This window comes from Bacillus sp. RHFS10, from assembly GCF_016757475.1.
GTDB classification, from domain to species: Bacteria; Bacillota; Bacilli; order Bacillales; family Bacillaceae; genus Bacillus; species Bacillus subtilis_G.
In genome coordinates this window covers 1,033,925-1,089,684 of record NZ_JAESPO010000002.1, presented here as the reverse complement: position 1 = coordinate 1,089,684, position 55,760 = coordinate 1,033,925, and the positions used below count along the sequence as shown (strand labels likewise).

General features: G+C 43.8%; 65 protein-coding genes, 1 tRNA gene and 2 pseudogenes (1 of these 68 cut by a window edge). 18 read left to right on the top strand and 50 right to left on the bottom strand.

Annotation, left to right across the window (positions count from 1 at the left end; translation table 11 throughout):
• Both JMN17_RS12255 and JMN17_RS12250 read right to left on the bottom strand, forming a co-directional pair.
• On the bottom strand, positions 1–48 hold the 5' end (the start) of the coding sequence (locus tag JMN17_RS12255) for a sigma-70 family RNA polymerase sigma factor (RefSeq protein WP_041850216.1). Its footprint begins 414 nt before the window's first position; the window shows 48 of its 462 coding nt (coding positions 1–48); its start codon is at positions 46–48; its stop codon lies off the left edge, out of view.
• A 13-nt stretch (positions 49–61) separates the two neighbouring features.
• A complete protein-coding gene (locus JMN17_RS12250) occupies positions 62–193 on the bottom strand; it encodes a hypothetical protein (protein WP_202328180.1) in 132 nt (43 codons plus the stop codon).
• A gap of 203 nt (positions 194–396) precedes the next feature.
• Between JMN17_RS12250 and JMN17_RS12245 the strand changes: the two genes are divergently transcribed.
• Positions 397–762 (top strand): hypothetical protein, encoded by a 366-nt coding sequence (locus tag JMN17_RS12245; RefSeq protein WP_202328179.1) that lies wholly within the window; start codon positions 397–399, stop codon positions 760–762.
• A 283-nt stretch (positions 763–1,045) separates the two neighbouring features.
• On the opposite strand, the gene JMN17_RS12240 is transcribed toward JMN17_RS12245, so the two are convergent.
• Genes JMN17_RS12240 through JMN17_RS12220 form a run of 5 tightly spaced genes read right to left on the bottom strand, consistent with a single transcriptional unit; the run spans position 1,046 to position 2,807 of the window.
• Positions 1,046–1,222 (bottom strand): hypothetical protein, encoded by a 177-nt coding sequence (locus JMN17_RS12240; RefSeq protein ID WP_202328178.1) that lies wholly within the window; start codon positions 1,220–1,222, stop codon positions 1,046–1,048.
• 13 nt (positions 1,223–1,235) lie between these two features.
• The gene (locus JMN17_RS12235; RefSeq protein ID WP_202328177.1) at positions 1,236–1,547 is read right to left on the bottom strand and encodes a hypothetical protein; all 312 of its coding nucleotides are present in this window, start codon (positions 1,545–1,547) and stop codon (positions 1,236–1,238) included.
• The gene (locus JMN17_RS12230; RefSeq protein WP_202328176.1) at positions 1,544–1,771 is read right to left on the bottom strand and encodes a hypothetical protein; all 228 of its coding nucleotides are present in this window, start codon (positions 1,769–1,771) and stop codon (positions 1,544–1,546) included. The genes JMN17_RS12235 and JMN17_RS12230 overlap by 4 nt, the downstream gene beginning before the upstream one ends.
• Complete coding sequence (locus JMN17_RS12225) at positions 1,768–2,151, bottom strand: YopX family protein (protein ID WP_202328175.1); 384 nt, start codon at positions 2,149–2,151, stop codon at positions 1,768–1,770. Before JMN17_RS12225 ends, JMN17_RS12230 begins: the two co-directional genes overlap by 4 nt.
• Entirely contained in the window at positions 2,151–2,807 is a 657-nt protein-coding gene (locus JMN17_RS12220; RefSeq protein WP_202328174.1) for a dUTP diphosphatase, read from the bottom strand. The genes JMN17_RS12225 and JMN17_RS12220 overlap by 1 nt, the downstream gene beginning before the upstream one ends.
• Before the next feature lie 401 nt (positions 2,808–3,208).
• Here JMN17_RS12220 and JMN17_RS12215 point away from each other — a divergent pair, with 401 nt between their 5' ends.
• Entirely contained in the window at positions 3,209–3,478 is a 270-nt protein-coding gene (locus tag JMN17_RS12215) for a hypothetical protein (protein WP_063335578.1), read from the top strand.
• A 103-nt stretch (positions 3,479–3,581) separates the two neighbouring features.
• On the opposite strand, the gene JMN17_RS12210 is transcribed toward JMN17_RS12215, so the two are convergent.
• The 12 genes and pseudogenes from JMN17_RS12210 to JMN17_RS12155 form a co-directional block, all read right to left on the bottom strand.
• The gene (locus tag JMN17_RS12210) at positions 3,582–3,992 is read right to left on the bottom strand and encodes a hypothetical protein (RefSeq protein ID WP_202328173.1); all 411 of its coding nucleotides are present in this window, start codon (positions 3,990–3,992) and stop codon (positions 3,582–3,584) included.
• Between the two features lie 3 nt (positions 3,993–3,995).
• Positions 3,996–4,253 (bottom strand): hypothetical protein, encoded by a 258-nt coding sequence (locus JMN17_RS12205; RefSeq protein ID WP_202328172.1) that lies wholly within the window; start codon positions 4,251–4,253, stop codon positions 3,996–3,998.
• A complete protein-coding gene (locus tag JMN17_RS12200) occupies positions 4,250–4,477 on the bottom strand; it encodes a hypothetical protein (protein WP_202328171.1) in 228 nt (75 codons plus the stop codon). The genes JMN17_RS12205 and JMN17_RS12200 overlap by 4 nt, the downstream gene beginning before the upstream one ends.
• Entirely contained in the window at positions 4,474–4,758 is a 285-nt protein-coding gene (locus JMN17_RS12195; RefSeq protein ID WP_202328170.1) for a hypothetical protein, read from the bottom strand. The genes JMN17_RS12200 and JMN17_RS12195 overlap by 4 nt, the downstream gene beginning before the upstream one ends.
• Positions 4,759–4,793: 35 nt before the next feature.
• Positions 4,794–4,997 (bottom strand): XtrA/YqaO family protein, encoded by a 204-nt coding sequence (locus JMN17_RS12190; protein WP_130573137.1) that lies wholly within the window; start codon positions 4,995–4,997, stop codon positions 4,794–4,796.
• Positions 4,998–5,372: 375 nt separating this feature from the next.
• Positions 5,373–5,831, bottom strand: a complete 459-nt coding sequence (locus tag JMN17_RS12185; protein ID WP_202328169.1) for a DUF1064 domain-containing protein — start codon at positions 5,829–5,831, stop codon at positions 5,373–5,375.
• Positions 5,818–6,267: a YopX family protein gene (locus JMN17_RS12180; protein ID WP_202328168.1), complete on the bottom strand. Its 450-nt coding sequence runs from the start codon at positions 6,265–6,267 to the stop codon at positions 5,818–5,820. Before JMN17_RS12180 ends, JMN17_RS12185 begins: the two co-directional genes overlap by 14 nt.
• A 93-nt stretch (positions 6,268–6,360) precedes the next feature.
• Positions 6,361–6,474: a hypothetical protein gene (locus JMN17_RS12175; protein ID WP_445291679.1), complete on the bottom strand. Its 114-nt coding sequence runs from the start codon at positions 6,472–6,474 to the stop codon at positions 6,361–6,363.
• 26 nt (positions 6,475–6,500) lie between these two features.
• On the bottom strand, positions 6,501–7,448 hold the full coding sequence (locus tag JMN17_RS12170) for an ATP-binding protein (RefSeq protein WP_202328166.1): 948 nt from the start codon (positions 7,446–7,448) through the stop codon (positions 6,501–6,503).
• A pseudogene (locus JMN17_RS12165) lies at positions 7,333–8,042 on the bottom strand (DnaD domain protein). Before JMN17_RS12165 ends, JMN17_RS12170 begins: the two are co-directional and overlap by 116 nt.
• Before the next feature lie 197 nt (positions 8,043–8,239).
• A complete protein-coding gene (locus JMN17_RS12160; RefSeq protein WP_313886379.1) occupies positions 8,240–9,037 on the bottom strand; it encodes a PD-(D/E)XK nuclease-like domain-containing protein in 798 nt (265 codons plus the stop codon).
• Positions 8,997–9,518: pseudogene (locus JMN17_RS12155) on the bottom strand (hypothetical protein); the annotation flags it as partial. The gene JMN17_RS12160 and the pseudogene JMN17_RS12155, both read right to left, overlap by 41 nt.
• 1 nt (position 9,519) lies before the next feature.
• Here JMN17_RS12155 and JMN17_RS12150 point away from each other — a divergent pair.
• The 4 genes from JMN17_RS12150 to JMN17_RS12135 all read left to right on the top strand — a co-directional run bounded on the left by JMN17_RS12150 (position 9,520) and on the right by JMN17_RS12135 (position 12,174).
• Positions 9,520–9,993 carry a hypothetical protein gene (locus tag JMN17_RS12150; RefSeq protein WP_207194137.1) on the top strand — a complete coding sequence of 158 codons (474 nt, stop codon included), beginning with the start codon at positions 9,520–9,522 and terminating at the stop codon, positions 9,991–9,993.
• Positions 9,994–10,005: 12 nt separating this feature from the next.
• Positions 10,006–10,353 carry a DUF4064 domain-containing protein gene (locus JMN17_RS12145; RefSeq protein ID WP_163226422.1) on the top strand — a complete coding sequence of 116 codons (348 nt, stop codon included), beginning with the start codon at positions 10,006–10,008 and terminating at the stop codon, positions 10,351–10,353.
• A gap of 70 nt (positions 10,354–10,423) precedes the next feature.
• The gene (locus tag JMN17_RS12140) at positions 10,424–10,930 is read left to right on the top strand and encodes an ImmA/IrrE family metallo-endopeptidase (protein WP_202328164.1); all 507 of its coding nucleotides are present in this window, start codon (positions 10,424–10,426) and stop codon (positions 10,928–10,930) included.
• A 17-nt stretch (positions 10,931–10,947) separates the two neighbouring features.
• The gene (locus JMN17_RS12135; RefSeq protein WP_202328163.1) at positions 10,948–12,174 is read left to right on the top strand and encodes a tyrosine-type recombinase/integrase; all 1,227 of its coding nucleotides are present in this window, start codon (positions 10,948–10,950) and stop codon (positions 12,172–12,174) included.
• A gap of 112 nt (positions 12,175–12,286) precedes the next feature.
• Here the strand turns inward: JMN17_RS12135 and JMN17_RS12130 are convergent.
• The 3 genes from JMN17_RS12130 to JMN17_RS12120 form a co-directional block, all read right to left on the bottom strand.
• A tRNA-Ala gene (locus JMN17_RS12130) sits at positions 12,287–12,359 on the bottom strand.
• A 106-nt stretch (positions 12,360–12,465) separates the two neighbouring features.
• On the bottom strand, positions 12,466–13,296 hold the full coding sequence (locus JMN17_RS12125) for an undecaprenyl-diphosphate phosphatase (RefSeq protein WP_087993358.1): 831 nt from the start codon (positions 13,294–13,296) through the stop codon (positions 12,466–12,468).
• Positions 13,297–13,387: 91 nt separating this feature from the next.
• Positions 13,388–14,554 (bottom strand): AI-2E family transporter, encoded by a 1,167-nt coding sequence (locus tag JMN17_RS12120; protein ID WP_202328162.1) that lies wholly within the window; start codon positions 14,552–14,554, stop codon positions 13,388–13,390.
• Positions 14,555–14,714: 160 nt separating this feature from the next.
• Here JMN17_RS12120 and JMN17_RS12115 point away from each other — a divergent pair, with 160 nt between their 5' ends.
• Positions 14,715–15,701 (top strand): Gfo/Idh/MocA family protein, encoded by a 987-nt coding sequence (locus JMN17_RS12115; RefSeq protein WP_087993360.1) that lies wholly within the window; start codon positions 14,715–14,717, stop codon positions 15,699–15,701.
• Positions 15,702–15,741: 40 nt separating this feature from the next.
• On the opposite strand, the gene rhaA is transcribed toward JMN17_RS12115, so the two are convergent.
• The 9 genes from rhaA to mcpB form a co-directional block, all read right to left on the bottom strand.
• On the bottom strand, positions 15,742–17,016 hold the full coding sequence (gene rhaA / locus JMN17_RS12110) for an L-rhamnose isomerase (protein WP_087993361.1): 1,275 nt from the start codon (positions 17,014–17,016) through the stop codon (positions 15,742–15,744).
• Between the two features lie 25 nt (positions 17,017–17,041).
• Positions 17,042–17,356 carry an L-rhamnose mutarotase gene (gene rhaM, locus JMN17_RS12105; protein WP_087993362.1) on the bottom strand — a complete coding sequence of 105 codons (315 nt, stop codon included), beginning with the start codon at positions 17,354–17,356 and terminating at the stop codon, positions 17,042–17,044.
• 14 nt (positions 17,357–17,370) lie between these two features.
• Positions 17,371–18,831: a rhamnulokinase gene (gene rhaB / locus JMN17_RS12100; RefSeq protein ID WP_202328161.1), complete on the bottom strand. Its 1,461-nt coding sequence runs from the start codon at positions 18,829–18,831 to the stop codon at positions 17,371–17,373.
• Positions 18,832–18,835: 4 nt separating this feature from the next.
• Positions 18,836–19,612 carry a rhamnose catabolism operon transcriptional regulator RhaR gene (gene rhaR, locus JMN17_RS12095; protein WP_202328160.1) on the bottom strand — a complete coding sequence of 259 codons (777 nt, stop codon included), beginning with the start codon at positions 19,610–19,612 and terminating at the stop codon, positions 18,836–18,838.
• Between the two features lie 59 nt (positions 19,613–19,671).
• On the bottom strand, positions 19,672–21,741 hold the full coding sequence (locus JMN17_RS12090; protein ID WP_202328159.1) for a bifunctional aldolase/short-chain dehydrogenase: 2,070 nt from the start codon (positions 21,739–21,741) through the stop codon (positions 19,672–19,674).
• A 141-nt stretch (positions 21,742–21,882) separates the two neighbouring features.
• Positions 21,883–23,868 carry a methyl-accepting chemotaxis protein TlpB gene (tlpB, locus tag JMN17_RS12085; protein WP_202328158.1) on the bottom strand — a complete coding sequence of 662 codons (1,986 nt, stop codon included), beginning with the start codon at positions 23,866–23,868 and terminating at the stop codon, positions 21,883–21,885.
• Between the two features lie 112 nt (positions 23,869–23,980).
• Positions 23,981–25,966, bottom strand: a complete 1,986-nt coding sequence (mcpA, locus tag JMN17_RS12080; protein ID WP_202328157.1) for a methyl-accepting chemotaxis protein — start codon at positions 25,964–25,966, stop codon at positions 23,981–23,983.
• A gap of 115 nt (positions 25,967–26,081) precedes the next feature.
• Positions 26,082–28,079, bottom strand: a complete 1,998-nt coding sequence (tlpB, locus tag JMN17_RS12075) for a methyl-accepting chemotaxis protein TlpB (RefSeq protein WP_087993368.1) — start codon at positions 28,077–28,079, stop codon at positions 26,082–26,084.
• A 177-nt stretch (positions 28,080–28,256) separates the two neighbouring features.
• Positions 28,257–30,245, bottom strand: a complete 1,989-nt coding sequence (gene mcpB, locus JMN17_RS12070) for a methyl-accepting chemotaxis protein McpB (RefSeq protein WP_202328156.1) — start codon at positions 30,243–30,245, stop codon at positions 28,257–28,259.
• 156 nt (positions 30,246–30,401) lie between these two features.
• Here mcpB and JMN17_RS12065 point away from each other — a divergent pair, with 156 nt between their 5' ends.
• A complete protein-coding gene (locus JMN17_RS12065; protein WP_202328155.1) occupies positions 30,402–31,139 on the top strand; it encodes a protein-glutamine gamma-glutamyltransferase in 738 nt (245 codons plus the stop codon).
• A 13-nt stretch (positions 31,140–31,152) separates the two neighbouring features.
• Here JMN17_RS12065 and JMN17_RS12060 read toward each other — a convergent pair whose 3' ends face one another.
• The 7 genes from JMN17_RS12060 to JMN17_RS12030 all read right to left on the bottom strand — a co-directional run bounded on the left by JMN17_RS12060 (position 31,153) and on the right by JMN17_RS12030 (position 37,104).
• A complete protein-coding gene (locus tag JMN17_RS12060) occupies positions 31,153–31,407 on the bottom strand; it encodes a hypothetical protein (protein WP_087993408.1) in 255 nt (84 codons plus the stop codon).
• A 24-nt stretch (positions 31,408–31,431) separates the two neighbouring features.
• Positions 31,432–32,463, bottom strand: a complete 1,032-nt coding sequence (locus tag JMN17_RS12055; protein ID WP_202328154.1) for a nitronate monooxygenase — start codon at positions 32,461–32,463, stop codon at positions 31,432–31,434.
• 13 nt (positions 32,464–32,476) lie between these two features.
• A complete protein-coding gene (locus JMN17_RS12050; RefSeq protein WP_087993372.1) occupies positions 32,477–32,875 on the bottom strand; it encodes a secondary thiamine-phosphate synthase enzyme YjbQ in 399 nt (132 codons plus the stop codon).
• A 116-nt stretch (positions 32,876–32,991) separates the two neighbouring features.
• Positions 32,992–34,656, bottom strand: a complete 1,665-nt coding sequence (locus tag JMN17_RS12045; protein WP_202328153.1) for a glycoside hydrolase family 13 protein — start codon at positions 34,654–34,656, stop codon at positions 32,992–32,994.
• 126 nt (positions 34,657–34,782) lie between these two features.
• A complete protein-coding gene (locus tag JMN17_RS12040) occupies positions 34,783–36,075 on the bottom strand; it encodes a hemolysin family protein (RefSeq protein ID WP_202328152.1) in 1,293 nt (430 codons plus the stop codon).
• Positions 36,076–36,118: 43 nt separating this feature from the next.
• Positions 36,119–36,796, bottom strand: a complete 678-nt coding sequence (locus JMN17_RS12035) for a zinc metallopeptidase (protein ID WP_087993375.1) — start codon at positions 36,794–36,796, stop codon at positions 36,119–36,121.
• A gap of 44 nt (positions 36,797–36,840) precedes the next feature.
• Positions 36,841–37,104, bottom strand: a complete 264-nt coding sequence (locus JMN17_RS12030; protein ID WP_087993376.1) for a hypothetical protein — start codon at positions 37,102–37,104, stop codon at positions 36,841–36,843.
• Positions 37,105–37,150: 46 nt separating this feature from the next.
• On the opposite strand from JMN17_RS12030, the gene mstX reads away from it, so the two are divergent.
• Together mstX and JMN17_RS12020 are read left to right on the top strand one after the other, a co-directional pair.
• Positions 37,151–37,483, top strand: coding sequence for a biofilm formation protein MstX (gene mstX, locus JMN17_RS12025; protein ID WP_087993377.1), 333 nt, complete (start codon positions 37,151–37,153; stop codon positions 37,481–37,483).
• Positions 37,480–38,463, top strand: a complete 984-nt coding sequence (locus JMN17_RS12020; RefSeq protein WP_087993378.1) for a potassium channel family protein — start codon at positions 37,480–37,482, stop codon at positions 38,461–38,463. The genes mstX and JMN17_RS12020 overlap by 4 nt, the downstream gene beginning before the upstream one ends.
• Here JMN17_RS12020 and JMN17_RS12015 read toward each other — a convergent pair.
• The 5 genes from JMN17_RS12015 to JMN17_RS11995 form a co-directional block, all read right to left on the bottom strand.
• A complete protein-coding gene (locus JMN17_RS12015) occupies positions 38,460–38,864 on the bottom strand; it encodes a YugN-like family protein (protein ID WP_202328151.1) in 405 nt (134 codons plus the stop codon). The two genes, JMN17_RS12020 and JMN17_RS12015, sit on opposite strands and share 4 nt — an antisense overlap.
• Before the next feature lie 60 nt (positions 38,865–38,924).
• Positions 38,925–39,299: a hypothetical protein gene (locus JMN17_RS12010; RefSeq protein WP_202328238.1), complete on the bottom strand. Its 375-nt coding sequence runs from the start codon at positions 39,297–39,299 to the stop codon at positions 38,925–38,927.
• A 58-nt stretch (positions 39,300–39,357) separates the two neighbouring features.
• Positions 39,358–40,710, bottom strand: coding sequence for a glucose-6-phosphate isomerase (locus JMN17_RS12005; RefSeq protein WP_148963938.1), 1,353 nt, complete (start codon positions 40,708–40,710; stop codon positions 39,358–39,360).
• A gap of 111 nt (positions 40,711–40,821) precedes the next feature.
• Entirely contained in the window at positions 40,822–41,994 is a 1,173-nt protein-coding gene (locus JMN17_RS12000) for an iron-containing alcohol dehydrogenase (RefSeq protein ID WP_202328150.1), read from the bottom strand.
• A gap of 103 nt (positions 41,995–42,097) precedes the next feature.
• Positions 42,098–43,261, bottom strand: a complete 1,164-nt coding sequence (locus JMN17_RS11995) for an iron-containing alcohol dehydrogenase (protein WP_202328149.1) — start codon at positions 43,259–43,261, stop codon at positions 42,098–42,100.
• 229 nt (positions 43,262–43,490) lie between these two features.
• On the opposite strand from JMN17_RS11995, the gene JMN17_RS11990 reads away from it, so the two are divergent.
• Positions 43,491–43,727, top strand: a complete 237-nt coding sequence (locus JMN17_RS11990) for a DUF378 domain-containing protein (protein ID WP_010329881.1) — start codon at positions 43,491–43,493, stop codon at positions 43,725–43,727.
• 242 nt (positions 43,728–43,969) lie between these two features.
• Here the strand turns inward: JMN17_RS11990 and yugI are convergent, their stop codons facing one another.
• From yugI to JMN17_RS11975, 3 genes are all read right to left on the bottom strand, one after another.
• A complete protein-coding gene (gene yugI, locus JMN17_RS11985; RefSeq protein WP_087993383.1) occupies positions 43,970–44,362 on the bottom strand; it encodes a S1 domain-containing post-transcriptional regulator GSP13 in 393 nt (130 codons plus the stop codon).
• A gap of 199 nt (positions 44,363–44,561) precedes the next feature.
• Positions 44,562–45,722 carry an aminotransferase gene (locus JMN17_RS11980; RefSeq protein WP_087993384.1) on the bottom strand — a complete coding sequence of 387 codons (1,161 nt, stop codon included), beginning with the start codon at positions 45,720–45,722 and terminating at the stop codon, positions 44,562–44,564.
• Positions 45,723–46,223: an Lrp/AsnC family transcriptional regulator gene (locus JMN17_RS11975; protein ID WP_202328148.1), complete on the bottom strand. Its 501-nt coding sequence runs from the start codon at positions 46,221–46,223 to the stop codon at positions 45,723–45,725.
• A 149-nt stretch (positions 46,224–46,372) separates the two neighbouring features.
• On the opposite strand from JMN17_RS11975, the gene JMN17_RS11970 reads away from it, so the two are divergent.
• On the top strand, positions 46,373–47,194 hold the full coding sequence (locus JMN17_RS11970; RefSeq protein WP_087993386.1) for an alpha/beta fold hydrolase: 822 nt from the start codon (positions 46,373–46,375) through the stop codon (positions 47,192–47,194).
• A gap of 27 nt (positions 47,195–47,221) precedes the next feature.
• Here JMN17_RS11970 and JMN17_RS11965 read toward each other — a convergent pair whose 3' ends face one another.
• Positions 47,222–47,482: a YugE family protein gene (locus tag JMN17_RS11965; RefSeq protein ID WP_087993387.1), complete on the bottom strand. Its 261-nt coding sequence runs from the start codon at positions 47,480–47,482 to the stop codon at positions 47,222–47,224.
• An 86-nt stretch (positions 47,483–47,568) separates the two neighbouring features.
• Between JMN17_RS11965 and patB the strand changes: the two genes are divergently transcribed.
• The 3 genes from patB to kapB all read left to right on the top strand — a co-directional run bounded on the left by patB (position 47,569) and on the right by kapB (position 50,578).
• Positions 47,569–48,732 carry a cystathionine beta-lyase PatB gene (gene patB, locus JMN17_RS11960; protein ID WP_202328147.1) on the top strand — a complete coding sequence of 388 codons (1,164 nt, stop codon included), beginning with the start codon at positions 47,569–47,571 and terminating at the stop codon, positions 48,730–48,732.
• A 127-nt stretch (positions 48,733–48,859) separates the two neighbouring features.
• Positions 48,860–50,146: a sensor histidine kinase gene (locus JMN17_RS11955; protein WP_087993389.1), complete on the top strand. Its 1,287-nt coding sequence runs from the start codon at positions 48,860–48,862 to the stop codon at positions 50,144–50,146.
• A gap of 45 nt (positions 50,147–50,191) precedes the next feature.
• Positions 50,192–50,578, top strand: a complete 387-nt coding sequence (gene kapB / locus JMN17_RS11950; protein WP_087993390.1) for a kinase-associated lipoprotein KapB — start codon at positions 50,192–50,194, stop codon at positions 50,576–50,578.
• Between the two features lie 26 nt (positions 50,579–50,604).
• Here kapB and kapD read toward each other — a convergent pair whose 3' ends face one another.
• On the bottom strand, positions 50,605–51,222 hold the full coding sequence (gene kapD, locus JMN17_RS11945) for a 3'-5' exonuclease KapD (protein WP_087993391.1): 618 nt from the start codon (positions 51,220–51,222) through the stop codon (positions 50,605–50,607).
• 75 nt (positions 51,223–51,297) lie between these two features.
• On the bottom strand, positions 51,298–51,501 hold the full coding sequence (locus tag JMN17_RS21745; RefSeq protein WP_087993410.1) for a hypothetical protein: 204 nt from the start codon (positions 51,499–51,501) through the stop codon (positions 51,298–51,300).
• On the opposite strand from JMN17_RS21745, the gene JMN17_RS11940 reads away from it, so the two are divergent.
• The 3 genes from JMN17_RS11940 to JMN17_RS11930 all read left to right on the top strand — a co-directional run bounded on the left by JMN17_RS11940 (position 51,404) and on the right by JMN17_RS11930 (position 55,013).
• Positions 51,404–52,612, top strand: a complete 1,209-nt coding sequence (locus JMN17_RS11940; protein WP_313886381.1) for a multidrug efflux MFS transporter — start codon at positions 51,404–51,406, stop codon at positions 52,610–52,612. The genes JMN17_RS21745 and JMN17_RS11940 overlap by 98 nt on opposite strands.
• A 92-nt stretch (positions 52,613–52,704) precedes the next feature.
• Positions 52,705–54,579 (top strand): transglycosylase domain-containing protein, encoded by a 1,875-nt coding sequence (locus JMN17_RS11935; RefSeq protein WP_087993393.1) that lies wholly within the window; start codon positions 52,705–52,707, stop codon positions 54,577–54,579.
• A gap of 20 nt (positions 54,580–54,599) precedes the next feature.
• Positions 54,600–55,013, top strand: coding sequence for a thiol-disulfide oxidoreductase DCC family protein (locus JMN17_RS11930; protein WP_087993394.1), 414 nt, complete (start codon positions 54,600–54,602; stop codon positions 55,011–55,013).
• A 17-nt stretch (positions 55,014–55,030) separates the two neighbouring features.
• Here the strand turns inward: JMN17_RS11930 and JMN17_RS11925 are convergent, their stop codons facing one another.
• Entirely contained in the window at positions 55,031–55,588 is a 558-nt protein-coding gene (locus tag JMN17_RS11925; protein ID WP_087993395.1) for a YufK family protein, read from the bottom strand.
• Positions 55,589–55,760 lie beyond the last annotated feature (172 nt).

The following is a 55,760-nucleotide window of genomic DNA, read 5'->3' as shown; positions in this document are numbered from 1 at the left end:
ATCACGAATCCATTCCTCAATCTCCCATGCAATCATTTGATCTGTCATATTAATTCCTCCTTTACTTTCTGCGTTTATAAGCGCCGCTTTTGCCACGTCTGAGTGTTTGCACGTTCGTGTTCATCATTGATTGCCAGAAACGATCTGATCGCTCCTGTTGCTTCTGTGATGGTTTCTTTTTGGACTGTTTCATGTCTCATCACTCCTTTCACCGTTTGTAATCGCGATAGGCATCCAGATAGTTGCGAAATAAAAAACGGACACCAAACAAACAGCGATAATGCTGTAAGTTCAGTGTCCGCAGGCTTTCCGTCTTGGACTTCTTTTTTAATTTTGAATAATTTAACTCATTAATACAGAAAATACATATGATTTTTTTAAAAAGGAGCATCAATTATGGCACTTACAAATGACTTCATTATTTATTTGTATATCAAAGGTAACGCTTTTGTTGATAGATATCATATAACTGTTAATGGTGAGGAAAAAACTAGAATGTTCCCTGCTAAGATTTCTCAGACCTGCCACGAAGACGACACCTTTGATAAATGTTATTGCAGACGAGATTATGTTGAAATTTTCAAAGTACCTCCGCATCATGTAGCGTTTAACTATGCTGTTACTGCAACTGATCCCCTTGGTGGGTTACACAAAACTAATGCAATACCTATAGATCCGTCTCATTATTCAAAAAGGGCTTTTATTAAAGTTAACATCGTTCCAATTGATGATGGTAACTTTACATTAAAAGAATCAGACTAAGACTACCTCCGAGTAGGAAAACGAGTTTTCAAGCCGCCTCACATTGCATGAAAGTGAAAACCGGACACTGAATTTACATCATTAGGATATTTGTTCAGTGTCCGCAGGCTTTCCGTCTTGGACTTATTTAGTTAAAGCAGCACGTATGTAGCAATGGTGCCGATAATAGATGTGATACATATTGCTGTTAAGTGATTCCTCAGCTGTGAATCCTTATCCTCGCCTATAACTCCTATAAGAGAGATTATCATTACCAGCAAGAGAGCAATTTTAAATGCTATTATCACTTGTCTTCCCTCTTCTCTATATACTTATCAATATCTTTAAAGTAAGCCGCAGCCGTGAATGAAATGATTGCCCCGATCAAAGCAAGGTTCGCTTTCATGTCTGGCCGGTAATCGTGTTGGAAATAGATCCAGAATCCGCATCCCATCAGCAGAAACAGTACCCTGAGAATCATAGGTAACTCTCCATCACTCAGCCTCGCTTTTGAGTGCGTCAATTTCAGCCTCTGCATCCTCAGCAGAGTATTTCAATACCTCGTCTATGTCATATCCGAAACGAATGAGTTGCAAATGATCTGATGTAAGATGGTCGGGCAGTTGTCTACTCGTTGCCTTTGGTTCGTATGTGACATCTTGATTGATAACAAGTCCATTCCGCTTCCCAAGTGACCATAGAGCTAGATGCCTATCAAATTCCTCAGATGCCTCGACTGCCGATGTTCCTACAGTTTGAAATCCTACTTTCACAGTCATTTTTTCTTCAAAATTGTAAGCTTTCATGCTTTCTCCTCCGTTTCTTTTTCCCCTTGATCCCACTCATCCTTAAATTCATCCAAATAATCGGTTACGCCCTTAATAGTCTCAGCGCCCTCCTTAAAAAAATCCTTCTCGCACTCTTCGCATAAAGGCGGATGAATAGGCAACCCTTTACAACCGCACTCGTAACCGTCACAGCATGCATCTGTCGTCTTTCCGCATTGGATACACGGTACTGTTTCATTCATTCCGCGCCCTCCAATAACTCAGGATTTTGATAAACATCGCCTCTGATGTCGCATTCATCCCAAGCTATACAATCATCAAAATAAGTGTGATTTTCGGGGTATTTCAATCCGAACCGACCATCTATATAAACAACGATCATCGGTTCATTATCTATCATGTCGATGTCGTATTCATAAATCATTTTTTCGTTCTTATCCTTCAACCCTGTTCCCCACATTAATACCGATCCTTCCTCATGACTTCCTGTAATGCAATTCTGGAAACCGTATCTATCATTACGCCACAAAACCCACTGAGTACCGATAATTCCCAGACTTAGCCCTTCATCATCCCAATAATGCATGTTCTCGCCGTCCCAAACTCTGTATGCTGTGTTCATCAATACCCCTCCTGCTGCCGTTGATGATTGACGGCGTTTTTGTCCATGTAAGCAGCTTCGATCTGTTCCCATTTAAAGCCGAGCTTGTTGCCTAATTCAAAGAACGTTGTAAACAAGCTGATATATGTCCGCTTTTCCACATTGCTAAAATGGAATCCATAAGCAATGGATAACAAGCAGGAGAATGTTTTTGCTGTGTCAAATCCTTTGTCTGATATTAAATGCTGTACGACTACATCATCTATGGTGTCAGTGTCATTCCAGCCAAGCCGGTTTCCAATGCTCAAGATAAAATGCAGGCAGTCCACGTATTCCTCAAGCAATGGATTCGATTCACCTATCTTTCCACTACCGTTACAGTCCTGGCATTTTGAATACGGTTCAGCTCCCCGACCTTCCAGCAAGCTATCTAAATTCATTTGATAATTTTCATCGCCAGTGCCTTCGCATGTTGGGCAAAAATGCTCTATTTTCGTACGTGGCTCCCTGTTATTACTCCAATGCTTAAAGCCGCGCCATTCATTGGCACACTCGGCCAGCTCCACTTGTAAAGCGAGAATAAGGTTTGGCAGCAAGTCCTGCCCCTCAAGCCCCTTCTCTTTGATGATCCGATCATCAAGCGCCTTTTGCATTTCGAACATTTTTTGTAGATTCATTGTCCGCTCTCCTTTGCTCTAATCTTGTACCGTGTTTTACAACCCTTGCTAACTTGTTTCAATTCAGCAGTGAAACAGTCGAGACAAATATTTTCTTGTTTTCGGTGGTCGCCAGTGTTTTGTTTTAGCTGTTTAATATCTGATCGAAAAGCTAACCTTAAAGGCTTTTCAAAGATAGGCGAAGTATTTTCATGAGTATCCAATCCACATGTTTCACAGCATAATTTATTCACGCTATTTCCTCCTCAACGCCCATGCTGCAGCCGCATTTCGGGCAGCATGCATCTGGGCGGATTTATATATTTAAACTAAGTTCACAAATTATTAACAAAAATTCCCTTGGATATTTTTTCATTTCATGTAATAATACAGTTGTATTAAAAACAAAGGAGTGTTTAAAAATGAAATTGAAAAAAGTTTTAACTGGTTCTGCATTGTCCCTTGCTTTACTCGTTTCCGCTGCTCCTGCTTTTGCTGCAACCCCTACTGTAGATAGCACTAATCAGAAGGCAGTAACTCCTCAAGCTGAGATAAAAACTATCTATCTCACAGCTAACACTCGCGGAGAACTTGCCGATGTAACAGTATTTGCTGGGGTTAAATACTATTTAAAAGATGCCTGGCAGAACAATGACGGCACATGGACTGGCTTATATCAAGGTTGGTATTAAAAGTGTCTGAGAGATAAGAGGTTTTCCTCTTATCTCTTTTTTGTGGACAACTCCTGTTCCCTTTCTGATTTGCAGTAATCACATTCAGGGCAGCTGTATTCGATCATTTACTATTCGCCCATTCATCAAAGCTGTAGGCGTAATCAACACTCTCTATAAACCCTATTTCTTTTGCCTTCTGACGGATTTTCATACATCCTTCATAGCTGTAAGCCCAAATTTCTTTATAATCTCTTAATTCACCGTATTTCCCTGTGATGATAAAATGTCTAAAGCTATTGATTAGCTCCCACATATTACCGCCATGTGAAAACCCATTTGCTCTATAGCCTAATTGGTACGGATAAACATCTTCCCCTGTGTAATCGTCAACGAAGAACAGCTTTGTTCTAAATCTGAAATACGCTACCCGATCCTTTGACTTACAATAGAAAATACGTCTGTCTATGCTTGCGATAAGCTTTATCAGATCATTAATATCGTTCATGCGTTTTATTTGCTCAGTTGTCGCCATACCTTAACCCCCTATCCCCGGAAAAACTGCAATTCCAAAGAATAAAACCAAAACCATCGCCCCAATCAGCCAGCCATTTGTCTTGTCTCTTTTTGCAATAATTGCGTCATTGCCTATCATTTTCAGATCATCAGCCTGAGCAACGATCATAGGCACTTCCTCGACATTAACCTTTAAGTGTTCGGCCGCCTCGTAAATGGTCATCGCTTCGTCTTTCGTAGATTTGACTGCCCTCTGCAGCTCAACTTGTAAAGGGATCATTCTTCTTCCCCCTCGCAAAAGCATTCGCTTTCTTCATGTCCGCACTCTTCACAAATTCTTTCAACTTGCCACCCCTCAAAATGATAGTGAGGCAATGAAAAGTATTCCTTATAGCAACTCGTGCATGTTACAATTCCGTCACTGTCTGAATCCCAATTAGAGTAGGAATCTTCTTCTGTATAATCGCAGTACGGGCAAGTTTGTTTATCTGATAACTCATTCATTTCGCATCACCCTCCAATTCGTTTTGGGCAACTGTTATCGCAAAATTGAGATTGGTAATGATCTTCTCTAAAGCCTTTTTGTATCGTTTCCTATCTCCGCTAAGATGCTGAATCTCTTCTTGTGCCTGCCGGAACTGATGAACCGTTACTTCCTGCTGGCGCTTGTTTTCCTCAATGATTTCCTGCTGCTTAACAGACAGTTCAGCTTGCTCAATAAGCCAAGCAATTTCATTCTGCGGAATGTATGTCAGTTTTTTTAGACGTTCAATTCTCTCTTTCATGTCCGTTCCTCCCCCGCAGGGGAAAGCCCCTGCTATTAGAATTTGTGGCCGATCCTATAATCTAAACGAGACAGACCGCCCTTAATTGTTTGAATGATTGTTTCTCCGTGTTCTGGGGCTTCAAGGACATGTGCAGTGCCCTCATTCCCATCTAAAATAAGAATCTGTATTTTGCCCGGCTTAATTGCCTGTTCAATTGTTATATCTTTGCTTAAATTAATTTCCTGTGGTTTGTTCACCTAGCGCGCCCCCTGTGCATGTGCTATGATAGAAGTACCAGTTCATATCAGAGCATCGGGGCCAAGCGCTTCGGTGCTTTTTTGTGTTTATTAGTGATCCGGTTTCCATCCGGCCATCGTAAATGCTGGTGATGGTTTCAGATCCTCCCGGTAGACGATCGGATGTTTCTTCACGTATTCTGCCAGCTGTTCCGGTGTCATCTTCCACTCTTCAACCGGTCCTGGCTTGTAAGGATTGGATGCTTTGCTGTTCCATGGTATCTACCTCCTGAATTGATTTTGGGAATTTCCGTGCCGCCGAGCTTCTTACAATCAGAACCCATTCGGCTGGCGCATGCCTTAAACTGAGAGCAACGTGTCATACAGGCCATGAGCTTATCTTCTTCCTGCACCCACAACGGCCGATCGTCTGCGATTACCACGTTTAACAGTGGACTTTCCCGCCTTTCTTTTGAGTTTTTTCAGCTTGTCCAGCTCGATGAAGCCGAGTGACTTATCCAGAGCCAGCACCTTGAGTGGCGTATCGTAAAGCCGCTCATACAACTTGCGTTTGATGGCAAATTCCTTTGTTTCCACGCCCTTGATGTCAATGATCTCGATGCTGCCGTCAAGGTTATGAACCTCAAAGTCTGCAATATATTCAATCTTCCGAAAAGTTTTGCCGTTCTTTTTGAATGCCTCTTGCAGCAGGAACCGTGGCTGTAGCTTAAAATCTTTGATCTGCCTACTCACCTTGAGCCATTTAAGCTGCTCATAGTATTTGGCTTCGGCTCGGCTGTCGAACGTGATGCCGTCCACCTGTGTTTTTCTGGCGCCGTATTTATTTGCTGGCATGTGAAGCCTCCAAAAGTTCAGGATCTTCATAGATATTGCCGTACACTACTGAATATTTTGCAGTTGTCTTCAGACCTTGTGTTTTATATCCGTTAATTAAACCTTTACCGTTATTATTGATAACTTCGTATCCCCAGCCCTCATCAATCCAAATGACCTTAACATATGAAGTGTGAAATCGACCTGTAGGTGTTTTTCCGAAATTAGTATATAATTCACACGTTTCTTCCAAGATATCTCCCTCATAAATCTCCCGACCGTTCTTGTCCTTTAATCCGGTGTATTGCATTTTGTGGCAAGTCAGAAAATAATTAAATTGATCACAACCCTCTGCATTTTCTGGAATTGAATAAGGTATGCCCTCTGGTGTAATCCCTACTTCATAGATCATCTCTTGAGAGTTTTCATCCCAAGCACGAAACTTGATTTCCCTCATTATCCTTACCTCCCGTCATTTTCTTCCCATCGCTGAATCTGCTTTTCTTTTGCTGGTGCCGTCAGTATGATGGCCGGCAGCAGTATAACCGCTTTAAGCACTGCGCATCAGCTCCATTTGTCTGATCTTTTCCTCAAGCATCCGAATAGCCGGTGTGAGGTCCTTGCCGCCCTTTTGTTCAGCAGGCCCGAACAAATATATGCCCATGGATCCTATAACGTTCGTTTTCTCGTTCAATCCCAATCACCCAATCTATGATTTAATTCCATCCGGTTGCCCTGAATGATCACCGTGTAATACTTGCACATCTGGTAAATCCGTGACCCGAGCGCCTCGTCAACGTCCAGCAGATCGTCCGTTGTGAGCTCAGAAGAGACAAGCAGAGGCTTATGGTTCAGGTAGCGATAATTCACAACTGACTGGATCTGTTCGACTTGCCATTCGGTTGCCCTAGGCTTCCCATCAACTGGCTTGAATAAGTCATCAATGAACAGCACATCTGCTTTTCTCATGGCGTTCAGCTTTGTTTCAAGCTGGTCAAAGTCATTTTTCAGATCACTCATTCCCTCAACGTAAGGAAAGTACAGGCAGTAAGTGGATTTCTTCTTAATGAGATTGTTCATGATGGCCGTTAACAGATGCGTTTTGCCGCTGCCCGGCTGTCCCAGCAGAGCAATGCTATTGGCACGCTCTCCCTTGATCTTTTCAAAGTCTTTGAAGTATTCGACCGCACATTCATAGGCATCTTTGATCATTTGGGGCTTACCGTTTAATTTGAAGTTGCCGAACAGCAGCTTTTCGAATTTTTCTGTAATGCCGCTGGCTGCCATGAGCTTCGCTATTTTCTTTTGTTTCACACACTCACATTGTTTGGAATACGTCGTTTTCCATTCCCGAGCCTTATCCGGCGTGCAAACCTTTCCTGCAAGGTAATCATCTTCAAGAACCATTTCATCAAGTGATAGGCTGTCCAATGGCTTGTGTTCTTTTCTCAACCGCAGCTCAGTGTCTTTGTGGATGCGGTAGATCACAACGCCGCGATCCTTGCACTCAGAGCATTCATATTCAACCTTTTCTTCTGATGCGGCCTGTTCTGTTTCCCAGGAACGCGATCTTGCTTGTAGACCCTTCATCATTGCTTGGAACGCTGTGTCTATACTGACTGCTTTGTTTATTGCCATACTGTTGTTTCTCCTTTCTCTTTGGCTTAATGGGTTGGAGAGGATCGCCTCAATGTAGTTCAAGCCAACGTTGCTGCCTTTATTTCTGAAGGCTAGTTTCATAGCCTCCATGACCTTCTCTTCGCCGTAATCATCCACCATGTAGCCGATTCTTTGCGCCTCAATGGAGCCGATAGAACGAGCGACCTTATTTTCAAATAGCTCAAAAGCATTTTTCATTTTTGGATCAACCTCCTGTGTTTCTTGTGCTGGCGTTTCGTCCTGTGCCGGCTCCGATTTCTTCCCGTAATTCTTGGTGTTTTGAAGCTTTACATAATCAACAATGGTGACAATAATCCCTTTGTTCTGCTTCAAGCGCCTCGTTTTAATAAAGCCTGATTCTTCTAACTTACTGAGCGAATAACGCACCTTCTTTACGTCAATGGAAGCTTCTCTCGCCAATTCAGCAACGTTGATCATCGCTTCTCCAATCTTTAGAGATCCAAATGGTGCGAAAGCAGCCTCTTCGAGTAAGCACATATAAATCATCTTTTCGCGCCTGTTTGTAAATTGGCGAGAAGGGACAATAACATAACCCCAACCTTCCATATCCATGCCGCTCACCTACTTCCTTTCACACAGGGCTGTCAGTGCCTTAAAATCTATTTCTACCAATCTGAGAGACGGCTCGTTTGTCTTGAGAAAGTCAGTGACATACCTGGTGTACAAGTCTTTTCGCATATCTCGTCGGACAGTCTTCACAAGCCAGACATAACAGTGGGGGATAGGAACCTTGATCACTTCCCTTTCCATCAGCTAACCAACTCCGAAAAATGTATGATGCTGTTCAGTTGATTAGTGGCACGGCAATACTTGCATTTTTCACACCGTAAGGGCTTCTCTCCGCCGTATTTAACCTGAATAATGCGCTCCATTCTCTTTTCAATTTCTTCGAGCTCTACTTCCATTCGGCCCTCGTCTATATTGATAACCGCTTTGTCCGGTGGGTCTTCTTTAGACACTCCAACGATCAGGGGTTCAAGCCATTCGTTACGCCCTGTCATCCGTTTTTCAATTTCTGCGTAAAGCGCCATCTGAGCGATGTATCCGTATGCCTCAACAAATGAGCAATATCCTATTTCCGGGTCCCAGACTTTCTCCCGCAATGACCTTGCTGTTTTTAGATCGGAGAAACGGCCGCCAACTGGGTTGTATACGTCCAGCTTTCCTTTCCACGGAACACCGAACAATTCAGCAGTTACGATGACTTCCTTTTCTCCTTGAAGAACAAACATACAGAGATCATCATGTTGAATTGCCTCAATCATCAAATTAGCTAACTGATACTGCTTGTACAGTTGGCCTTTCTGAGTAAATAGTGAAGGTGTGTTCTTCTTAAATTCATCAAAAGCCTGTTCACCTTCAAGCCAGGCATGAACGTATTGACCGAAGAGAAGGGCCTCCGATGTTGGGGGCGTCCATTCTCCGTTAATCTTTGCCATTGTTGCTGCCTCACATTGAAGAAAGCTTTTATATTGAGAGTTCGACATGTAGTATCTATCAATCTCGTTAGAATAATAGTTCTCCTTGTTTAGCGCCGGTAGCCGCATTAGCAGGATCACCCGCCTTTTCTTTGCTATCAACAGGCTTGTCGGCTTGCTCTTTTTGCTTTTTGAACTCTTCCTCAGCCTTTGATTTTGTTGCACCTGTAGCCTTGGTATTGAAGTGATCTTCCTTCTTTGCCATACCGTCACGAAGCGCTGTATAAATGCGGCCTATTTTGAGAAAGTCTTGCTCTGTGAATTCATCTAAATTGCTACCGATGTACTCCTGAATCATTTCCTTAGTAACACCAAACTCTTTTTTAAAGAGAGACAGCGCGCTTCTGAGACGATCTTCCAAAGGCTCTTTATATCCACTAATCAAAGTTTTTTGACACATATCAACCGCAGCATCGACAATGTCACCAGGTATGACACCGAGAATACAAGCCCGGACACGTCGAGCTCCTTGGTTGGCAACCATTTCGTAAATATCGCGTGGATCATCTAGTTTTGTGATCTTTCCCTTTGCCTTTCTTTCGTGTTTAGCGTTGGCAGCATGTAGCTCGACGGATGATGTCTCTACAGGGGGCAGTGATTCAAAAGACAAAAAAACTGAAGAGACTAAAGATGACGGCTCTAAAAAAGTCGATGCGAGCAAACAATCTGCTGAAGCTCTGGGAATGAAAGTTAACCTGGGCGATGTGAAAATCATGAAAGACAAAATAAACGTCGGAATAAACATTGAAAATACTACTGACAAGGTTCTGACATTCTATCCAGACCAAGGTAATGCAGTTATCGGCAGCATGCAATTATCTGCAAACATGTTCTTGACTGATGGAGAAGTTGGCGGTGATGTTCAAGGCGGCGTTAAACAAGAAGGAGTTCTTGAGTTTTCAGCTCCTGATGGTAAAGAAATCGATGTTGATAGTGTTAAAGAAATTAAATTGAACTTCGGTGATGTTACAACTGATGACTTCATGAATAACAAAGCAGTTTCAATCACAGTACCAGTTAAGTAAGGAGATTTTGAACTGAAAAGAACAACTGAATTTGTTTTAGGTCTGATTGGCGGTATTTTTGGTTTTATTGGAGCCTTTTTGGCGTTAATCGTTGGTGGTCTTGACGCCTCTTTTAACTCATCTGGCACAAGTGATATTATCGGTTTAGGTTGGGGCGCTATCTTTCTCTCCATCCTTGGTATTGTTGCTTCTGTAATTGTTAGAAAGAAAGCAAAATTGGGCGGAATTTTACTCATCATTTCCGGTGTCGGTGGTCTGATTTGTATCTCTTTATTCTACTTACTGCCTGCTGTACTTCTTATTATCCCTGGAATCATGGGACTCGTTAGAAAAGACAAATCTCAGACAACAGCAGCGTAACGAAGAGCCCTTCAGAGGGCTTTTCTTTCACACTAAAACAGAACATACATTCCCATCAGGTGGTGCTACTATGACAATTCAGTTATCTCATCTAGAAGAAGAAGTAAAGAAGATTTATACAAAATTGAATATGCTTACTCCTGAAGAGGTTGACATGGAACGGATTGCGGCTGCTTTTCAGATTTGGATTCACTATGAAAGAAAAGGCAGCAGCATGTTTTGTATAAATGGTCTTTATAGCATGGTTTTGGATTCAAGTGCTTCTCGTCAACAGCAATGGGAGGACTTTGTTCATGAACTCGGGCATGTGATTAAACATTGCGGAAACCAATTCAATATGAATCGTATGTTCCGCCAACTGCAAGAGTACCAAGCTAATAGTTTCATGTATCACTTTTGTGTACCGACGTTCATGCTCGAAAAGATTTCGTTGCCGCGCATGCAATCAGAGGCTATAAAGTTAATTGGGGATACCTTTAACGTCACATATCCTTTCGCAGCTAAACGGCTTGAAATGTACAAAAGAAAACAGTTTTCTATTCTCTGGCATCAAAAGCTCTATCAACTAAATTATTAGAACAAGGAGGTAGCCACATGGCTAGTATTGAAAGACGCAGTGAAAAATCTTTTAGGTTAATTGTCGAAAATGGTTATGACGCAAACGGAAAAAGGGATAGAAGAAAGAAATCGATTCGTATCGAAGATCCAAAAATATTAAAGTCTAAACGGAAATTACAGGAGTACCTCGAGGATCAGCTGCACCGTTTCAGAATTGAAGTAGAGGCTGGCGAGTATATTGCTCCTGAAAAAGCTACATTCGAATCATTTGCAGGGAAATGGGTTGAAAAGAAACTCTTTAATAAAAGTGGAAAACCTTACTCTTATAAAGCATCCGAAAAATACTCAACTCACTTACACAACCACATCCTCCCTGCATTTGGACATAAACAAATAGATAAAATAAAAACCTTACACATTGTTGATTTTATAGATGATTTATCTAAAGATGGGGCTCGAAAAGATGGAAAGTCTGGCGGGCTTGGTGATAGAACGATTCTTGATGTATTTCAAACGTTACAGGCAATCTTCAAGACAGCCACAGAAGAATGGAAACTCATTAAAGACAATCCTATGGAGGGATTAAGTCAGCCACATGTGGAACCAAAAGAAATGCAATATTTTCAGACTGATGAAGCAGAAGAATGTATCCGGGTTTTATACGAAATTGATATAAAATGGCGTTTGTACTTTTTGGGTGCAATGATCGGCGGTTTACGGCGTGGTGAAGGACTTGCCTTTCAATGGCACTTGGATGTGGATTGGAACAGAGGCGGCTTCTATGTAAATCGCTCAATCTCTAAAACAGTCAACGGACAGCCGCTTGTAAAAGCACCTAAATCTCGCAGCTCAAAACGTTTTGTTAAAATGCCAGATTTCTATATGGAGGATTTAGCAAAGTATTATCGCATGTGGAAGAAGGAAAAACTTATGCTCGGTGATGCCTGGGAAGGTGAGGACAATCAATACATCTTTCATAATGGAATAGGAAAGCCATATTACTACACTACCCCCACTGCAAAGTGGGCAAAAATAAAAAAGAAGTATGGACTAAAAGATATTAGGCTCCATGATCTGCGGCATACGATGGTGGCTATCCTTATAGAAGCCGGTGAAAATATGAGTGCAATTCAAAAACGTGCCGGTCACGCAAGTAGAAGAATAACATCTGATATTTACGGCCATGTTACCGAAAAACTTGAAAATGAGACAGCTCAATATTTTGATCAATTTAATCCTAATTTGAAGGTGAAAAGCAACTAAATGACCCCAAAATAAAATTTTGGTCCCCAATTTGTCCCCAATTGCTTTTTTGGGTAATTGGCTCTGTTCCTGACAAACAAAAAAACCCTTATAGAATAAGGGTTCAAAGGTATGGAGCCAAGGGGGCTCGAACCCCTGACCTCTACACTGCCAGTGTAGCGCTCTCCCAGCTGAGCTATGGCCCCGTATGTAACGTCATATTTATTATAGATGATTTTTTTTTGAAAAACAAGCTGTTCCCTCTTGAAATGTCAGAAAAAATAAGGCTCCGGAAGAGCCTTATTTTTGGGTTTACATCATGATTAAAAGTAAAATCACACCGAGGATGATTCGGTAGATTGCAAAGGGGACGAGTTTGATTTTGTTAATCAGTTTTAAGAAGAAACGGACGACAAACAGCGCGACAACAAAGGCGCAGATAAAGCCGACGATGAAAAACGGCAACAGATCCGAGCTTAAACTGTCCCAGTGCTTCACAAGGCTTAAAAAGCTTGCTCCCATCATGATCGGCATCGCCATAATAAACGTAAAGTCGGCTGCCGCGCGATGGTTCAATCCAAGAATAACGCCTCCGGAAATGGTTGAACCGGAACGCGAGAAACCCGGCCACAGGGCAAGACATTGAAATAAGCCGACTCCTATCGCCTGCTTATAGGAAATGCGGTCGAGGGTGTCTGTTGCAACTTTCCGTTTATTCACCCAATCAGCAAAAAGCATCAGGACTGCCCCGGCGATTAAACCCACGGCTACAGTTTGAACAGAAAATAAATATTCATCAATGTAATCCTCAAACAAAAAGCCGAGAACAGCTGCAGGCACAAGTCCGACTGCAATTTGTGCAATGCTTAATTTATGTCCCTGCTTCTGGTCGCTGGTAATATTCTTTTTCAGGCCGAGCAAATTCAAAATCCGGTCTTTAAACACGATGGCCACTGCTAAAATAGAACCAAGCTGAATCACCACTTTGAATGAGTTGGCAGCTTCTTCTGACATCAGATTGCTTGATTTAAGCCAGATATCGTCTACTATGATCATATGTCCTGTCGAAGAAACCGGCGCGTACTCTGTTAACCCTTCTACGATCCCTAAGATGGCAGCTACAAACAATTCCCATAGAGTCATGATTTGATTCTCCCCATTAGACATTTATTTTTTTACATAACGGGAGCTTTCCATAAATGGAAAGCCCGTCTTATATAACTATAAACGAAAATCACACTTTATGCCCTGACGTATTTTCATTTTTTTCTTCGTCGTATAAATGTGACCGCATTTTAAACCAGTCAAATAAATGTGTCGTAATGACTTTAGCAACTGCATAGCCCGGAATGGCAAGAATGATTCCAACCACACCAAACAGCTTGCCGGCTGTTAACAGCAGAAAAATAATCGTAATGGGGTGGATGTGAAGGTTTTTCCCCATAATTTGCGGAGAGATCAGCTTCCCTTCGATCAGCTGAACAATTGTCCATACGATCACCAGCTTAAGCAGCATGAGCGGTGATGTCACTATGGCGATGATAATCGCTGGCGTAATGGCAATCGTCGGCCCTAAATACGGAACGATGCTTGTACAAGCCGCAATGATGGCAAGCAATGAAGCATAATCCAGCCCGATAATCAAATAACCGATAAACAGCAAAAACCCGATACAGAAGCTGACAATGATCTGGCCTCTGATATAAGAGCTTAACCGATGATTCATTTCGCTTAAGACTGTGTATGTCTGTTCTTTTAATCGTGTCGGCACAAACTTCAGTATATAGACCGGCAACTTCTTTCCATCTTTTAATAAATAGAAAAGAATAAACGGAACCGTGACAATCGAAATAATAACCTCAGTCAGAGCACCGATAAAATTCCCAACACCGGTGAAAGTACTGTTCACAATCGTAGCCGCCTGATCTGAAATCTTTGTTGCAAGATCAGATATATTGATGTTCATCGTTTGCTGGGCCTGATTGACGAAGTTGCTGCCGATCAGCTGTTTCGTCTGATTTTCAACGATATCCACATATCTCGGGATATTGTCAATCAAACTCATAATTTGTTCTTTTAAAAAGGGGATGATGGACACGATCGTGATCGTGATCAGTCCGATAATCAGTAGATATAACAGGAAAATCGTATAGATTCTTCTTACTCTTCTTCTCTCAAGGAAATCAACGATTGGGTTTAACAGATAAAAAACAATCCCTGTTAAAATAATCGGCAGTGAAATTGTTTTGAGAAGAACTATAATCGGGGTGAAAATAAATGATGTTTTTGTAAAAACGAGAATATTTAAACCAATCAGCAGCAGCACAAGCAAAAATAAAACAAACTTATTGTCCAAGAAGAATTGTTTAAATCTGCCGCTCCATGTTTGCAACATCTCCACTATCGTTCCTCCGTCATACATAGTTTAATTAAATTGTACACTATCGTCCCTATAATGAAAAATAAAAACCGTTAATCGCTGGCATGTGGTTTGTTCTATCATGTGCTTTTCTCCTTTTTGAGCTATAATTTAGCTATATCATGCAAAAGGAGCGATAAGAATGATACGTTTTGCCATAGTAGGAACAAACTGGATTACAGACCGCTTTCTTGAGTCAGCAGCGGAAATAAAAGATGTTCAGCTGACAGCTGTTTATTCGAGATCAGTTGAACGCGCTGCCGAGTTTGCCGCTAAACACGGCGCTGAGCACATCTTCTCAAACCTACAGGAAATGGCGGCAAGCGATTGCTTTGATGCTGTATACATAGCCAGTCCCAATGCTCTTCACAAGGAGCAGGCCGTTCTCTTTATGAACCATGGCAAGCATGTGCTTTGTGAGAAGCCGTTTGCTTCAAATACGAAAGAAACGGAACAGATGATTACAGCAGCTCAGGAAAACGGCGTTGTCCTCATGGAAGCGCTGAAGACCACTTTCCTGCCAAACTTCAAAGAGCTGAAGAAACACTTACATAAAATCGGAACCGTCCGCAGATTTACCGCAAGCTACTGCCAGTACTCCTCACGGTATGACGCGTTTAGAAACGGAACCGTCTTGAACGCATTTAAGCCTGAGCTTTCCAACGGGTCATTAATGGATATCGGCGTTTATTGTATTTATCCTGCTGTCGTGCTATTTGGCGAACCGCAGGACGTGAAGGCGAACGGATATGCTTTATCTTCCGGAGTAGATGGAGAGGGGACCGTCATTCTGTCTTACGACGGGTTCGAAGCCGTTCTGATGCATTCTAAAATCTCTACTTCCTATGCTCCGGCGGAAATTCAGGGTGAAGACGGGACGATTGTAATCGATACAATTCAGCAGCCTGAACGAGTGGAAATCCGCTATCGAGACGGCCGTCTGGAAAACATTTCGATTCATGATCCTAAACCGGCGATGTTCTACGAAATAGAAGAATTTGTCACGCTCATAAAAGAGAACAAGCCGGAATCTGAAGACAATACATTTGAACGGTCTTTGATCACCGCCAAAATCATGGAAGAAGCAAGAAAGCAGATGGGGATTGTATACCCTGCTGATCAAGCGTAAAAAAATCCGCCCGCGTGCCAATGCCGCGGCGGATTTTTTATTAGACAATCGGAGAAGACGCCTTCCTTTTTAAAAGCACCTGTTGTTCATAATTTTTTATGTCATGGAGCCATTCCTCTTTTACCGGCACGCCCATTTGCTCACAGTAGGAATCCCAGACGGCCCCGAAAGGATATGTTTTAAATTCCTCCATCAGCGCCAGCCTTTCTGTAAATCGGCCCTCTTCCTGTAATTGTTTTAAATAGTCGTTCGGGAGAAGCAATGCATACAATAAAGCTTTGATCATATTTCTCGTTCCGATGGTCCAGGCGGCAACACGGTTAATGCTGGCATCGAAAAAGTCCAGACCGATAGCGACCTTCTCGAGAGCCTGATTGCGTACAATTTCAAGCGCGATTTCTCTCAATTCATCATCTAAAATCACAACATGGTCGCTATCCCAGCGAACGGGCCGGGACACGTGCAAGGCGAGTTTGTCTGTATAAAGCAGCATGGACGAAATCTTGTTTGACACCGTTTCAGTCGGGTGATAATGGCCTGTATCCAGCAAACAAAGCTTTTGATTCGTCAAAGCGTAAGCCAAATAAAATTCATGAGAGCCGACAACATATGATTCGGAACCAAGTCCGAACAGCTTGCTTTCGACTGAATCAAGATTGTGTTGTTCACTGATCTCCACTGCGAAGATCCGATCCAGTGATTCTTTTAATCTTATACGCGGTGTCAGCCTGTCACTCGGGATATCCTTATAGCCGTCGGGAATCCAAATATTCGTCAAGCAAGGTGTTCCTAGTTCTTTCCCGAAGTATTCCCCAATACGGCGGCACGCGATGCAATGCCTGATCCAAAATTTCCTGACGTTCGGGTCGGGGTGTGAAAGGGTGAGTCCGTCAGCCGCTTTCTCATGCGAAAACAAGGTCGGATTAAAATCTAAACCGAGACCGAGATCTTTCGCCCATTTCACCCAGTTTTCAAAATGATACGGCTTCAATTCATCCCGTTCTGCCGCTTCCCCGTTTGTTTCTGCGTATATCGCATGCAGGTTCACGCGGTGCTTTCCCGGAATAAGAGAAAGAGCCTTCTCCAAATCTCTTCTTAATTCTTCAGGGGTTTGCGCTTTTCCGGGATAATTGCCGGTCACGTCAATTCCGCCTGAAAGCTCGCCTTTATTTACTTCAAAGCCTTCAATATCGTCACCCTGCCAGCAGTGGATTGAAATGGGCACTTGCTTTAATTGCCGAAGCGCCTCTTCAACATCAATTCCCCATTTTTCATATGCCTGTTTTGCATTGTTATAATTGGCTTTTATGGTCATGCGGCTCTCTCCCTTTTTCGGTTTTTTAATCCAAATAAAAAACTTCCTTAAGATCTATCGAAACAGGACTGAAATCTGGATTTGTTTTCATGAATGGCGCCATCGATTTCCACCATCTCCGGCAAACTTCTGTATCCGCCATCTTTCTCCACTTTTCTTCATCTTCTATTTCTAAATAAGCAAATAACCGGCCTGTTTCCTCGTCTAAAAAAATGGAATAATGGTGCGCTCCGTGAGCTTTGAGTGCTTCTTCCATTTCTGGCCAAATGTCATCATGCCGCTGTTTGTATTCCTCGTACTTGTCTTGGCGGACAAACATGATACTGGCTTTTCTTTTCAAACCTGATCACCTCTTCACCTTTTAGATAGCGCTTTCAAAACAGTTTGCTGAAATGACTGAATGATCGTGCTTCTGTCAATGTCTTTAGGTGTAAACACTTTGATCGGTAAGGAATCTCTGACAGCTTGCCGAGCTGCTGTTATGTCTTTGACTTCTTTGGCAGCAATCATTTGCATCAGCAGATTTCCGATGGCGGTTGCCTCTATGGGCCCTGCGTATACCGCTTTTCCGCTCATGTTTGCCGTTAATTGATTTAAGAAATCATTCCGGGCTCCGCCGCCGATGATATGGAGCTTCTGAATCGGTTTTTCCGTGATCGTTTCCAGCTCTTTGATGGCTATCGCATAGATGATGGCTAAATTGGTGTAGATGCAGCAGGCAAGTTCACCTGCAGTACGGGGGATCTTTTGGCGGGTTTCTCTGCAATAATGTTGGATTTCCTCTATCATGCTGTCTGGATTCAGGAAACGTTCATCATTTAAGTTGATAAATTGCTGGAATGGTTCTGTTTTTAGGCCTTCCTCTGCAAGCTGCTGAAAAGAGTAATTCGTTTGTAATTGCTGTTTTACTTCTTGTATCACCCACATGCCGATAATGTTTTTGAGAAAGCGAATGGTGCTGTTTGCGCCGCGTTCATTTGTATAGTTGTTTTTCAAAGCCTGTTGAGTTAATATCGGCGTTTTGTTTTCAACCCCGATTAACGACCATGTTCCGCTGCTGATATACGCCCAGCTATCGCTTACGCCTGGCGCCGCGATGACGGCCGAGGCAGTGTCATGCGTTGCGACTGTTATCACCTTGCAAGCCGGCAGGTCATAATCCGGGAACCAATCATTTCTCAGCATCCCGAGCTCACACCCCGGTTCAGTCAGCGGCGCAAATTGATGTTCGTGAACAGACACGGCTTTGAGCAATTCAAGGTCAAGCTTTCCGGTTGAAACATTGAGAAGCTGTGTTGTCGACGCATTTGTGATTTCTGTCACCGCTTTTCCGGTTAGACAATAGCCTAAATAATCGGGAACCAGCATCATTTTGTCTGTCGTTTTCAGCAGCTCGCGGTCTTCTTCATACAATTGATAAATCGTGTTAAAAGGCTGAAATTGTATTCCTGTTTTTCGATAGATTGTGTCTTTTGACAGGGTTTGTTCCAGTTTGCCTATCGTGTGATCTGTTCTTCTATCCCGGTAGGACATCACTTCCCGCAAACGGTTTCCTTTTTCGTCCAGTAAGGCATAATCAACCGCCCATGTGTCAATTCCGACGGTGCATCGTTCATACCCTAGCTCTTTCACCTTTTGAAGCCCTTGCAGGATTTGTTTTAGCAAACGGTCAATATCCCAATAGCAATGTCCGTCTCTTTGAATGAAGCCGTTAGCGAATCTGTGAATCTCTTGTACTTCAAGCTTTCCTTCCTTCAGCTCACCTACCATGACCCTCCCGCTTGACGCGCCTATATCAATGGCAGTATAAATCATTTCTTCACCCTCTCTTCGGAAGGGGAACAGCTGTTACTTTCACCTCTTTGTCTTCAAGCGCTTTTACCGATACCGGATCAAGTCCAGAATCAGTAATAAGGCGGCTGATATCCTGCAGCGAGGCAATATGTGAAAACTCACGGTTCCCCCATTTGCTTGAATCGGCCATCAAAATGGTCTGATCAGACCTTTCGATCATCCGTTTTTTGAGCAGCGCCTGCCACTCGTTTGAGTCACTCATCCCGTTGTTGATATCAAAGCCTTTACAGGACAGAAAGGTTTTATTGACATGATAGGTCTCAAGCGAACGCTCAGCCAACGGTCCGGCAAACGATAATGATTTTTCCAGCAAAATCCCTCCTGTTGAAATGACTGAGATGTTTTCTTTATTGCTGAGTTCAATAGCTGCCTTCATTGAGTTTGTAATAACGGTGAGCTCAATATCAGGAAGTATTTTCGCCATGTGCCAGGCGGTGGTGCTTGCATCGAGAATGATTCGGTCTCCGCTGTTTACATATTTGACCGCTTCGGAAGCAATGGCTTTTTTTTCTATGACATTTGTGATTTCCCGTTCAGAAAAATGAACTTCTGATTTCTGCTGTTCAATACTGACCGCTCCTCCGTGGCTCCGGCTCAGTTTATGTTCTTTCTCAAGCTTCTCAAGATCGCGCCGAATGGTTTCTTCTGTGACAGAAAATATGTCACTTAATTCGGATACGCGGATACTTGAACGCATATTCACTATTTCCACTATTTTTTGCTGCCGTTCTGCTACTAGCATTGGTAACGCCCTTCCTCATATCGTAATCCGTCTTATTGTTTTTTTATCATAGCATACTTCTAACGCGTGAACGCAGCAGGTACGCCGCCGTCTACCGTGATCATGCAGCCCGTGGTTTTTCCGGCTTTAGAAGAAGCGAAGAATGCGATGGCTTCAGCAATGTCCTGCGGGTAAATATTGACGAGCAGAGCTGTGCGTTTCCGATAATGTTCCTCAAGCTGCTCTGGTTCAATCCCATACGCCGTGGCCCGTTCCTCCCGCCAGCTTGACCCCCAGATTGCCGATCCTTGAAGAACCGCATCAGGCAAAACGGAGTTGACCCGAATGCCATATTCTCCGCCTTCTGCTGCGATACACCTTGCCAAATGGGTTTCAAGCGCTTTTACCGAGCTATAGGCAGCGGCGTTTTTGCCCGCATAAACAGAATTTTTTGATCCGACAAACACCATGCTTCCGTCTCTGTTTTGCTGTTTCATTTGTTTAAACGCTTCACGTGCCACAAGGAAGTAGCCTGTTCCTAATACATTCATATTAAGATTCCATTCTTTTAAACTTGTTTCGTCAAATGGGCTTGATGTGGCCAGCCCGGCATTATTCACGACGATATCAATTCCGCCGTAAGCAAGAGCCGCTTGTTCAAAGGCTGACTTTACTTCCTCTTCCTTTGTCACGTCCATTTTGACAGCCATTGCCCGCTCTTCTCCGTATGCATCGTTTATTTCCCCGGCAATTTTCTGCGCGCCTTCTATATTAAGATCCGCTGCGATCACGTGCCCTCCTTCAGCTGCAAAGCGGCGGCATGCTGCACTTCCGATTCCGCCGGCTCCTCCTGTGACGAACGCTACTTTACGGGAAAATTCTGCTTCCGGCGGAGCCAGCGTGAGCTTATATAATTCGAGCGGCCAATATTCGACATGATAGGATTCATTTTCATTCAAAGAAACAAAGTGCCCCAGAGCTGTTGACCCTTTCATAACAGCGATAGCCCTTCGGTATAAAGCGCCGCTCACTTTAGACATGGCATCACTTTTCCCCGTACTCACCATTCCGATGCTAGGAATCAATATCACCCGCGGGGCTGATTCGAAGATTTGATCTCCATCCTGCTGATGGCGTGAAAAGTAAGCCTGATAATCTGATGAAAAACGCTCGACTCCTGACTTGATCAGATCCGCCAGCTTATGCACATCTTGAGTTTCCGGATTCCACTCAATGTACAGCGGAACCCGCTTTGTATGAACAAGGTGATCCGGGCATGCCGCACCAATTTGCGAGAGCGATGGCGCTTGAACACTGTTTACAAATTCTAAGACATCGTCATGATCATCATAGGAAAGGATCATTTTCTTCTCTTCACTTACAACGCCTCTGATTACAGGCATGATGCCTGCCAAGATTTGTTTTCTTTGATCTTCCGGCAGCGGCTGATATCTTTTGCCTCCGAATATCTCATGTTGATTGACACGGCCATTAATGTACTGCTTGGCTTCTTGGATGATAGATATCGTTTTTTCATAACATTGTTCAGACGTCTCTCCCCAAGTGACTAAGCCGTGTTTCTCCATTAACACAAGCTCAGCGTCGGGATTGCTCGCTACGCCTTCAGCGATCATTTTAGATAAAGTAAATCCGGGGCGTACGTATGGCACCCATACAAACCGGTTTCCGTATATGTCTTCAGCGATTTGTTTTCCATTATCAGCGCAGCATATGCTGATAATCGCATCGGGATGGGTATGGTCAATATGAGTGTATGGCAGAAAAGCGTGTAACAGCGTTTCAATTGAAGGGCGGGGATGTTTGCTGTCTATCATACAATGAGACAAGTAGTCTACCATTTCTTCATCTGACATTTGATCCCTTTCAATCAGCGGGCGGATGTCATCTAATTTCAAACCGGTAAAGTTATGCGCTTTCATTGTGGCCAAATCCGAGCCGCTTCCTTTCACCCACATCACTTCTGTTTCACGGCCTCTGAAATCCTTTTCCGTTGTTTTCATAGACGTATTTCCGCCGCCCCAGTTGCAGACAGTGCGATCGGATCCGATCAGATTGGATCTGTACACCAATTCTTCTACACCTTTCGGCAACTGTGCAGCATGCTCTGAATCCCATACATGTTTCACCATATTTGATATTCCTCCGTCCCCTTTTATTTGTATCCGTTTTCATTATATACTATCTTTGTTTATTTTTGAATTACATTTGTTTATTTTTGTTTTTTAATAAAAAAAGAAAGCAGCTGATGCCGCTTTCTCTTTCCATTATTATCAATCAATTTTAAATTTCTTCGTGATGTCCTGAAGTTCTTCCGCCATGTTTGCCAACGTCTCAGCTGATGAGCTGATTTCTTCCATGGACGCAAGCTGTTCTTCCGCCGAAGCTGCGATGTCTTGAATGCCTGCTGAGCTTTCTTTCGCCACTCCGGAAATGTCTTCAACCGCACTTGACACTTCCTGTGATCCTGCTGACAGCTGTTCAACCGTCGCGTTCAGGTTTTGCAATTCGCCGGAAATTTGGGTTGTCATCTCGTAAATTTGTTTAAAGCTTTCCGCTGTTTGATCAGTAATCTGCAAGCCTTCCTTCACTTCATGATTCACAGATTGGAACATCGACAGCGAAGTGCTGATTTCTCTGACAATCTCTTGAATTAACCCTTCAATTTCCTTGGCGGAGCCTGCTGATTGTACGGCAAGTTTTCTGACCTCTTCCGCAACTACTGAGAAGCCTCTTCCGTATTCACCTGCTCTTGCCGCTTCAATCGCAGCATTTAATGCCAGCAAATTGGTTTGATCAGCAATGCCGTTAATCACATTCAAGATGCTTGTGATGTCTTGCGATTTTGTTTCAAGACCCTTCACAACCGCTTCCGCTTTTTGAACGGATTGGTCGATTGTTTTCATTTGTCCGACTGTATGCTCGACCAGTTTTTCTCCGCTGCCCGCCGCCTCAGAGGACTGTATCGATGACTTCGTAATGGTTGAAGAGGCCTGAGCCACTTTTGAAATCCCGTGGTTCATTTGGGAAAGATGGTCTGAGCTTGTCTCCAGTTTCTCGCTTTGCGCCTCGTTGCCATCTGAGAACTGTTCAATGGCGAGTGTAATATGTTCAGTTGCCTTGCTCGTCTGGGCCGCGCTTGCCGTCAGCTCTTCAGAAGATGATGCCACGTTTTCTACAGACGTTTGAATGACACCAATGACAGAACGCAATGAGGCAGACATTTCGTTAAAGCTTTTGCCCAGCTGCCCAAACTCGTTTTTCGAGTGAATGTCAATGGATTCTGTCAGATCTCCGCTGCTGATTTTCGCAGATGTTGAGACCAGTTTTCTTAACGGCTTGGTGATGGCACTGATAATAAAGAGAATAAGTATGCCGCCGATCACAATTGATACGCATAGAATAATCACGGCTGTGTTCAGTACCGGACTTGAAGCTTCTTGCAATTCACTGACAAAATAGGTGCCCGCAATTTTCCAGCCTGTCAGCTTATTGGTCGTAAACGCCATTTTCTTTTCTTTGCCTTCAAAAGTATATTGAAATGACCCTTTTTCTTTGGAATACACTTCGTTTGTCCAATCGCCGGATCCATTGGTTCCAGGCTTAATCGTTGGGTGGGCGATATATTTTTTGTTTCCTGTTGTGATAAACGCGAAGCCTTCTTTACCGATTTTGATTCTCTGTGAAGCGGATAGCACTTCATCCAGATTTAAATCAAGCGCTATGACCCCTGAACCATCTTTTGTTTGCTTTGAGATGGTAATAACGGTATCCCCTGTCGCTTTGTCAGTATACGGCTCAGAGAAAACAGCCTGTCCTTTTTTTGCAACGGCTTGTTTGTACCAGTCACGCTCTGTCGGATCAAAGCCCTTTGGCACGCCGCCTTCAGGATATTTGTAAAGCTTTTTATTTTCTGAAGCCGCATAGATGGCACCTACATCGGTATTCAATGTTGTATACTGCTTAAATTTCTCATTCAGTGAGGCTTTATTTTTGTCTTGCAATAAATTTTTATCGATCGTCTCACTGTAATAATCAAGTGCTGTTACCTTATGATTCAATTTGTTTTGCAGCGTGCTGTTGAGTTCTTCAACGTTCCCTATTGCACTATTCGCCAGTTCACTGTCTAGTGCGTTCCATGCTGATTGATAACTGAAATATGCTAATACCCCAACCGGCAAAATAAGCACTGCCAGAAACGCAGCGATAAGCGGTTTGCTGATTGATGGCTGTTTGATCCACTGTGTGAATTTTCCCATTCTTGTTGACTCCTCCTTTAAGCTAAAACTAATATCGTCAAACCAGGATAAAAGGTTTAATAAAAAAACTAAAAAAAACACCCAAGCACAGAGACTTGGGTGTTTTGGCTTATTATTCAATTTTGAATCGACTGGTCATATCGCGAAGCTCTTCCGCCATAGACGAAAGGGTTTCTGCTGACGAGCTGATTTCTTCCATCGAAGCAAGCTGCTCTTCGGCTGACGCCGCGATATCTTGGATATGAGCTGAGCTTTCTTTTGAAATCGATGCAATGTGCTCGGACGCTCCCGAGACTTCCTCGGAGCTGGCAGAAAGCTGCTGCACCGTCGCACTCATGTTTTGCAGTTCGCCGGCGATTTGGTTCGTCATTTCAGAAATGCGAGTAAAGCTCATTTCTGTTTTATCTGTAATATCCAGACCTGTCTGCACCTCTTGATTGACAGACTGGAACATGCCGAGAGATGTATTGATTTCCTTCACAATTTCGATGATTAATCCTTCAATCTCTTTTGCTGAATCTGCTGATTGAACTGCCAGTTTTCTCACTTCTTCCGCTACAACGGAGAAGCCGCGGCCGTACTCCCCTGCGCGCGCCGCTTCAATCGCTGCGTTTAATGCCAGCAGGTTCGTCTGGTCAGCGATGCCGTTAATCACACGCAAAATATTGGTGATATCTTTCGATTTCGTTTCCAATCCGCGTACGACTTGTTCGGCTTCTTTAACGGACTTATCAATGACGTTCATTTGGCCGACAGTTTGATGAACAAGCTTGCCGCCTTCGCTTGCGATTTCTGTCGATTGAACAGATGAATCTGTGATGACTTCAGAAGCTTGGGCCATATTTATCAAACCGTCATTCATTTGATAAATGTGCTCTGCTGCCGTTTCAATGTTTTCGTTTTGTTTTTCATTGCCGTTAGAAAATTGTTCAATTGCCAATGTAATATGCTCTGTTGCTTTGCTCGTTTGTCCGGCTGATGCAGTCAGCTCCTCAGAGGAAGCGGCAACGTTATCTACTGAATCCTGGATGGCGTGTATGAGAGAACGCAGTGACGACGCCATATTATTAAAGCTTTTGCCGAGTTCGCCCAATTCATCTTTTGAACGGATATCAATGGTTTCCGTCAAATCTCCCTCGCTGATCCGCTTAGAGGAGCCCACAAGCTGTTTCAGCGGCGTTGTAATCGACCGAATGACAAATGTCATGACGATAATCCCTATGATAATAGCTGCAGCCAAGACAATTAAAGCAAGGTGAAGGACCGGCTGGGCTGCCTCATGAATTTCATCCAAATACATGGTGCCCCCGATTTTCCATCCCGTTAACTTATTCGTATCAAAGGCCATTTTTTTCTTATCGCCGTCCATGGTGTATTGAAAATCGCCTTTATCGGCATTCAGCATCTTCTCAAGATAGTCGCCTTTCAATTCAGTTCCCGCGGTTTTATTGGGATGGGCGACAACTGTTTTGTCCTTTGACATAATAAATGCGTAGCCATGTTTGCCGATGTTGACTTTCTCGGTTGTTTTCAGCAGATTTTCAATCGTCATGTTGATTGCGATAACGCCTGAACCATCTTTTGTCTGCTGGGCGATTGTCACAACCATTGTGTTCGTAGAGGCTGTTTTATAAGGATCCGTCACAACAACTTTTCCTTTATTCGCAACCGCTTTTTTGTACCAGTCACGTTCAACCGGATTATAATCGCTCGGCATCTGCAGTTCCGGATAACGGGTAAAATGACCGTCTTTGTCACTCGTATAAATAGATTCTATATCTTTATTGATTTTGATATACTGTGAGAATTTCTCTTTAATGTTTGCATTGCTTTTTGCATCGTATTTTTGTTTTGTCAGCCATTCGCTGAAGTAAGCGGCGCTGTCTTCTTTTTCTCCGATACTGGTATTGATAATTTCGTTTAACTGCTGTACATTTTCTAATGCGCTCCCCATCATCTGTCTGTCGAGTGAGCTGCTTGCCGTTTGATACGCAATCGCCGCCAATATGACAACCGGTATAATGAGGATCGACAGAAAGGAAACGAGAAGCTTCCGTGTAATTGATCTTTGTTTTATGAGTTGGAGTATTTTTTTCATCATTCATTTCTCCTTTTTTATGCTACCCTTCATATCGGCAGGAATGGGTAAATATATACAGTAAAAAAGAAGAAATTTAACAAAAGTAACTAATCACCCATCATCATATAGTTATTTAGACCTGTTTTTCATCCACCTTAAATCGTTTTGTCAGGTCACGAAGTTCTTCAGACATTCTTTCAAGCGTCTGTGCTGATGAACTGATCTCCTCCATGGATGCCAGCTGTTCCTCGGCTGAAGCGGCGATATCCTGAATGCCGTCTGAGCTTTCTTTAGAAATTGCTGTGATATCATTTGAAGCAGCGGAAATTTCTTGAGCTCCCGCTGACAGCTCCTCAACCGTCGCATTCATGTTTTGCAGAGTTGAAGCAATTTCTTTGGTCATGTGCGAAATATCTTTGAAGCTTTGTTGTGTTTCATCCGTGATGACAAGCCCTGTTTCAACTTCTTTATTTACAGACTGGAGTACGTCCAATGATGTATGAATTTCTTTCACAATATCGATGATCAGTGTTTCAATTTCTTTTGCCGAGTCAGCTGACTGTACCGCTAGTTTCCTCACTTCTTCAGCGACGACCGAGAAGCCTCGTCCGTATTCCCCGGCTCTTGCGGCTTCAATGGCGGCATTTAAAGCCAAAAGGTTGGTTTGATCCGCAATGCCGTTAATGACACGTAAAATATTCGTGATATCCTTCGATTTGATTTCTAGCCCTTTCACCACTAGTTCCGCTTCTTTCACAGAGTGATCAATCGTATTCATTTGGCCGGCCGTTTTCCGGACGAGTGTCTCACCCTTGTTTGATAGTTCTGTCGAGTCTGCGGATGTTTCTGTAATTACCACGGCAGCCTGCGCCAGTTCAGCTAATCCATCGTTCATTTCATTAATTTGTTTGGTTGTCGTCTCAATTTTACCGCTTTGGCTCTCACTGCCGTTTGAAAATTGCTCAATGGCCATGGTAATATTCTCAGTTGCCTTGCTTGTCTGGTCGGCGGATGCAGTCAGTTCCTCTGATGATGAAGCAACATGATCTACCGAGTCTTTGATTCCTTGAATGAGAGAGCGGAGCGATTGTGCCATATGATTGAAGCTCTGGCTCAGAACGCCAAGTTCATCTTTTGATTTGATTTCTATTGTTTCGGTTAGATCGCCTTTACTTATTTTTTCAGCTGATGCGACAATGTGTCTCAAAGGCTTTGTGATGGACCGAATCACAAAGTAAATCGCCGTCATTCCGGCTGCGATGGCAATCGCCAGTACGATTGAAGCCATGATCAGAACTCTGCTTGCAGCATCGTGGATCTCGTCCGCATACATCGTGCCGCTGATTTTCCAGCCTGTTGTTTCGCTTGTGGCAAACACCATTTTCTTCTCTTTGCCATTGTACGTATACTCAAAGTCGCCGCTTTTATTCGTGTAGAGTTTATCAACCCAGTCCCCTTTTAACTCTGTTCCCGCTTTTTCTCCGGAGTAGGCGATGACTTTTTTGTTTTGGCTTAAGATAAAAGCATAACCTTCTTTTCCGATATTGATTTCTTTCGCTGTTGTGACCAGGTCATCAATTTTCATATCAATGGCGACAACGCCTGATCCATCCTCCGTCTGGCGGGCGATGGTGACGACCATTTTTCCTGAGGAAATCGATTCATAAGGTTCAGTGACGATTGTTTTGCCTTTATTGGCTATCGCTTCTTTGTACCAGTCTCGTTCCAAAGCACGAAAGTCACTCGGCATGTCTGCGTATGGATAACGTGTGAAATCCCCGTCTTTGCTGCTGGAAAACACCGCAGCGACATTGTCATTCATTTGGATAAATTGTTTAAATTCCTTTTTTAGCTCTGTTTTCTTTTTATCTTTAAATTTATCTGCTGTCGCCCAATCGCTGAAAAACGCGAGGCTTTTTTCAGTCGTGCTGATTTTATCATCAATGATATGATCTAATATTTGAACGTTTTCCTTTGCGCTTTGCGTCATCTGGATATCAAGAGAGGCAACTGCTGATTGATAAGCGCTTACCGAAAGGGCGGTAATAGGAACAATTAAGATCAGCAGGAAAGAAATAATAAGTCTCCTGGCAATTGATGACCTGCGAATCGTAGTGAGTGTTTTTTTCATTTCTTTTCGAACCCTCTTTCAATAATTTACAAATTATATCGGATAAAATTCCTTTATATTACATTGAAAATGAAGGAAAAAGTGAAAAATAGTTCTAAATTCACCGTGTTCACTAGTACTTTTTTATTATTTACCGCACGAAAAAACAGCGCCTGAATAAGCGCTGTTTTTCTTCTTTTATTCGATTTTGAATTGCTTTGTCAGATCACGAAGCTCTTCTGCCATCTGCGCTAGAGTGGTCGCTGATGAACTGATTTCTTCCATAGAAGCAAGCTGCTCCTCAGCTGAGGCGGCAATGTCTTGGATGCTTGCCGAGCTTTCTTTCGACACATCGGCAATGTCGCTGACGGCAGTTGAAACATGCTGTGAACGGTCCGACAGCTGTTCGACGGTGGAATTCATCGTCTGCAATTTACCCGCGATTTCGTTTGTCATGCTGAAAATGCTCTGAAAGCTTTCTTTTGTATTGTCTGTGACAACAAGTCCGGACTGCACTTCCTGATTGACCTCTTTAAACATGTGAAGGGAGGTTTCGATTTCTGCTACGATTTCTTGGATCAGCTTTTCGATTTCTTTTGCTGAATCGGCTGATTGAACAGCCAGTTTGCGCACTTCCTCCGCTACGACAGAGAAGCCGCGTCCTGATTCCCCGGCACGCGCCGCTTCAATGGCTGCGTTTAATGCCAGCAAGTTTGTTTGGTCAGCGATGCCGTTGATGACTCTCAAAATACTTGTGATGTCTTTTGATTTTCCTTCTAAGCCTTTGACCACAGCTTCAGCCTGCTGAACCGATTGATTAATCGAGTTCATTTGCCCGACTGTCTGCTGGACAAACTTTTCACCTGTTCCGGCGATTTCCGTTGATTGGATAGACGCCTTTGTAATGTCTGATGATGTTTCTGAGACATGCTGAAGGTCTCCATTCATTAAGTTCAGCTGATGAGAGCTGGATTCAACCTTTTCGCTTTGCTCCTCGTTTCCGTTTGAGAACTGCTCAATCGCCATTGTGATATGCTCGGTGGCTTTGCTCGTCTGTCCGGCAGATGCGGTAAGCTGTTCGGACGATGCGGCCACATTGTTCACCGAGTCTTGAATCGCGCTGATCAGTGAGCGAAGAGATTGTCCCATTTCATTGAAACTTTCCCCAAGCTCTCCAAGCTCATCCTTCGAACGGATGTCGATCGTTTCTGTCAGATCCCCGCTGCTGATCGTTTTCGATGATTGGACGAGACGTTTTAACGGTTTTGTAATCGATCGAACGATAAACAGAATTAAAAACCCGCCTATCACAATGGAAGCAATCAGCACGATCATGCCTGTGATCAGCACAGATTTAGAGGCATCCTTGATTTCATCCATATACATTGTGCCGGCTATTTTCCATCCAGTCAGTTCATTTGTTGTATATGACATCTTTTTATCTTCGTTATTCAGAGTGTACTTGAAATCACCGCTGTTATCGGCGTACATTTTGGCAACCCAATCGCCTGAGAGCTTTTCCCCCGCCTTATGGTTCTGATGAGCGACGTAGGTTTTGTTTTTCGTCGCAATGAACACATAGCCTTCTTCGCCGACCTTGATTTGTTTCATCTGTTCTAACAATTTGTCAATGGTGATATCCATGGCGACAACGCCGGATCCATCCTTCAACTCCTGGGCAATGGTAATAACCATGCTTCCGTCACTCGCTGCCACGTAAGGATCTGTCACAACAATTTCACCGCCGGCCTTCATCGCATCTTGGTACCAAGGGCGTTGTCTCGGATCGTATCCTTCCGGCAATTTTTCATTGGGCGCTTGGATGTAGGTGCCGTTTTCCGCGCCTCCATAAATTCTGGCTACCCCTTCATTGATAGAGATATATTGTGAAAACTTCGCTTTGAGCTCTTCTTGATTAGTCTTTCCTTTAAATGCGGAGCTTTTAAGAGATTCACTAAAAAAAGTGACTCCTTTCGCTTTTGCTCCCAGGTCATTTGTAACAGTGGTATTAAATGTATCGACACTGTTTTTCGCATTTCCCATAATTTCCTGATCAAGCTTGCCGCTGGCGCTTCGGTAAGAACTGAATTCCAATATTAGAATAGGGATAATAAGAATCGCAATAAATGACACGATTAATTTTCTTGAGATAGACGGTTTTTTCAGCCAATTGATAAAAGTCTTCATGTCCAGTTTCTCCTTCGGGTTTGATACAGTATATATCGGCTGCTTAAAAAAGTTTTAAAATAAAAATGGAAGAAGTTCTTTTTCAGCTGTCTTCTGTTTTTCGCTTTCATTGCCCAAGCCCTTTGCATATCTTATAAAAAACAAGGGGGGCTAAAGATGATTATTGTATCCGGACAATTGCTCCGTCCCCAAGATATTGAAAACTGGCAGATTGATGAGCATTTGAATCCGCTGTTAAAAGAGATGATTGAGACGCCTGTCCAGTTTGATTATCATTCAATTGCCGAACTGATGTTTGAGCTGAACCTGCGGATGAATATCGTTGCAGCGGCAAAAACGCTGCACAAAAGCGGAGCGAAGTTCGCCACTTTTTTAAAAACATACGGAAATACAGCGTATTGGAGGGTTTCACCGGAAGGCGCCTTGGAGCTGAAATACAGAATGCCGCCTTCAAAAGCGATTCGGGACATTGCTGAAAACGGCCCGTTTTACGCGTTTGAATGCGCAACCGCAATTGTTGTTATTTATTATTTGGCTTTGATCGATACAATCGGAGAGGAAAAATTTGATGCCAGCTTTGACAGAATTATTTTATACGACTGGCATTATGAGAAATTGCCCATATACACAGAAACAGGCCATCACTATTTCCTTGGAGATTGTCTGTATTTTAAAAACCCTGAATTTGATCCGCAAAAAGCGCAATGGAGAGGCGAAAATGTGATTTTACTGGAAGAAGATAAATTTTTTGCCCATGGCCTTGGAATCTTAAGCGGACAGCAAATTATCGACAAGCTGAATTCTTTTCGAAAAAAAGGAGCCGTACAGTCAGCTTATCTTCTGTCTCAGGCGACGAGACTGGATGTTCCGTCTCTTTACCGCATCGTACGCTAAAAAGCCCCATCGCCTATTTCCAGGACGATGGGGTTTCAAACGCTTTTCGTTTTCGATAAAAAGGGGCTGTGCCTAAATACTGGTTCGCAGCCCACTCCATTTTTTCAAGGTCGTTTCTTGTCACGATTGGATCTAGACTGCTCCATTTGATAAAGCGGACAAAATAGTAGCCTTTGATAGGGGCCATTGTAACTTTTGAGTGAGGCCAGTCTTCAAATACAAACTCAATTTTCCCTCTTTTTTTATAAGAATATTGAAGAATGTTCATCATCTGTCACCTCTATTTATCAAGTTACGTTCGACAAAGCTCGGCTAACAGTGACTTCACATCAGCGGTCCCGTTAAGCATGCCGACAGATTGCCCGGCCCACAGAGACATGTACCCGGAATCTTTTTCTCTGGCTGCTTGTTTTCTCATCGGCTTTGTTAACGTGTTTTGCAATGGATAAGGAAGCGCGTTTGCCTCCTCAGCTTGCTGCTCTTTCATCCATTGATTGACTATACCCCTTGCAGGCTTACCTGAAAACAATGAGGTCAAGCGCGTGTCTGTTCCCCGCGCTCTTTTTAACTCGCCTTTGTACGTTTCTGATGCTTCGCATTGCTCACACATGAGAAATGGCGTCCCAACCTGTACGCCTTGGGCTCCGAGACAATGAGCGGCTTGAACGCCGCGCCGGTCGGCAATTCCGCCTGCCGCGATAACCGGAACGGAAACGGCATCTGCCGCCTGGGGAATCAGCGACATGAGGCCTAGTGCGGCTTCCCCGCTGACCGGCAGAAAGGAACCGCGATGGCCGCCCGCTTCGCTTCCTTGCAGTACGATGATGTCCATTCCGCGTTCTTCAAGCATGATGGCTTCCTGCGGGACAGTAGCCGTACCAATGAGACAGCAGCCATTTTTCTTTAACGCTTGAATGGTTTCATCCGGCGGAATGCCGAACGTAAATGAACAGGCTCTTACATTGTGTTTGAGAATGATGCTTATTTTTTTATGGAAATCCTCCCATTCTTCTTCCTCTGAAGAAAATGGAGGGGCCTGTTCGGCAAACGGGATTCTGTTTTTCCAAGTTTGAATATTGCCCTCATCCGGTTCTTTTCTGCTTTCCGGAACAAACACATTCACCTGAAATGCTCCGTCAGTCAGCTGCTGCATGTCAACGATTTGCTTTTCGAGCATGTCGGAACTGAGATATCCGGACGCCAAGCTGCCAAGCGCACCTTCATTTGACACAGCAGCTGCCAGGACAGGCGTGACAAGCCCGCCTGCCATCGGCGCCTGAATTACAGGTTTTGTCAGCGATAATAATTTCATCCATTCGGTCATGAAAACCCTCCTGTTACCCCATGATTTTGATATAGCATGTTCGATGGCGAGGGCCGTCGAATTCGCAGAAATAGATGCCCTGCCACGTTCCAAGAATCAGCCGGCCGTTTTCAATAATGACATGCTGTGAGGCTCCGACCGTACTCGATTTCATGTGCGCAGCTGTATTGCCCTCCATATGGCGGTCCAGCTCGTGCTCCCACGGATACACCTCATCAAACCTTCTGAGCATATCTTTTTTGACGTCTGGATCGGCATTTTCATTAATTGTAATGCCCGCTGTCGTATGCGGACAATAAATCAGCGCCGCGCCGCTCGTCACCCCTGTTTCTTGAAGAAATGCTTCCGCCTCGCGTGTGATCTCAATCATTTCATCTCGTTTGGTCGTTTTGATTTGCAATGTTTTCAGCATTTGTTTCTCCTTTCATTTATCCGCTCTATTTGCTAATTCGTTCTGTGTTCTTTTTTTCCTGTTAAGCCGCTCACATAAACGTGATAAAAACAAAAAACTCCAGTCTCTCGCTGGAGTTAGCGCCATACATATATCCTTGCTTCATATGGCTTTAACAGTACTGAAGTCATGTGCTGATGCGGCTCTGTTTCAACATTTGACAATACAAGTGCGTCTGATGACAACGGCAGCCCGGCGTGCTTGAAAAAGGCCGGCGTTCCTGTCAGGTTGGCCGTAATCAGGGCAGTATCGCTCTCGTTTTTTCGCAGATACGCAAAGATTTGCTGATCTTCCGGTAAAATGAGCTCGTATATTCCGTTGATAAAAACATCGTATGTTTGGCGCAGCTTGACCAAGCTTTTGTAAAAGTGGTATACGGATGTTGGGTCGTTTTTTTGCGCCTCGGCATTCAGCCATTTGTAATTTTCATTGATTCCGATCCACGGTTTGGCATCAGAGAATCCGGCGTATGGATCAGCATTCCATTGCATCGGCGTTCGTGAATTGTCCCGTCCCTTTTTCCAGACCATCTTCATCACGTCCTCGTGTGAAGCGCCTTTCGCCCTTTCTATTTCATACAGGCGCTTCATTGCGACATCATCATAGTCAGCAATAGACGGAAACGCCACGTTCGTCATGCCGAGTTCCTGTCCCTGATAAATAAACGGTGTGCCCTTCATGAGAAAATAAACAGCAGCAAGCGCTTTTGCACTTTCTTTCAGATACACGCCGTCGTCTCCCCACACAGAAACTGAACGGGGCTGATCGTGATTCTCCATAAACAAAGCATTCCAGCCGATCCCTTCAAGACTGTCCTGCCAGTCTGTTAAAATTCGTTTGAAGGAAACGATATCAATGCTCTCATTGACCTCTACATCCCACAGCCCGAGATGCTCAAATTGAAAAATCATGCTGAAGATGCCGTTTTTTTCTCCAGCCCAATCATCCGCTTCCTTTGCAGAGACACCATTTGCCTCACCGACTGTCATAATCGGATAGCGGGAAAATGTGTTTTCTTTCAGCTCTGTTAACAAATCCATTATGCCGTCAACATTCATGTGATAGGGGAAAGAGGGAACGACATCCAATCCTTTTGGATTCGGCATATCGGGAAGCCCTTCTTTTTTCTTAATATGAGTAATGGCATCGACCCGAAATCCATCAATACCTTTGTCAAGCCACCAATTCACCATGTCATAAACGGCATTTCTCACCTTTTCATTCTCCCAGTTCAAATCAGGCTGTTTTTGATCAAAAAGATGAAGATAATACTGGCTTGTCTTTTGATCATACTCCCAAGCCGGCCCACCGAAAATACTTTCCCAATTATTTGGCGCTTTTTCGTTTATGCCGTCCTTCCAAATATACCAGTCCCGTTTTTCCGAGTGTATGGATGAACGGGATTCAATGAACCACGGGTGTTCGTCGCTTGTATGGTTCACGACAAGATCCATTATCATCTTCATGCCCAGCTTATGAATGTCATGGAGCAGCTCGTCGAAGTCAGCCATGGTGCCGAAATCGCTTAAAATGTTTTTATAATCCCTGATATCATAGCCGTTATCCGCATTGGGCGAATCATACAAAGGGCAAATCCAGATGACATCGGCGCCCAGCTCTTTTATGTAGGGAAGCTTTGATCTGATACCTTGAATATCCCCGATTCCGTCGCCATTTGAATCTTTAAAACTGCGGGGATAAATTTGGTACACAACCGCTTCCTTCCACCAAGCCTTTTTCATACAGCCACTCCCTTCCTCAGTGTCCCGGTCTATATATCTTATGTAGACAAAAGGCTTTACAGCATTGCTTTTTCAGAAAACCGCCAGCCATCATAAAAAAACAGCCGTTCAATCTTCGGCTGCTTTTTATAAAAAGTCGGTTTTTTTAATTTCCACAAAACGGATGTGATGATCTGCTGCATCGCGAATTTTAAATTCGCAGCCCTCCGCGTGTATCACATCCCCTGCTTTCAGCTCCATTTTTTGCGTCAGAAGCCAGCCTGCGATCGTATCGATTTCTTCATTTTCAATGGCAATGTCGAGCAGATCGTTCACTTCGTCTATTAACGCTTTTCCATCCATCACATAATGGTGCTCGCCTTTTTTCAAAATGTGCGGCGTTTCATCCTGATCATATTCATCGCGGATGTCCCCGACGATTTCCTCGATAATATCCTCGACAGTGACAAGCCCCGCCGTTCCTCCGTATTCGTCTACGAGAATCGCCATGTGAATCCGCTCCTTCTGCATGCGGATCAAAAGCTGCTGAACAGGAATGCTTTCGATAACCCTGATGACGGGCCTCATGATCTGCTTTAACTTTATCGGCTTGCCGAGAAAATAGGCTTTAAACATATCTTTGCTGTTGATGATTCCTAAAATATGATCCTTGTCTTCTTTGATGACAGGGTAGCGTGTATACCGTTCATTAATAATGTGATGAATCGCTTCTTCAAGCGACTGCTCCAGCGAGATAACCGCAATTTCCGTCCGCGGGATCATGATCTCTCTCGCTACCCGGTTGTCAAATTCAAAAATCTTATTCACATAGCGGAATTCAGACTGATTGATTTCTCCTTTTTCATAGCTTTCTGAAAGGATCAGCCGCAGTTCCTCCTCGCTGATGACAACCTCATGCTCCTTCACAGAATGAAAGCCAAATAATTTCACAAAAAAACTTGCGGAGCCGTTCAATGCTTTAATAAACGGAAACATGATTTTATAAAACCAAATCAAGGGCTTTGCAACCCATAAGCTGACAGCTTCAGCCTTTTGAATGGAAACCGTTTTCGGGGCAAGCTCCCCCAGCACCACATGCAAAAAAGTGACGATGATAAATGCAATGATAAATGTGACAATGTGGTTCATCGGTTCCGGGATGCCTGTCATCTCAAATAAAGGATGAAGAATGCGTTCAAATGTCGGTTCACCTAACCATCCAAGGCCGAGAGCTGTAATGGTAATCCCGAGCTGGCAGGCTGATAAATACTCGTCCAGATTGGAGATGATTTTGTGTGCGGCAAGCGCCCGGCTATCGCCACTGTCAATAAGCTGATTGATTTTTGACCCTCTGATTTTGACGATTGCAAATTCTGCTGCGACGAAAAAAGCCGTAATGCCAACCAATACAAAAATAGCGACCAATTGTAAAATAAGCAAAAAAAGCCCTTACCATAAATGGTAAGGGGCCACCTCCTTAACGTTAATTCTCATTACGACCGTTTAAGAAAATCATCACAAAGCGAAGAAGCTCAAACAGGGAAACCAGGGCGGCGGCCACATATGTTAAGGCAGCAGCGCTCAGCACTTTATTAACCCCATTCTCTTCAGTGTTTCGGATGAATCCTTCTGACACAATAATTTGCTTCGCGCGTGAACTTGCATTAAATTCGACAGGCAGTGTAACCAGCTGGAAAAAGACAGCGGCTGAAAACAGAATGATGCCAAGCCCGATCAAATTAAGGCTGCCGAGAAGCATGCCTCCTAAGAAAAGAAAAGGAGCTACACCGGATGCAAAATTCACGACTGGGAAGATTTTATGTCTCAGCACAAGCGCACCATATGCTTCCTGATGCTGCAAGGCGTGTCCGACTTCATGGGAAGCTACGGAGATGGCGGAAATTGAGCGGCCGTAATAGACCGGCTCAGATAAACGCACCACCCGTCTTGTCGGGTCGTAATGGTCTGTTAAAGTGCCTCTTACCGGTTCGACCGGCACGTCGTAAAGACCGTTTATATCTAAAATCCGTCTTGCCGTTTCTGCCCCTGTACGTCCGCTTGAGGCTTCCACTTTTGAATATTTTTGAAAGTTGCTCTTCACTTTAAATTGTGCCCAAAACGACAATCCCAATGCGGCTATTGTTAAAAATATAAACAGCATTTTTCATCATCCTTTTTCTATGATCAAATCTTTCTTTGTTACGATTATTTTAATGAGTTTTCTTTCTCGTGTACAGAAATGCGCTTCTTCTTCCGGCTCGGGACACACATTCCGATCAGCAGAAAGAACAGTCCTGCTGAAAACAAATAAAAGGCAAAGCCGCCGACATTCTTCTTCAAAAAATGAAGCCAGGAGAAGCCGCCGGAAAAGTGATTATATGAATTCAAATCAAAAATAAACAAAATCACCGCGGATGCCGCAAGCTGGGTTCCGATCAAAACCACGATCGTTCTTTGAATGATCGTCATCTTTTTCATCCTTTTTGCTTTAGTTTATGGAGAAACCCGTTTTTATATGTTTTGTTCATTTTTTGAAAAACATCACCTGAAGTGGGACATACTGTTAGAAAAAAGCACGGGTGTGATGGAAGCCATGAAAGTGACGAGTGAGGAAAAGGAACAGCTGAGCACAGCAATCGACCGAATGAATGAAGGGCTGGATGCATTTATCCAGCTTTATAATGACTCGGAAATCGATGAGCCGCTTATTCAGCTTGAAGATGATACAGCCGATTTGATGAAACAGGCCCGGGATATGTACGGCCAGGAAAAACTAAATGAGAAATTAAACACGATTATTAAACAGATTTTATCCATCTCATTATCTGAAGAAGGAGAAAAAGAATGAAATCAAATCGGATATTTATTTCGTGGCTCAGGTGGCCGTTATTTATCCGAATCGGGGTTATTATTTTATTTCTGATTCTTTTGTTCGGCCAAATCATTTATATACTTGAGCCGAAACAGTTCACTTCGGTATTTGAAGGTATTTGGTGGGCTGTTGTTACCGTTTCGACAGTCGGCTATGGAGACTATGTGCCGCACACGCCGCTGGGACAGGCAGCCGGAATACTGCTGATTTTGACTGGAGCAAGCTTTGTCACCGCCTATTTCGCCACGTTATCAGCGGCCGCATTCAGCAGACAGCACCGCTACATTGAAGGAAAAGTTGCTTACAAAGGGCGGGGCCACATTATTCTGATTGGATGGAACGAAAAAACTAACCGGCTGCTGAAGGCGCTGCAGCTTGCGAATCCTTCCAAGACGGTAGTGCTGATTGATGAATCTTTGAAAGAAGGCCCGCTTATCGAAAACCTTCATTTCATACGGGGCCATGCTGCAGATGATGAGACACTGAAACGGGCCAATATTACTGAAGCTGAATCCGTCATGATTACAGCCGATCAGTATAAAAGTGAAACTGAAGCAGATATGCTGTCAGTGTTGATTCTTTTATCTGTTAAAGGGCTTAACCCCCTTGCTTACTGCATCGTCGAGATTTTGACTGACCGTTTTGTCACCAATGCGGAGCGGGCAGGCGCTAATCAAATCATCGGAACTTCAGAATTTATCAGCCGAGCGATACTGCAGCATTACCAAGTCAAATTACAGCCGTCTAAGCAGAATGGAATCAATCTGACACTAGATCAACATGTAAAGCTCCTTTCTGTTCCTGATCATCTAAAGGGAGCCGCTTACAAAACGTGTGTCCTCTATTTCCTTGATCACAACACTACAATTATCGGCGTACAAAAAGAGGAAGGGCTGGAGATTTCCCCTCCTCTTACATATAAAGTACTCGAAACAGACCAATTTCTTGCGATCTAATGCAGCAGAACATCCTCCAATTCTTTTACAAGAGAGGCGCCGATATCTAAATACGCAGGGTCAATTTCCGCGTCGCGCCTTTCCGGCTCGGAAAATTGATTAAACAGTGATTGAAACGGACCTCCCTCGGCATTGTCGTAAAGCCCCGAATGAAACACCTGCCTCAGCATAAATGGCGTGCCGATCCGAACGGCCGCCCCTCGTTCATCGAGACTGCCCTGTACCGCATTGACGGGTATCCTTAAAAACAAATAGCCGTCTTGATCATCAATTTTATAATCAAAGTAGCCGTGATCGTATTCCCAGCCGCCGTTTATTCCATAACCGAGCGGCTTCATGACTTGTTCCAGTTCTTGAAGCAGAAAAGACTGCCCATCTATCGCGGAAGGTATTGTAATCATCAAAATGCCCCTTTTTTCACTTATCCTGTCCTGCCGAACAAGACTTCATTCAAAGGCGAACTACATGGAAATCGTTGTTGTTTCTTTCTTACGGCCAACAGAAAAGAAAGCGCATTCAATTAAAAAGTAAACAGCCATTGCCGCTGCAAGTCCTGCAGCCGATTCCCATGAAAGATAAACAACTGCGGCATAGAGTCCTAATTTAGTGAACAGGGTATGAGATCGTTTTAATTGCATCATCCGGTGTACCGCATCGGTAAAAAGGGCAAGCGGCAAACCAATAAGAAGAAAGGCGTGGATGAAAAAGTGTAATAGCGTACCGCCATAGCTTGAAGAAAACGCTGTGTACACGGAATCGAAGGAGATAAGGAGACATAGAACAGTTGCAGAAAAACCGGCAATGATGAGATGTTTAACCATTTGTTTCATGAACATCAGCACCTTTCTGATTTTATAAAAAGCCGACCGGCACATGCCAGTCAGCTTTCTCACATTACTCTTCCAGACGTTTTTCAAGCTCTGCTTTTTTCTCTTCAAAGCCAGGTTTGCCAAGCAACGCAAACATATTGACTTTATACGCTTCTACTCCAGGCTGGTCAAATGGATTGACGCCAAGGAGATAACCGCTCATCGCGCAGGCTTTTTCGAAGAAATATACAAGGTATCCAAAAGTATATGCGTTCAGCTCAGGAATGTTAACGATTAAGTTCGGAACATTTCCGTCTGTATGGGCAAGCATTGTGCCCTGGAACGCTTTCTTGTTAACGAAATCGACCGTTTTTCCGGCTAAATAGTTTAAGCCGTCAAGATCGTTATCGGCTTCTTCAATTGTCAGCTCATGTTTAGGTTTCTCTACATTCAGCACCGTTTCAAATAAATCTCTGCGGCCTTCTTGTACATACTGGCCTAATGAATGAAGGTCTGTTGAATAGTTAGCTGAAGAAGGATAAATGCCCTTCTCATCTTTCCCTTCACTTTCTCCGAACAGCTGCTTCCACCATTCCGCAAAGTATTGAAGCGCCGGCTCGTAGTTGATGAGCATTTCGATTGTTTTGCCCTTATTATAAAGTACATTGCGAACAACCGCATATTGGTACGCAGGGTTTTCTTCCAATTCAGATGCTGCAAAATCTTTGCTCGCATCCAGTGCGCCTTTCATCATGTCGTCAATGTTGACGCCGCTGACAGCAATCGGCAAGAGGCCAACAGCTGTTAATACAGAATAACGGCCGCCGACATCATCAGGAATGACAAATGTTTCAAAGCCTTCTTCATCAGAAAGCGTTTTTAATGCGCCGCGCTCTTTATCAGTTGTCGCGTAAATCCGCGCTTTCGCTTCTTCTTTGCCGTATTTCTCTTCAAGAAGCTTGCGGAAAATACGGAAAGCGATTGCAGGTTCAGTTGTCGTACCTGATTTAGAAATCACATTTATAGAGAAGTCCACATCTTTAAGAAGATCCATGACATCTCTCATATAAGATGAACTGATGTTGTTTCCGATGAAAATAACTTGCGGATTGCCGCGTTTTGCTTTTGGCAAAGTGTTATAAAACGCGTGATTAAGCGCTTCAATCGCAGCCCGCGCCCCAAGGTAAGAACCGCCGATTCCGACAACAAGCAATACATCAGAGTCAGATTTGATTTTTTCCGCGCTTTTTTTGATGCGCGCGAATTCTTCTTTATCATAATGTTCAGGGAGGTCCACCCAGCCTAGAAAATCACTGCCAGCGCCTGTTTTTTCATGAATATTATGGTGTGCTGTTTTTACAAAGTCCCGCAGGTATGTAAGTTCATGTTCGTTGAAGAAAGTCAACGCTTTTGAGTAGTCAAAGCGTACATGCGTCATTGCTTGTCCCTCCATAACGGTATAATGTTTTCATCTTTCACTTTATATGAACTTATCTGTGAAATCAAGTGAAGAAGAAAGGGCGGAATGATTGGATTCCGCCCTCTAGGTTTATAGTGACGCGCGCAGGATGGCGAGCACGTCATCTTTGTTCAGCTTTTGGAAGTTGCCGAAGCCGCCGTGTTCCATTTCTTTGGCTGCGATATCAGCAATCAGCTCAAGCTTATCTTCTCCGATATCGTAATCGGCAAGGCGGGAAGGCGCGCCTAGGCTTGTCCAGAATGCAGACAGCTTGTCGATGCCTTCAAGCGCGATTTCTTTATCTGTTTTGCCTTCAGTATCAATGGCAAACATGTTGAGCATGAGGTTTTTAAAGCGGCCGACATTTGTATCAAGCGTGTATCTCATCCAGTTCGGGAACAGAATCGCCAGTCCGCCCGCATGCGGAATATCATACACAGCTGAAACGGCGTGCTCCATTGTATGAGAAGCCCAGTCGCCGAAGTAGCCCATCTGGAGCGTGCCGTTTAAAGCGATTGTCCCTGCATACAAAATCGTTTCACGATGTTCGTAGTTCTCCAGATCTTCAAGAAGCTTAGGCGCTGTTTCGATAACCGTCTGCAGAACCGCAAAGCACATTCTGTCTTGAAGTGGTGTATTTTCAACATTATGGAAGTATTGTTCAAATACGTGGCTCATCATGTCAACCATGCCGTATACGGTTTGATTTTCTGGGACAGTGAACGTATTTTTAGGATCTAATATAGAGAAACGCGGATGAGTCACATTGCTGCCCCATACATATTTCTCGTTTGTTTCCCAGTTTGTAATGACGGAATCAGGGTTCATTTCAGAGCCTGTCGCAGCAAGAGTTAAAACAGTGCCGAATGGCAGCGCATCCTCTGCTGTTGCTTTTTTGCTGAAAATATCCCAAGCGTCACCGTCATATTTGACACCGGCAGCAATTGCTTTTGTGCAGTCAATAACGCTTCCACCGCCGACAGCGAGCAGAAAATCAATGTCATGCTCTCTGCATAGGTCTATGCCTTTTTCCACTGTCGCAAGACGCGGATTCGGCTCTACACCTGACAGCTCATGAAAAACTGCGCCTTCTTCTGTTAAAATGCCTGTGACTTGATCATACAGGCCGTTGCGTTTAATGCTGCCCCCGCCGTAGACAAGCAGTACATTCTTTCCATATTGTTTTAATTCTTTTCTTAATTGTTCAATCTGACCTTTTCCGAAGATCAGCTTCGTCGGATTATAATAAGTGAAATTTTCCATTGTGAAACCTCCAAATGACGCTGATTAAAAAACAGATTTTCTATTGTAGCATAAATTTACAAAAAGAAAAGAGAAGCAGACAAACAGCTGCTTCCCCCTTGTTTTATAGAGATGCTTTTAAAATTTCCAGCACATCTTCTTTGTTGAGTGATTTAAACTGGCCGAATGTCCCATTAGCCATAGCCTTGTCAGCAATTGTCTCAAGCTGCTCATCATTAATATCGTAATCAGCAAGACGGTTCGGAGCGCCAAGGCTTGTCCAGAACGCAGACAGCTTATCGATACCTTCACGTGCGATTTCTTCATCTGTTTTACCAGCTTCTTCAACATCAAACACACGAACTGCAAGCTGTTTCATGCGGGCAGGGTTCTCAGACAATGTGTGTCTCATCCAGTTCGGGAACAGAATCGCCAGTCCGCCGGCATGCGGAATATCATAAACGGCTGATACCGCATGTTCAATATTATGAGTTGCCCAATCCCCTCTTGCACCCATAGAAAGCATGCCGTTTAACGCAATTGTTCCTGTGTACAGGATTGTCTCACGCAATTCGTAATTTTCCAGATCATTGATCAGTTTAGGCGCAGTTTCAATGACTGTGCGCAGAAGTGATTCACACATACGGTCCTGATATGGCGTGTTTGATGCATGATGGAAGTATTGTTCGAAAACGTGGCTCATCATGTCAACCATACCGTAGATCGTGTGATTTTTAGGGACTGTAAATGTATTCACCGGATCGAGAATCGAGAATTTAGGGAATACAAGCGGGCTGCCCCAGCCGTATTTTTCTTTTGTTTCCCAGTTTGTAATAACCGAGCCTGAGTTCATTTCAGAACCAGTCGCAGCGAGAGTCAATACGGTTCCGAATGGCAAAGCGTCCTTCGGCTGGTATTTTTTCGTGACGATATCCCACGCATCACCATCATACTTCGCTCCTGCAGCAATCGCCTTTGTACAGTCGATGACACTTCCGCCGCCGACAGCCAGCAAGAAATCTATGTTGTGTTGTTTACAAAGGGCGACACCCTTATTAACAGTCGACACACGCGGATTCGGTTCTACGCCCGCTAATTCATGCACGGTCACTCCGGCTTTTTTCAGCTGTTCAATCACTTGATCATACAGGCCGCTGCGTTTAATGCTTCCGCCTCCATAGACAAGCAATACGTTTTTCCCGTAAGGTTTGAGTTCCTCCGGCAGTCTTTCCACTTCCCCGCGCCCGAAAATTAATTTGGTCGGATTCCAGTATGTAAAGTTTTGCATGACATCTCCTCCTTAGATTATTTATTATGCAGAATGTCCTTACTGTATGTAAAGCAATCAGCTCTCACTGGGCGGCATATCGTATGGTTTGATATTGCAACATGCTGGGAAAGAACTCATATAGGCGAGGGCAGAACAGTTTCCCTCAATATGGAGAATGCATGTATAGATTCTCCAATATGTCACAATCTATAACTGTTTTAATAATTCATGGAGGAGGTTGCAAAACATGAGTACGATCCAGAGAATTTGTCTTGTTTTAACCATCATTGGCGCCATTAACTGGGGACTGATCGGATTTTTCCAATTTGACTTAGTAGCGGCCATCTTCGGCGGCCAAGGGTCAGCCCTTTCCCGTATCATTTACGGACTTGTCGGAATCGCCGGATTAATCAACCTCGGCCTGCTGTTTAAGCCAAACGAGCAAACATCTCGTGAAGAGGCAGCAAATCCTGAGATGCGATAGGATAAAAAATCACCGGACATTTCGGTGCTTCAGCGAGTTGACAAACCTTCGCATTCGTTGTCAGGTCTGCGCGTTGGTGCTCACGGGATTGTACATTCGCTGTGCTCCAATGCTCGCCCTTCCTAGACTTCAAAGGTTTTCAATCACGCTGAAAAAGGAGAAAAAGTCCCAAAACATAGTGTTTTGGGACTTTGCATTAAATCAAAAGCACCGAACATTCCTGTCCGGTGCTTTTTTCATGCTTATTTTTTGATAAGGTCTTTGCGGTTGGACATTTCGATCCACTCTTCAAGCTTATCTTTTAATGTGTTGAAACCTTGTGGTGCAGAAGCTTCTTCGCTTACGTGCGCAGCTTTAGGTTTTCTTGGTTTGCTTTCTTTTTTCTCAGGCGCAGCTTGTGTCGCACGAATTGAAAGGCTGATTTTTCCTTTTTCTTCGTCAACAGCAAGTACTTTTACTTGTACTTCGTCCCCAATTGAAAGGTGCTCATTGATATCTTTTACGAAACCATGAGTGACTTCAGAAATGTGTACTAAACCTTGAGTTTCTTCATCTAATGCAACAAACGCACCATACGCTTGTAATCCTGTAACTTTACCAGTGTAAACACTGCCCACTTCAAATTTTGCTGCCATTCATAACAACTCCTAAGTTAAATTAAATATCTGTTTATACGCAATTTAAAATTATATCACAGATGTTTTATTTCCGCAAAGAAAACTTTTATAAAAAATAAGGTTTAAGCATAGCGAAAAGGGGGTAAACTGCAAATACCAAAGGCTTTCTAGTATTCCCCCCTTTTATTGGATGCGAACAAAAGGTTCGTATCTTTTTTTATGTCGTTTTGTTCAGGAAGCGCTTCATTCTGACTAACGCTTCTTGAAGCTGCTCGATCGAGGTTGCGTATGAACAGCGAATATAGCCTTCACCGCTCGGACCAAACACACTTCCCGGAACAACAGCCACTTTTTCCTGTGTCAGAAGCTCTTCGGCAAACTGCTCCGAGCTCATCCCCGTGCTTTTGATGGATGGAAAAGCATAGAAAGCGCCGCCTGGATGATGACAGCTGAGGCCGATTTCATTGAGCGTTTCCACAAACAAATTCCGTCTTCTTCGATAACTTTTTTTCATTTTTTCTACATCTTCCATGCCGTTCTTCAGGCCTTCCAAGGCGGCAAACTGCGCCATTGCCGGCGCGCACATCATGGCATACTGGTGAATTTTAAGCATTGCATCCCGAAGCACAGGTGGCGCTGCTGCAAAACCGAGCCTCCAGCCCGTCATCGCAAACGCTTTTGAAAAGCCCGAGATGACAACCGTCCGTTCCTTCATTTCCGGTAATGCCGCTATGCTTGTGAACTCCTCATCATATGTCAGCTCCGCGTAGATCTCATCGGCTAAGACGATTACGTCATGTTTTTTGGCAAACTCCGCAATTTCATTCAGCTCTTCCTTCGAATAAACCGAACCTGTCGGATTCGATGGCGAGCAGATGAGAATGGCTTTTGTTTTTCCGGTGACAGCCGCTTCAAAATCCGCCGCCGTCGCTTTAAATCCTTTGTCTGCCGTTGTATGGACATGAACCGGAATGCCGCCTGCCAAAGAAACGAGCGCATCGTACGCCACAAAACACGGCTCAGGAATGATGACTTCCTCACCTGGATTCACAATAGCGCGGATCGCAATATCCAAAGCCTGACTCGCCCCTACGGTCACAATGAGCTCATTGTCTGGCGAATAGCGAAGATCAAACCTGCTGCTCAAATAACGGCTGATTTCCTCACGCAATGAGTATAAACCGGCATTGGCTGTGTACGACGTATATCCTTGTTCAAGAGAAAGAATGCTTGCTTCGCGTACATTCCATGCAGTAACAAAATCAGGCTCGCCGACGCCTAAAGAAATCACGCCTTCCATCGTTGCCGCCAAATCAAAGAATTTGCGGATGCCGGACGGTTTTATTTGTTGTACATAGTCAGATAAATACGAAGTCATTTACGGTGACACCACGATTCTTTTGTCGTCGTCTCCTGTTTCAAACACTTTGCCGTCATGCTTGTATTTTTTCAGGATAAAATGAGTGGTTGTCGATACAACTGAATCAAGGGTTGACAGTTTATCTGAAACAAAACGCGCTACGTCAGACATCGAATGACCGCGAATCACGACAGATAAATCGTACACGCCTGACATCAGGTAAACTGATTCAACCTCTTGGAATCGATAAATGCGTTCCGCCACTTCATCAAAACCGACTCCCCGCTTCGGCGTTACTTTGACGTCAATCATGGCTGTGACACCTTCATGTCCGTCGACTTTTCGCCAGTCAATCATAGCGGAATAATCGATGATAACCTTTTCTTTTTCCAGTTTGTCAATAATTGCTTTTACTTCATTGACAGGGATGCCCGCCATCTTTGCGATTGTTTCGAAATCGGCGCGGCTGTTTTCGTCTAAAATTTCTAATATTTCTGTTTCTTTTTCTGTCAATTTCATTCAATTCACACCTTTGCAATGTCAAGAAATCTTCATGACATTATATCACGTTTTTTGACGAATGCTAAGAAAAAAACGAGGAGAAACTTCCGCTAGAATTGACAATTTCAGGGCACAATACAGACATCACATGAAAGGGAGTGACACGAATGGAGGCGATTTCACCAATAAGGCGGCTTACAGTCGATGGGGTAAATGTATACTGCGAACATTATCAAAATCCGGGCAGGCAAACACTTGTCTGCGTACACGGTTTTTTATCGTCTGCCTTCAGCTTCAGAAAAGTAATCCCTCTGCTTCGGGACAAGTACGACATCATCGCACTTGATTTGCCTCCTTTCGGCCAATCTGAAAAATCAAGAACCTTTATCTATACGTATCAAAATCTCGCTAAGCTTGTCATTAGGATTTTGGAACACTTGCAAGTGAAACAGGCTGCGCTTGTCGGCCATTCTATGGGCGGGCAGATATCGCTGGCTGCTGCGCTGCAAAAGCCGGAGCTTTTTACAAAGGTTGTACTGCTCTGCAGTTCAGGGTATTTAAAACGTTCACACCCGACGATCATTTTCGGGACCCACCTCCCGTATTTTCATCTTTATATTAAGCGCTGGCTTTCGAAAGAAGGCGTGGTGAAAAATTTATTGAATGTTGTGCATGACAAATCGCTGATTGATGAGGAGATGATTGACGGCTATGGCAGGCCGTTTCAAGACGAAGAGATTTTCAGAGCCATGACAAAGTTTATCCGCCATAGAGAAGGAGACTTAGAATCCGAGCAATTAAAGAAAATGAACAAGCCTGCTCTATTGATTTGGGGCGAGGAGGACCGAATTGTCCCTGTGGAGATTGGTAAACGGCTGCACAGGGATTTGCCTGATTCCGTGCTGTACTCACTTGGCCAGACCGGACATCTGGTGCCTGAGGAACGGCCTGAATTCGTTTCAGAACACATTGCGGAGTTCATCAAATAACAAAAAAACCGGATTGATACCGGTTTTTTAAGGCGTGCAGGAGCTGCTGTTTTTAATGAATAAAAGCTGGCCAGCCACTTCCCGGCAGCTGCCGATCGGCAGCGTTTGTTCAAAAGAAGTTTCAAATATACCCTGAATGCTTTTCGCCAGCACGTTGGGATCGTCTTCATCATAGACCGCCTGTACGACATCAACAGCCTCGGTTTCGTAAAACTCTTCTCCATATTTAAACGGGTCCCACTTGGCAATGATCTTGATCATTTCCCTGACCGCTTGACTTTCTTCCATATTGATCACCGCTTATAATAAAATTTGGAGTTTTATTTTATCATAGTTACGCTAAGATGAATAAACAAACATGAGGGGGTAACAGAATGAACTTTGATAAACGAGAAGAACGCCTTGGCACCCAATCGGTCAAATGGGACAAAACAGGCGAATTATTCGGCGTGGAAGACGCACTCCCGATGTGGGTGGCAGATATGGATTTCCGCGCGCCGGAAGCAATAACTGAAGCATTAAAAGAGCGCCTCAGCCACGGGATTTTCGGTTATACGGCTCCAGATCAAAAAACGAAGAATGCTGTGTGCGGATGGATGCAAAGCAGGCACGGCTGGAAGGTAAACCCGGAAAGCATTACATTCAGCCCGGGCGTTGTCACAGCTTTGAGCATGGCGGTACAAGCTTTCACAGAACCTGAAGATCAAGTGGTTGTCCAGCCTCCTGTTTATACGCCCTTTTACCATATGATTGAAAAAAACGGCCGGCATGTTTTACATAATCCGCTGCTTGAAAAAGAAGGCGCATATGAAATAGATTTTGAAGATTTGGAGACGAAACTTAGTGATCCAAGCGTCAAATTGTTCATTTTATGCAATCCTCATAACCCGTCAGGACGTTCATGGGGACAGGAAGATTTACTGAAGCTCGGCGAATTGTGTATTGAGCACGGCGTCACAATTGTATCAGATGAAATCCATTCCGATTTAATGCTGTACGGTCACAAACATACGCCGTTCGCTTCTCTCTCTGACGATTTCGCCGAGATTTCCGTGACATGTGCTGCGCCAAGCAAAACATTTAATATCGCCGGATTACAGGCGTCAGCCATCATTATTCCTGATCGGCTGAAGCGCGCCAAGTTTTCCGCAAGCCTGCAGCGCAACGGTTTAGGCGGGCTGAACGCGTTTGCCGTCACTGCGATCGAAGCCGCTTATTCAAAAGGCGGGCCATGGCTCGATGAATTGATCTCTTACCTTGAGAAAAACATGAACGAAGCAGAAGCCTTTTTGAGCAACGAGCTCCCAAAAGTTAAAATGATGAGACCGGATGCATCATACCTGATCTGGCTCGATTTCAGCGCTTACGGCTTGTCCGACGCGGAGCTTCAGCAAAGGATGCTGAAAAAGGGAAAAATCATTTTAGAGCCAGGGACGAAATACGGGCCTGGCGGAGAAGGGTTTATGCGTCTGAACGCGGGATGCTCTCTCGCAACCTTGCAGGACGGCCTGCGCCGCATCAAAGCGGCATTAGCGTAAATATAACTGTTGAACGCCTTTACGTCTTCATTCGTAAAGGCGTTCTTAATAAAGGAATTTTATTTTTCCCTTCTAATATTTAGTGTTATAATAGATTCATATTTTATATGAAAGGATTTCACAACGAATGGAAATTCTAAAAGACTACCTCCTGCATATCTGCTTTATTTTGTTTCCTATTCTTCTTTACCAAGTGTTTTGGCTCGGAAAGCCGGCGATCCTTGTGCCAAAAATAAACAGCGTATTGGTCACGTTGTTCGCGTGCGGCGCCTCCATTTTATGCATTGTATTCCCTATTCGGGAAATGGACTACATACAGTACGGCCTTCAGATGATTCCTATCATCATTTGTTTATTTTACATTAGTACTGCTTCCGGACTTACAGTCGCCGTATCTGTCTTATGTTTTGAACTGCTGTTTTATGAACCTTCCGCAATGTTTGTTTTCACTTTGCTGCCTTTTCTTATTCTCATCCCAATTTTATTTCAGAAAAAATGGCCATTCATGTCCAAAGCGAGAAAGCTGATGCTGACTTTATTGATCGGCTGCTCGGAGATCTTCTTGGTTTTCGCCTCCAGCTTGATTTTTTCCGCCTTAAATATTTTAAATTTTCAAAATTCAGGAATTTTACTTTATGAGGCGGCTGTCTCAGGGCTGTTCCGCTCCAGCGTTCTTCTTTTAAGCATCTATATTATCGAAAGCATCGCCGAAAATATCGCCCTGCGTTCACAGCTGATCCATTCAGAAAAAATGACGATTGTGAGTGAACTGGCAGCGAGCGTCGCTCATGAAGTCAGAAATCCGCTGACTGTTGTCCGCGGGTTTGTCCAGCTGCTTTTTAATGACGAAACCCTTCAAAACCAATCGAGTACGGATTACAAAAAGCTTGTACTGTCAGAACTTGACCGGGCGCAAGGCATTATTACAAACTATCTCGATATGGCCAAACAGCAATTGTACGAAAAAGAAGTTTTTGATTTATCAGCGCTTATCAAAGAGACAAGCTCCCTTATGGTATCGTATGCCAATTATAAGTCTGTAACTGTCGAGGCTGAAGCAGAGCCGGGCCTTTATATATATGGAGACGCAACAAAGCTGAAGCAGGCAGTCATCAACCTGATGAAAAACAGCATTGAAGCGGTTCCCCATGGGAAGGGAGTGATTCACATATCAGCCAAAGGAAGTGGCCATACGATTATGGTAAACATCTCAGATAACGGGGTCGGCATGACAGACCATCAGATGCAAAAACTTGGCGAACCTTATTATTCATTAAAAACAAATGGAACGGGGCTCGGGCTCTCCGTTACCTTTTCAATTATTGAACATCATCACGGGACCATTTCGTTTAACAGCAGTTTCCAAAGAGGCACCACCGTAACAATTAAACTTCCCGCCAACCTTCCTCACTAGCAAATCGAGAGGAACTTTAATAGAATAAAGGCGAGGTGATGACAAATGAGCACATTTGAGACAGGCTCTATCGTTAAAGGATTTTATAAAACAGGTGTATACATAGGAGAAATCACCGCTTGCAGGCCGCAGCATTATTTAGTGAAAATCAAAGCGGTTCTCACCCATCCCGCTCAAGGAGACCTTCATCATCCAAAACAGGCGGATGTGCCGTTTTTTCATGAGAGAAAAGCGCTCGCATACGGTGAACAGACCAACATCCCCCATCATATGGTGAAGCCTTATGACGGTGAAGTGCCAGATTATAACGAGTCTCTGCGGGAGGCGGCAGCACAGCTGAGAGCCAAATTAAATGAGGATGGTTCGGAGTGGGCAAAGCGCTCCCTGAATAATCTGGATATTTTAGAAAAAGAGTATTATAACCGGCCGTAACCCAGTCTGACAAAAGATTGGGTTTTTTACGTTGCGCGCTTGAACAGTTCGGATAAATCGATTCTTTCGCCGATTGTCGGCGGTTTTGGCTTTTCGAGATACTGCTTATCCTGTTCAACAAGCTTAAAAAGCTTATGTGCTGTGAGGGCATCATCAAGCGCTTTATGATGGGTGCCCGTTCCGGCATCTCCATACTCCTCGGCAGCTTTCCACAAACCCGTCAGTGTCCGGTCTCCAAAAAAGTTTTTGTATTCGAGCGATAAATCTCTCATTTCCCCCTTAAAAGGGAATGGAATATGGTTAAACATACAGTTTTGCTTCAGTACCTTCATGTCCATGTTTCCCCACGTAATAATTGTGCTGTTTTTCTCAGGGTCCAGTTCGTTTAGTTTACGGATGAAATCCTCGAACCTCATCCCCTCGTCTACCTGCTTTTGCGTTATCTTTAAAAATGATTTGCAGCGTTTCGTCAGCTTCGGGAATTTTTTCGGTCTGACATAGCTAGAAAACGTCTCAACTACTTCATCATCAACCGACTTTACAATTCCGGCTTCAATGATTTCCGGGAAAAAGTTTTGCGGACTGTACTTCCCCTCAGGCATCGTAAATTCGAAATCAATAATGAGTAAGCTGTTTGTCGTCACCTTTTTACACCTGCCTTTCCTCCGATCAGAAAATACTATCTTTATAGTATATCAATTCATCTTCTCGACCTTTCTTCATTTTCTAAAAATAATGAATTTTCCCAGCCGCTTTGTTTCTTTTAAATCGTGAATCGTTTCTTTATAATTGGTAAGGAACCCGAAATAATAAGAAGGTGATGTTATTTCTAACCGTAAGAAGAACTTCGTCATTGTGTGGCTGGCGAACTTTTTTGTCTCAGCCAGCACAACGATGATCGTTCCTTTTCTCTCCTTATACATTGAGACGCTCAGCACTTTTTCAAACGGCTTTGTGCAAAGATGGAGCGGCTATGTGTTCGGCATTACATTTCTCATGGCGTTTTTGGTATCGCCGTTTTGGGGGCGGTTCGGAGACAAACACGGATACAAGAAAATCCTTATGGCAACCGGAACAGGCATTGCCCTCAGCATTTTATTCATGGGCTTTGTTACATCGGTGTACCAATTGTTTTTTCTGCGTATGGCGATGGGTCTTGTAACCGGATTTATTCCGACCTCTCTTGCGATGATTTCGGCACAGACTCCGAAGAACTCAGCCGGCAAAACACTCGGCACGCTGCAAATGGGGCAAGTGTCCGGAAGCTTGTTCGGCCCGCTTTTGGGAGGCTTGCTTGCTGATCGTTTCGGCTTTACGTATACCTTTTTTATCACATCCTTTGTGATTTTTTCATCTGTTCTTCTCGTGTTATTTGGGGTCAAAGAACAGCCTCTTGCAGAGAAGACAGCCAAACGTAAGACATACACGAGAAAAGAAGTGTTCTCCTATATTTTTCACCAGCCGGCGCTTTGGGTCATGATGCTGTTAACCATGCTGATTCAAACAGGCAATTTTAGTATCCAGCCGTTGCTCGCTCTATATGTAAATGAGCTGCACGGACCTGTTAATCTGGCCTTTTTCTCCGGCATGGCATTTTCAGCAACGGGACTCGGAAGTTTGCTGCTGGCTAGAAAATGGGGCGACCTGGGCGACCGCTACGGCCACCGGCGCATTTTAATCGGACTTTTACTCGCTGCCTCTTTCTTTTTTATTCCGCAGGCGCTCGCGTCCTCACTCAGCGTGCTCCTTGTGTTCAGATTTTTATTTGGAATGGCGATGGGCGGCTTGCTGCCATGCATTACGGCAGCGATCCGCGTTCAGGCTCCCGGCAGCATTCAAGGCGAAATCCTCGGCTACAATGTCAGCTTTCGCTTTTTAGGAAACGTGCTCGGGCCTCTTATCGGCGGAATCATATCGAGCCATTTTACAATTTCGGCCGTCTTTTATGTCACAGCGTTTCTCTTTTTCGCCGGCGCGTGCATGCTTTGGATGATGCAGAAGTTCCGGAGGGATTCTTATGCCAAAGCAAGCTGATTCTCAGAAAAAACTGAGGGATCTTCTAAATTTAACCTTCTCGTAAACTCAAAAGAATGGTACGATATGGCTAGAATTTAGGAGAAAAGAGAGTGACCATGTTACGAAAAATAATCGGATGGATTTTGCTCCTTTGCATAATCCCATTGTTTGCATTTACAGTTATCGCTTCCGGAAAAGAAGTAAAACAAATGAAGTCCCTGGATCAGGTGCTTGATAAAAATATTAATCTGAAAGATATCAGCCTCGTTCAGAACAGCTACATGTATGACAGGGACGGCTCCCTTGTCTCGGAAATTGTCAGCGATCATGAAAACCGCGTGCTCGTTCCATTTGACAAGATTCCCGAGGAAGTCAAACAGATTTTCTTAACGTCTGAGGACCGGCATTTTTACGAGCATAAAGGCTTTGACTTTATGGGAATGGTGCGGGCAACCGCTTCTAATGTAAAAGACAAGAAAATTGACCAAGGCGCCAGCACCATCACGCAGCAGCTTTCAAGAAACTTGTATTTGAGCCACGAACGCTCCTTCAGCCGCAAGCTGACTGAGCTCGCGTATTCCTATCAGCTAGAGAAAAAGTATACGAAAAATGAAATACTTGAAGCTTACTTAAATACCATTTATTTCAACAATGGGGTTTACGGCGTCGGTTCAGCGGCTGAATTCTATTTCAGCAAACCGCTGAAGTCTCTCACAGTAGGTGAAATGGCTTTTATCTGCTCTATACCTAATAACCCTACATTATATGATCCTCTCAAGCATTTTGACTACACGAAAAGCCGTCAAGAACGTTTGCTTAAAGGGTTAAAAGATGCCGGGGTCATTACGGATAAAGAGCTCAAAAAAGCCGTCAAACAAAAAATCAAACTGGATGTTGAAAAGAGAGAAGACAAATATCCGGACTACGTTTCCTACGTCAGTGATGAATTCACTCAGCTAGTGTCTGAATCAGAAGGCTTTGATAAACGGCTTCAAAAAGCGTCAGGGAAACAAAAAGAAAAGATAGAAAACGAGCTCTCCGCAAAAGTCAGTACACTGATGAAAGACGGCGTAAAAATTTATACCGCACTTGATCCGTACATGCAAAATCAAGTTGTGGCACAAATGAATTCCAAACTCCCGTATGCAAACGTTCAGGGCGGAGCGGCTGTGATTAATCACCAGACGCATCAAATCATCGCTCTATCCGGCGGGAAAAACTATCAAAAATATGATTTTAACCGCGCCTATCAGGCATACAGACAGCCAGGTTCATCCATTAAGCCGCTGCTTGATTACGGGCCTTATATTGAACAGACCGGCGCGACAGCAAGCAGCACCATCGATGCCAGCAAGTTTTGCAGCAGAGATTATTGTCCGCAAAACTACAATAACCGCACGTACGGCACAGTGACGATCGATACTGCGTTTAAAAATTCATACAATACACCGGCCATTAGAATGCTGGATCGTGTGGGCATCCAAAAAGCATTCAGTTATATCGAGCCGTACCATTTCGCTAAACTTGTCGACAGCGACTACCTTCTCCCGGCGGCGCTTGGCGGGTTTACAAACGGCATGACGCCTCTTGAGATGACAAGGGCGTATACGACATTCGGCAACAGCGGAAGCTATATGCCGAGCCATGCGATTACAAAGGTGACAGACTTAAAAGGAAAAACGCTTTATAAATGGAATGAGAAACCGACTCAAATATTCAGCGTCCGCACGAATATGCAGTTGAAGAAACTGATGAATTCCGTTGTGAAAAGCGGGACAGGAAAAAAAGCATATTTTAAAGCGCCTTACATTGGCGGTAAAACAGGAACATCAAATGATTATCACGACATGTGGTTCGTCGGCCTGACAGATACGTACACAATGGGTGTCTGGGTCGGAAAGGATACACCGAGCAGCGTTGAATATCTTCACAGCATCAGTCCTCAGCTTTCCATCTGGAAAGGAACGCTGCAAGCGGCTTATTAAAGGATCGGAGGGGATATGGCGTGACATCAGAACAAATTCCAAATCGCGTTTTGCTGTTTGACGGCGTGTGCAATTTATGCAATGGCGCCGTGCAATTTATCATTAAACGTGATCCAGACGGATTGATTTCTTTTACATCGCTGCAGTCGGAAACAGGACAGAGCCTGCTGAAAAAAAGCGGGCTCCCGACTGATCAGTTTGACAGTTTTGTCTTTATTGAAGACGGCCAAGTGTACACAAAATCAACTGCAGCCATCAAGGTTCTCAGACATCTGCGAGGCCCATGGCGGCTCTTCGTCCTGTTTTTTGCAGTGCCGAAACCTGTCAGAGATATGATCTACTCTTTCATTGCCAAAAACCGCTATAAGTGGTTTGGCAAAAAAAATGAATGTATGCTCCCCTCCCCTTCTATTAAAAAAAGATTTTTACCATAAACGAAAAAATGGCTAGCTTACACAGGTAAGCTAGCCATTATGCTATTATAAAGCTTGATAAATATGAACAGAATACCGATAACAAAGGTAAACCAAAACAGCAGTTCCAATAGAATGAATCCGACTAATGACATGAGAGAAAGCGTTGGATAAATCCGGTATACGATAAAAACAAAGTAAACAAGCGTAACGACCGCAAACCAGATAACAATCCAGATGACATTTTGCAAAAGCACAAAGGATAAAATCCCGCCGCCTAAATAAACCATGGAACCCATTCTGATTGTTTTCAGGTTGTTCCCTTCCGGATCATTAGCAAAAAACAGCAATGACAGTTCGGTCACGGTATTCGCAATTAATTTCAGAGCGGACAGAACCATAAAATATAAAAGTGCAAAGGCGGCAAATAACGCAAGCCTGATCCCTTTCTCTGAAAAATAGTCAAGCATTCCATCATACATTCCGAAAGAAGACAGCAGCTTCAACGCGTAAAGTGAAGTGGAAATCGATAAAGACGAACTAAAAAGCAGGATCGCAATCAGCGGAAAGTATCCTGTCAAATAAGTATTTTTCATATAAAAAAGTCCCTTTCTATAATCTACCTCATTTATTATGGAGGACTTAAAACGCATTGACAAGATAAATTATTCCATTTTTTCTCCTTTTTACGAATTAAGATCCCAAATCTTCACAAAGCAGCATTTTGAGGGTAAAGTAGTACGCAGGAATCATAAAACGTAAGGAAGT

Coding starts and splice junctions, on each gene's coding strand:
- JMN17_RS12250 (WP_202328180.1), bottom strand. CDS start 193: ATGAAACAGTCCAAAAAGAAACCATCACAGAAGCAACAGGAGCGATCA.
- JMN17_RS12245 (WP_202328179.1), top strand. CDS start 397: ATGGCACTTACAAATGACTTCATTATTTATTTGTATATCAAAGGTAAC.
- JMN17_RS12240 (WP_202328178.1), bottom strand. CDS start 1,222: ATGATTCTCAGGGTACTGTTTCTGCTGATGGGATGCGGATTCTGGATC.
- JMN17_RS12235 (WP_202328177.1), bottom strand. CDS start 1,547: ATGAAAGCTTACAATTTTGAAGAAAAAATGACTGTGAAAGTAGGATTT.
- JMN17_RS12230 (WP_202328176.1), bottom strand. CDS start 1,771: ATGAATGAAACAGTACCGTGTATCCAATGCGGAAAGACGACAGATGCA.
- JMN17_RS12225 (WP_202328175.1), bottom strand. CDS start 2,151: ATGAACACAGCATACAGAGTTTGGGACGGCGAGAACATGCATTATTGG.
- JMN17_RS12220 (WP_202328174.1), bottom strand. CDS start 2,807: ATGAATCTACAAAAAATGTTCGAAATGCAAAAGGCGCTTGATGATCGG.
- JMN17_RS12215 (WP_063335578.1), top strand. CDS start 3,209: ATGAAATTGAAAAAAGTTTTAACTGGTTCTGCATTGTCCCTTGCTTTA.
- JMN17_RS12210 (WP_202328173.1), bottom strand. CDS start 3,992: ATGGCGACAACTGAGCAAATAAAACGCATGAACGATATTAATGATCTG.
- JMN17_RS12205 (WP_202328172.1), bottom strand. CDS start 4,253: ATGATCCCTTTACAAGTTGAGCTGCAGAGGGCAGTCAAATCTACGAAA.
- JMN17_RS12200 (WP_202328171.1), bottom strand. CDS start 4,477: ATGAATGAGTTATCAGATAAACAAACTTGCCCGTACTGCGATTATACA.
- JMN17_RS12195 (WP_202328170.1), bottom strand. CDS start 4,758: ATGAAAGAGAGAATTGAACGTCTAAAAAAACTGACATACATTCCGCAG.
- JMN17_RS12185 (WP_202328169.1), bottom strand. CDS start 5,831: ATGCCAGCAAATAAATACGGCGCCAGAAAAACACAGGTGGACGGCATC.
- JMN17_RS12180 (WP_202328168.1), bottom strand. CDS start 6,267: ATGAGGGAAATCAAGTTTCGTGCTTGGGATGAAAACTCTCAAGAGATG.
- JMN17_RS12175 (WP_445291679.1), bottom strand. CDS start 6,474: ATGGGCATATATTTGTTCGGGCCTGCTGAACAAAAGGGCGGCAAGGAC.
- JMN17_RS12170 (WP_202328166.1), bottom strand. CDS start 7,448: ATGGCAATAAACAAAGCAGTCAGTATAGACACAGCGTTCCAAGCAATG.
- JMN17_RS12160 (WP_313886379.1), bottom strand. CDS start 9,037: ATGCGGCTACCGGCGCTAAACAAGGAGAACTATTATTCTAACGAGATT.
- JMN17_RS12140 (WP_202328164.1), top strand. CDS start 10,424: ATGACAATTCAGTTATCTCATCTAGAAGAAGAAGTAAAGAAGATTTAT.
- JMN17_RS12135 (WP_202328163.1), top strand. CDS start 10,948: ATGGCTAGTATTGAAAGACGCAGTGAAAAATCTTTTAGGTTAATTGTC.
- JMN17_RS12125 (WP_087993358.1), bottom strand. CDS start 13,296: ATGACTCTATGGGAATTGTTTGTAGCTGCCATCTTAGGGATCGTAGAA.
- JMN17_RS12115 (WP_087993360.1), top strand. CDS start 14,715: ATGATACGTTTTGCCATAGTAGGAACAAACTGGATTACAGACCGCTTT.
- rhaA (WP_087993361.1), bottom strand. CDS start 17,016: ATGACCATAAAAGCCAATTATAACAATGCAAAACAGGCATATGAAAAA.
- rhaB (WP_202328161.1), bottom strand. CDS start 18,831: ATGATTTATACTGCCATTGATATAGGCGCGTCAAGCGGGAGGGTCATG.
- rhaR (WP_202328160.1), bottom strand. CDS start 19,612: ATGCTAGTAGCAGAACGGCAGCAAAAAATAGTGGAAATAGTGAATATG.
- JMN17_RS12090 (WP_202328159.1), bottom strand. CDS start 21,741: ATGGTGAAACATGTATGGGATTCAGAGCATGCTGCACAGTTGCCGAAA.
- tlpB (WP_202328158.1), bottom strand. CDS start 23,868: ATGGGAAAATTCACACAGTGGATCAAACAGCCATCAATCAGCAAACCG.
- mcpA (WP_202328157.1), bottom strand. CDS start 25,966: ATGAAAAAAATACTCCAACTCATAAAACAAAGATCAATTACACGGAAG.
- tlpB (WP_087993368.1), bottom strand. CDS start 28,079: ATGAAAAAAACACTCACTACGATTCGCAGGTCATCAATTGCCAGGAGA.
- mcpB (WP_202328156.1), bottom strand. CDS start 30,245: ATGAAGACTTTTATCAATTGGCTGAAAAAACCGTCTATCTCAAGAAAA.
- JMN17_RS12065 (WP_202328155.1), top strand. CDS start 30,402: ATGATTATTGTATCCGGACAATTGCTCCGTCCCCAAGATATTGAAAAC.
- JMN17_RS12060 (WP_087993408.1), bottom strand. CDS start 31,407: ATGAACATTCTTCAATATTCTTATAAAAAAAGAGGGAAAATTGAGTTT.
- JMN17_RS12055 (WP_202328154.1), bottom strand. CDS start 32,463: ATGACCGAATGGATGAAATTATTATCGCTGACAAAACCTGTAATTCAG.
- JMN17_RS12050 (WP_087993372.1), bottom strand. CDS start 32,875: ATGCTGAAAACATTGCAAATCAAAACGACCAAACGAGATGAAATGATT.
- JMN17_RS12045 (WP_202328153.1), bottom strand. CDS start 34,656: ATGAAAAAGGCTTGGTGGAAGGAAGCGGTTGTGTACCAAATTTATCCC.
- JMN17_RS12035 (WP_087993375.1), bottom strand. CDS start 36,796: ATGCTGTTTATATTTTTAACAATAGCCGCATTGGGATTGTCGTTTTGG.
- JMN17_RS12030 (WP_087993376.1), bottom strand. CDS start 37,104: ATGACGATCATTCAAAGAACGATCGTGGTTTTGATCGGAACCCAGCTT.
- mstX (WP_087993377.1), top strand. CDS start 37,151: ATGTTTTGTTCATTTTTTGAAAAACATCACCTGAAGTGGGACATACTG.
- JMN17_RS12020 (WP_087993378.1), top strand. CDS start 37,480: ATGAAATCAAATCGGATATTTATTTCGTGGCTCAGGTGGCCGTTATTT.
- JMN17_RS12015 (WP_202328151.1), bottom strand. CDS start 38,864: ATGATTACAATACCTTCCGCGATAGATGGGCAGTCTTTTCTGCTTCAA.
- JMN17_RS12010 (WP_202328238.1), bottom strand. CDS start 39,299: ATGTTCATGAAACAAATGGTTAAACATCTCATCATTGCCGGTTTTTCT.
- JMN17_RS12005 (WP_148963938.1), bottom strand. CDS start 40,710: ATGACGCATGTACGCTTTGACTACTCAAAAGCGTTGACTTTCTTCAAC.
- JMN17_RS12000 (WP_202328150.1), bottom strand. CDS start 41,994: ATGGAAAATTTCACTTATTATAATCCGACGAAGCTGATCTTCGGAAAA.
- JMN17_RS11995 (WP_202328149.1), bottom strand. CDS start 43,261: ATGCAAAACTTTACATACTGGAATCCGACCAAATTAATTTTCGGGCGC.
- JMN17_RS11990 (WP_010329881.1), top strand. CDS start 43,491: ATGAGTACGATCCAGAGAATTTGTCTTGTTTTAACCATCATTGGCGCC.
- yugI (WP_087993383.1), bottom strand. CDS start 44,362: ATGGCAGCAAAATTTGAAGTGGGCAGTGTTTACACTGGTAAAGTTACA.
- JMN17_RS11980 (WP_087993384.1), bottom strand. CDS start 45,722: ATGACTTCGTATTTATCTGACTATGTACAACAAATAAAACCGTCCGGC.
- JMN17_RS11975 (WP_202328148.1), bottom strand. CDS start 46,223: ATGAAATTGACAGAAAAAGAAACAGAAATATTAGAAATTTTAGACGAA.
- JMN17_RS11970 (WP_087993386.1), top strand. CDS start 46,373: ATGGAGGCGATTTCACCAATAAGGCGGCTTACAGTCGATGGGGTAAAT.
- JMN17_RS11965 (WP_087993387.1), bottom strand. CDS start 47,482: ATGGAAGAAAGTCAAGCGGTCAGGGAAATGATCAAGATCATTGCCAAG.
- patB (WP_202328147.1), top strand. CDS start 47,569: ATGAACTTTGATAAACGAGAAGAACGCCTTGGCACCCAATCGGTCAAA.
- JMN17_RS11955 (WP_087993389.1), top strand. CDS start 48,860: ATGGAAATTCTAAAAGACTACCTCCTGCATATCTGCTTTATTTTGTTT.
- kapB (WP_087993390.1), top strand. CDS start 50,192: ATGAGCACATTTGAGACAGGCTCTATCGTTAAAGGATTTTATAAAACA.
- JMN17_RS21745 (WP_087993410.1), bottom strand. CDS start 51,501: ATGTATAAGGAGAGAAAAGGAACGATCATCGTTGTGCTGGCTGAGACA.
- JMN17_RS11925 (WP_087993395.1), bottom strand. CDS start 55,588: ATGAAAAATACTTATTTGACAGGATACTTTCCGCTGATTGCGATCCTG.